The organism is Bacteroides sp. 1001302B_160321_D4, from assembly GCF_015667765.1.
Lineage (GTDB): Bacteria > Bacteroidota > Bacteroidia > Bacteroidales > Bacteroidaceae > Bacteroides > Bacteroides xylanisolvens.
In genome coordinates this window covers 1-57671 of sequence record NZ_JADPLO010000036.1, presented here as the reverse complement: position 1 = coordinate 57671, position 57671 = coordinate 1, and the positions used below count along the sequence as shown (strand labels likewise).

General features: G+C 42.8%; 61 protein-coding genes (1 of these 61 running past the window's edge). 50 read left to right on the top strand and 11 right to left on the bottom strand.

Annotated features, from left to right (window positions below):
- From KFO40_RS14750 to KFO40_RS14735, 4 genes are all read left to right on the top strand, one after another.
- A protein-coding gene (locus tag KFO40_RS14750) for a helix-turn-helix transcriptional regulator (RefSeq protein WP_005868812.1) crosses the window boundary here: on the top strand, positions 1-165 show its end. 186 nt of this gene lie to the left of the window's left edge; the window shows 165 of its 351 coding nt (coding positions 187-351); its start codon lies beyond the left edge, outside the window; the stop codon is at positions 163-165.
- A complete protein-coding gene (locus KFO40_RS14745) occupies positions 158-1747 on the top strand; it encodes a type II toxin-antitoxin system HipA family toxin (protein ID WP_005868813.1) in 1590 nt (529 codons plus the stop codon). Before KFO40_RS14750 ends, KFO40_RS14745 begins: the two co-directional genes overlap by 8 nt.
- A 99-nt stretch (positions 1748-1846) precedes the next feature.
- Complete coding sequence (locus KFO40_RS14740; protein WP_005868815.1) at positions 1847-2167, top strand: helix-turn-helix domain-containing protein; 321 nt, start codon at positions 1847-1849, stop codon at positions 2165-2167.
- On the top strand, positions 2157-3683 hold the full coding sequence (locus tag KFO40_RS14735) for a type II toxin-antitoxin system HipA family toxin (RefSeq protein ID WP_005868817.1): 1527 nt from the start codon (positions 2157-2159) through the stop codon (positions 3681-3683). Before KFO40_RS14740 ends, KFO40_RS14735 begins: the two co-directional genes overlap by 11 nt.
- Before the next feature lie 22 nt (positions 3684-3705).
- On the opposite strand, the gene KFO40_RS14730 is transcribed toward KFO40_RS14735, so the two are convergent.
- From KFO40_RS14730 to KFO40_RS14705, 6 genes are all read right to left on the bottom strand, one after another.
- Positions 3706-3936, bottom strand: a complete 231-nt coding sequence (locus KFO40_RS14730) for a hypothetical protein (RefSeq protein WP_176702577.1) — start codon at positions 3934-3936, stop codon at positions 3706-3708.
- A 162-nt stretch (positions 3937-4098) separates the two neighbouring features.
- Positions 4099-4608, bottom strand: coding sequence for a hypothetical protein (locus KFO40_RS14725; RefSeq protein ID WP_007569216.1), 510 nt, complete (start codon positions 4606-4608; stop codon positions 4099-4101).
- A 267-nt stretch (positions 4609-4875) separates the two neighbouring features.
- The gene (locus KFO40_RS14720; RefSeq protein ID WP_211146505.1) at positions 4876-5313 is read right to left on the bottom strand and encodes a hypothetical protein; all 438 of its coding nucleotides are present in this window, start codon (positions 5311-5313) and stop codon (positions 4876-4878) included.
- Between the two features lie 43 nt (positions 5314-5356).
- On the bottom strand, positions 5357-5605 hold the full coding sequence (locus KFO40_RS14715; protein ID WP_005868823.1) for a hypothetical protein: 249 nt from the start codon (positions 5603-5605) through the stop codon (positions 5357-5359).
- A 13-nt stretch (positions 5606-5618) separates the two neighbouring features.
- Positions 5619-5855: a hypothetical protein gene (locus tag KFO40_RS14710; RefSeq protein WP_005868824.1), complete on the bottom strand. Its 237-nt coding sequence runs from the start codon at positions 5853-5855 to the stop codon at positions 5619-5621.
- 73 nt (positions 5856-5928) lie between these two features.
- Positions 5929-6240: a DUF2958 domain-containing protein gene (locus tag KFO40_RS14705; protein WP_005868826.1), complete on the bottom strand. Its 312-nt coding sequence runs from the start codon at positions 6238-6240 to the stop codon at positions 5929-5931.
- Positions 6241-6806: 566 nt separating this feature from the next.
- Here KFO40_RS14705 and KFO40_RS14700 point away from each other — a divergent pair.
- From KFO40_RS14700 to KFO40_RS14600, 21 genes are all read left to right on the top strand, one after another.
- Positions 6807-8027 (top strand): tyrosine-type recombinase/integrase, encoded by a 1221-nt coding sequence (locus tag KFO40_RS14700; RefSeq protein ID WP_005868829.1) that lies wholly within the window; start codon positions 6807-6809, stop codon positions 8025-8027.
- 870 nt (positions 8028-8897) lie between these two features.
- On the top strand, positions 8898-9476 hold the full coding sequence (locus KFO40_RS14695; RefSeq protein WP_005868833.1) for a UpxY family transcription antiterminator: 579 nt from the start codon (positions 8898-8900) through the stop codon (positions 9474-9476).
- Between the two features lie 74 nt (positions 9477-9550).
- On the top strand, positions 9551-10672 hold the full coding sequence (locus tag KFO40_RS14690) for an MraY family glycosyltransferase (RefSeq protein WP_005868835.1): 1122 nt from the start codon (positions 9551-9553) through the stop codon (positions 10670-10672).
- 12 nt (positions 10673-10684) lie between these two features.
- Complete coding sequence (locus KFO40_RS14685; protein ID WP_005868837.1) at positions 10685-11476, top strand: polysaccharide biosynthesis/export family protein; 792 nt, start codon at positions 10685-10687, stop codon at positions 11474-11476.
- A 16-nt stretch (positions 11477-11492) separates the two neighbouring features.
- Positions 11493-13883, top strand: coding sequence for a GumC family protein (locus KFO40_RS14680; RefSeq protein WP_008782414.1), 2391 nt, complete (start codon positions 11493-11495; stop codon positions 13881-13883).
- 87 nt (positions 13884-13970) lie between these two features.
- Positions 13971-14687, top strand: a complete 717-nt coding sequence (locus tag KFO40_RS14675; RefSeq protein ID WP_005868841.1) for a tyrosine-protein phosphatase — start codon at positions 13971-13973, stop codon at positions 14685-14687.
- 238 nt (positions 14688-14925) lie between these two features.
- The gene (locus tag KFO40_RS14670; RefSeq protein WP_005868843.1) at positions 14926-15903 is read left to right on the top strand and encodes an SDR family oxidoreductase; all 978 of its coding nucleotides are present in this window, start codon (positions 14926-14928) and stop codon (positions 15901-15903) included.
- Between the two features lie 22 nt (positions 15904-15925).
- Entirely contained in the window at positions 15926-17194 is a 1269-nt protein-coding gene (locus KFO40_RS14665; protein ID WP_005868845.1) for a nucleotide sugar dehydrogenase, read from the top strand.
- The gene (locus tag KFO40_RS14660; RefSeq protein ID WP_005868848.1) at positions 17181-17624 is read left to right on the top strand and encodes an acyltransferase family protein; all 444 of its coding nucleotides are present in this window, start codon (positions 17181-17183) and stop codon (positions 17622-17624) included. The genes KFO40_RS14665 and KFO40_RS14660 overlap by 14 nt, the downstream gene beginning before the upstream one ends.
- A gap of 564 nt (positions 17625-18188) precedes the next feature.
- Positions 18189-19721, top strand: a complete 1533-nt coding sequence (locus KFO40_RS14655; RefSeq protein ID WP_005868853.1) for a lipopolysaccharide biosynthesis protein — start codon at positions 18189-18191, stop codon at positions 19719-19721.
- The gene (locus KFO40_RS14650) at positions 19718-21052 is read left to right on the top strand and encodes a glycosyltransferase (protein ID WP_005868855.1); all 1335 of its coding nucleotides are present in this window, start codon (positions 19718-19720) and stop codon (positions 21050-21052) included. The genes KFO40_RS14655 and KFO40_RS14650 overlap by 4 nt, the downstream gene beginning before the upstream one ends.
- Before the next feature lie 2 nt (positions 21053-21054).
- Positions 21055-22230 (top strand): glycosyltransferase family 4 protein, encoded by a 1176-nt coding sequence (locus KFO40_RS14645; protein WP_005868857.1) that lies wholly within the window; start codon positions 21055-21057, stop codon positions 22228-22230.
- A gap of 234 nt (positions 22231-22464) precedes the next feature.
- A complete protein-coding gene (locus KFO40_RS14640; protein WP_005868858.1) occupies positions 22465-23367 on the top strand; it encodes a glycosyltransferase family 2 protein in 903 nt (300 codons plus the stop codon).
- Positions 23354-24454 (top strand): glycosyltransferase family 4 protein, encoded by a 1101-nt coding sequence (locus tag KFO40_RS14635; protein ID WP_005868860.1) that lies wholly within the window; start codon positions 23354-23356, stop codon positions 24452-24454. The genes KFO40_RS14640 and KFO40_RS14635 overlap by 14 nt, the downstream gene beginning before the upstream one ends.
- Positions 24451-25539, top strand: coding sequence for an EpsG family protein (locus KFO40_RS14630; RefSeq protein WP_005868861.1), 1089 nt, complete (start codon positions 24451-24453; stop codon positions 25537-25539). The genes KFO40_RS14635 and KFO40_RS14630 overlap by 4 nt, the downstream gene beginning before the upstream one ends.
- 27 nt (positions 25540-25566) lie before the next feature.
- Positions 25567-26481: a glycosyltransferase family 2 protein gene (locus KFO40_RS14625; protein ID WP_005868862.1), complete on the top strand. Its 915-nt coding sequence runs from the start codon at positions 25567-25569 to the stop codon at positions 26479-26481.
- Entirely contained in the window at positions 26462-27040 is a 579-nt protein-coding gene (locus KFO40_RS14620; protein WP_005868863.1) for an acyltransferase, read from the top strand. The genes KFO40_RS14625 and KFO40_RS14620 overlap by 20 nt, the downstream gene beginning before the upstream one ends.
- Positions 27037-28173, top strand: a complete 1137-nt coding sequence (locus KFO40_RS14615; protein WP_005868864.1) for a glycosyltransferase family 4 protein — start codon at positions 27037-27039, stop codon at positions 28171-28173. The genes KFO40_RS14620 and KFO40_RS14615 overlap by 4 nt, the downstream gene beginning before the upstream one ends.
- Before the next feature lie 5 nt (positions 28174-28178).
- On the top strand, positions 28179-29519 hold the full coding sequence (locus tag KFO40_RS14610) for a sugar phosphate nucleotidyltransferase (RefSeq protein ID WP_005868865.1): 1341 nt from the start codon (positions 28179-28181) through the stop codon (positions 29517-29519).
- Between the two features lie 355 nt (positions 29520-29874).
- Positions 29875-30522, top strand: coding sequence for a hypothetical protein (locus tag KFO40_RS14605; RefSeq protein WP_005868866.1), 648 nt, complete (start codon positions 29875-29877; stop codon positions 30520-30522).
- 611 nt (positions 30523-31133) lie between these two features.
- Positions 31134-31289: a hypothetical protein gene (locus tag KFO40_RS14600; RefSeq protein ID WP_005868867.1), complete on the top strand. Its 156-nt coding sequence runs from the start codon at positions 31134-31136 to the stop codon at positions 31287-31289.
- A 44-nt stretch (positions 31290-31333) separates the two neighbouring features.
- Here the strand turns inward: KFO40_RS14600 and KFO40_RS14595 are convergent, their stop codons facing one another.
- The 3 genes from KFO40_RS14595 to KFO40_RS14585 are packed head-to-tail and all read right to left on the bottom strand — an operon-like array spanning position 31334 to position 34080.
- On the bottom strand, positions 31334-32317 hold the full coding sequence (locus KFO40_RS14595; RefSeq protein WP_005868869.1) for a hypothetical protein: 984 nt from the start codon (positions 32315-32317) through the stop codon (positions 31334-31336).
- A gap of 27 nt (positions 32318-32344) precedes the next feature.
- The gene (locus KFO40_RS14590) at positions 32345-33745 is read right to left on the bottom strand and encodes a relaxase/mobilization nuclease domain-containing protein (RefSeq protein ID WP_005868870.1); all 1401 of its coding nucleotides are present in this window, start codon (positions 33743-33745) and stop codon (positions 32345-32347) included.
- Positions 33742-34080, bottom strand: a complete 339-nt coding sequence (locus KFO40_RS14585) for a plasmid mobilization protein (RefSeq protein WP_008770294.1) — start codon at positions 34078-34080, stop codon at positions 33742-33744. Before KFO40_RS14585 ends, KFO40_RS14590 begins: the two co-directional genes overlap by 4 nt.
- A gap of 403 nt (positions 34081-34483) precedes the next feature.
- Between KFO40_RS14585 and KFO40_RS14580 the strand changes: the two genes are divergently transcribed.
- The 25 genes from KFO40_RS14580 to KFO40_RS14460 all read left to right on the top strand — a co-directional run bounded on the left by KFO40_RS14580 (position 34484) and on the right by KFO40_RS14460 (position 55578).
- A complete protein-coding gene (locus KFO40_RS14580; protein WP_005868872.1) occupies positions 34484-35182 on the top strand; it encodes a ParA family protein in 699 nt (232 codons plus the stop codon).
- 4 nt (positions 35183-35186) lie between these two features.
- Entirely contained in the window at positions 35187-35669 is a 483-nt protein-coding gene (locus tag KFO40_RS14575) for a DUF3408 domain-containing protein (protein WP_005868873.1), read from the top strand.
- Between the two features lie 692 nt (positions 35670-36361).
- Positions 36362-37492 carry a hypothetical protein gene (locus tag KFO40_RS14570; RefSeq protein ID WP_005868874.1) on the top strand — a complete coding sequence of 377 codons (1131 nt, stop codon included), beginning with the start codon at positions 36362-36364 and terminating at the stop codon, positions 37490-37492.
- A 244-nt stretch (positions 37493-37736) separates the two neighbouring features.
- The gene (locus KFO40_RS14565) at positions 37737-38330 is read left to right on the top strand and encodes a Crp/Fnr family transcriptional regulator (RefSeq protein ID WP_005868875.1); all 594 of its coding nucleotides are present in this window, start codon (positions 37737-37739) and stop codon (positions 38328-38330) included.
- Positions 38331-38639: 309 nt separating this feature from the next.
- Entirely contained in the window at positions 38640-39218 is a 579-nt protein-coding gene (locus tag KFO40_RS14560) for a conjugal transfer protein TraO (protein ID WP_005868877.1), read from the top strand.
- An 18-nt stretch (positions 39219-39236) separates the two neighbouring features.
- Positions 39237-39449 (top strand): hypothetical protein, encoded by a 213-nt coding sequence (locus tag KFO40_RS14555; RefSeq protein WP_005868879.1) that lies wholly within the window; start codon positions 39237-39239, stop codon positions 39447-39449.
- Positions 39446-39790 (top strand): hypothetical protein, encoded by a 345-nt coding sequence (locus tag KFO40_RS14550; RefSeq protein WP_005868881.1) that lies wholly within the window; start codon positions 39446-39448, stop codon positions 39788-39790. The genes KFO40_RS14555 and KFO40_RS14550 overlap by 4 nt, the downstream gene beginning before the upstream one ends.
- An 18-nt stretch (positions 39791-39808) precedes the next feature.
- Positions 39809-40153 (top strand): hypothetical protein, encoded by a 345-nt coding sequence (locus KFO40_RS14545; RefSeq protein WP_005868883.1) that lies wholly within the window; start codon positions 39809-39811, stop codon positions 40151-40153.
- Positions 40154-40165: 12 nt separating this feature from the next.
- Positions 40166-40477: a hypothetical protein gene (locus KFO40_RS14540; RefSeq protein WP_005868885.1), complete on the top strand. Its 312-nt coding sequence runs from the start codon at positions 40166-40168 to the stop codon at positions 40475-40477.
- On the top strand, positions 40474-43080 hold the full coding sequence (locus tag KFO40_RS14535) for a TraG family conjugative transposon ATPase (RefSeq protein WP_005868887.1): 2607 nt from the start codon (positions 40474-40476) through the stop codon (positions 43078-43080). Before KFO40_RS14540 ends, KFO40_RS14535 begins: the two co-directional genes overlap by 4 nt.
- Positions 43073-43294, top strand: coding sequence for a hypothetical protein (locus tag KFO40_RS14530; RefSeq protein ID WP_005868888.1), 222 nt, complete (start codon positions 43073-43075; stop codon positions 43292-43294). The genes KFO40_RS14535 and KFO40_RS14530 overlap by 8 nt, the downstream gene beginning before the upstream one ends.
- Before the next feature lie 5 nt (positions 43295-43299).
- Entirely contained in the window at positions 43300-43896 is a 597-nt protein-coding gene (locus KFO40_RS14525; protein WP_005868889.1) for a hypothetical protein, read from the top strand.
- A gap of 6 nt (positions 43897-43902) precedes the next feature.
- The gene (locus KFO40_RS14520) at positions 43903-44958 is read left to right on the top strand and encodes a hypothetical protein (protein ID WP_005868890.1); all 1056 of its coding nucleotides are present in this window, start codon (positions 43903-43905) and stop codon (positions 44956-44958) included.
- Positions 44959-44962: 4 nt separating this feature from the next.
- Positions 44963-45661 carry a hypothetical protein gene (locus tag KFO40_RS14515; protein ID WP_005868891.1) on the top strand — a complete coding sequence of 233 codons (699 nt, stop codon included), beginning with the start codon at positions 44963-44965 and terminating at the stop codon, positions 45659-45661.
- Positions 45648-46940, top strand: a complete 1293-nt coding sequence (gene traM / locus KFO40_RS14510) for a conjugative transposon protein TraM (protein ID WP_195196202.1) — start codon at positions 45648-45650, stop codon at positions 46938-46940. Before KFO40_RS14515 ends, traM begins: the two co-directional genes overlap by 14 nt.
- Positions 46937-47122: a hypothetical protein gene (locus tag KFO40_RS14505; RefSeq protein ID WP_007564699.1), complete on the top strand. Its 186-nt coding sequence runs from the start codon at positions 46937-46939 to the stop codon at positions 47120-47122. Before traM ends, KFO40_RS14505 begins: the two co-directional genes overlap by 4 nt.
- Before the next feature lie 12 nt (positions 47123-47134).
- The gene (locus tag KFO40_RS14500; protein ID WP_005868893.1) at positions 47135-48247 is read left to right on the top strand and encodes a DUF4138 domain-containing protein; all 1113 of its coding nucleotides are present in this window, start codon (positions 47135-47137) and stop codon (positions 48245-48247) included.
- A complete protein-coding gene (locus KFO40_RS14495; RefSeq protein ID WP_005868895.1) occupies positions 48244-49716 on the top strand; it encodes a DUF3945 domain-containing protein in 1473 nt (490 codons plus the stop codon). Before KFO40_RS14500 ends, KFO40_RS14495 begins: the two co-directional genes overlap by 4 nt.
- Before the next feature lie 18 nt (positions 49717-49734).
- Positions 49735-49920, top strand: coding sequence for a hypothetical protein (locus tag KFO40_RS14490; protein WP_005868897.1), 186 nt, complete (start codon positions 49735-49737; stop codon positions 49918-49920).
- Positions 49921-49923: 3 nt separating this feature from the next.
- Entirely contained in the window at positions 49924-51117 is a 1194-nt protein-coding gene (locus KFO40_RS14485) for an ArdC family protein (RefSeq protein WP_005868899.1), read from the top strand.
- On the top strand, positions 51095-51478 hold the full coding sequence (locus KFO40_RS14480) for a single-stranded DNA-binding protein (RefSeq protein WP_007564694.1): 384 nt from the start codon (positions 51095-51097) through the stop codon (positions 51476-51478). The genes KFO40_RS14485 and KFO40_RS14480 overlap by 23 nt, the downstream gene beginning before the upstream one ends.
- A gap of 11 nt (positions 51479-51489) precedes the next feature.
- Positions 51490-53436 (top strand): type IV secretory system conjugative DNA transfer family protein, encoded by a 1947-nt coding sequence (locus tag KFO40_RS14475; protein ID WP_005868904.1) that lies wholly within the window; start codon positions 51490-51492, stop codon positions 53434-53436.
- A gap of 22 nt (positions 53437-53458) precedes the next feature.
- Positions 53459-53878 (top strand): hypothetical protein, encoded by a 420-nt coding sequence (locus tag KFO40_RS14470; RefSeq protein ID WP_005868906.1) that lies wholly within the window; start codon positions 53459-53461, stop codon positions 53876-53878.
- Positions 53879-54013: 135 nt separating this feature from the next.
- Complete coding sequence (locus tag KFO40_RS14465) at positions 54014-55039, top strand: toprim domain-containing protein (RefSeq protein ID WP_005868908.1); 1026 nt, start codon at positions 54014-54016, stop codon at positions 55037-55039.
- 53 nt (positions 55040-55092) lie between these two features.
- Complete coding sequence (locus KFO40_RS14460) at positions 55093-55578, top strand: hypothetical protein (RefSeq protein ID WP_005868909.1); 486 nt, start codon at positions 55093-55095, stop codon at positions 55576-55578.
- Positions 55579-55677: 99 nt separating this feature from the next.
- On the opposite strand, the gene KFO40_RS14455 is transcribed toward KFO40_RS14460, so the two are convergent.
- Both KFO40_RS14455 and KFO40_RS14450 read right to left on the bottom strand, forming a co-directional pair.
- On the bottom strand, positions 55678-56925 hold the full coding sequence (locus tag KFO40_RS14455) for a PcfJ domain-containing protein (RefSeq protein ID WP_005868910.1): 1248 nt from the start codon (positions 56923-56925) through the stop codon (positions 55678-55680).
- 1 nt (position 56926) lies between these two features.
- A complete protein-coding gene (locus KFO40_RS14450) occupies positions 56927-57337 on the bottom strand; it encodes a PcfK-like family protein (RefSeq protein ID WP_005868911.1) in 411 nt (136 codons plus the stop codon).
- Between the last annotated feature and the right edge of the window lie 334 nt (positions 57338-57671).

The following is a 57671-nucleotide window of genomic DNA, read 5'->3' as shown; positions in this document are numbered from 1 at the left end:
TCGGTATCGCTGCTGTTGTTCATCAGCGTACTCCGCTCGCTCGGCCTGCTGGAGAACCTGGAGCAACTGGTACCGGAAATCCGGGTCAGCCCGATAGAGCTCAAAAAACTGCAAGGAAAGAAACGCTACCGTGTACGCCATTTAAAACAAGATAACCATGAATGATTTGATAGTAGATGTAAAGCTATGGGGAGAAAGCGTAGGCTCTCTCTATTGGGAAAAGGAAAGCAATGCCGCCTTGTTCGACTATGAACGGAAGTTCATCCGCTCCGGTCTTGACATTTCTCCCATCATCATGCCCATCAGCCAGTACAGGAACACCCCCTACCGGTTCCTTGAAAACCGTACCGACTGTTTCAAGGGGTTGCCCGGCCTGTTTGCCGATTCACTGCCGGACACTTTCGGAAACCAGATCATCAATGAATGGTTTGCCAGCAAGGGATTGTCCGGAGAAGAGATTACCCCTTTAGACAGGCTTTGCTATGTAGGCAAACGTGGCATGGGCGCACTGGAGTTTGAGCCGTCCTCGCCAATCAACGGCATGAACGAATCATCAGTGCTCCATATCGAGGAACTGACTGAGCTTGCCAAATCCGTATTCACGGACAGAATGGCTTTTCAGGTCCAACTGCGCCAGGAAGGAAGAAACATTCTGGATATACTGAAAGTGGGAACATCTGCCGGAGGTGCCAAGCCCAAGGCCATCATCGCCTACAACGATATTACCGGAGAGGTACGCTCCGGACAGGTAAAAGCTCCTGAAGGATTCGGGTATTGGCTGTTGAAATTTGATGGCGGCAAATACAGCGAACACACGCAGATAACGGACAATCCACAAGGAATAGGAAATATCGAATATGCCTATCACCGGATGGCAAAAGCCTGCGGTATCGATATGATGGAATGCCGGTTACTTCAGGAAAAAGAGTCATATCACTTTATGACACGACGTTTTGACCGTATGGAAGACGGAGAGAAGATCCATGTACAGACATTGGCCGGGCTTGCCCACTATGACCGTGACCAACGCCATTCATACGAAGAGATATTCCGTATCATGCGGCAGATGAACCTCCCTTATCCAGAGCAGGAGGAACTATACCGAAGAATGGTGTTCAACGTCATGAGCCGGAACCATGACGACCATAGCAAGAACTTATCTTTCCTGATGGATAGACAAGGGAAGTGGAAACTGGCCCCAGCATACGACCTCTGCTACTCATACACACCGGGCGGCAAATGGACGAACCGCCACCAGCTGTCACTCAACGGCAAACAAGACAATTTCACGATGGAAGATCTGCAAAAGGTAGGTGAGAACATGGGTATCCGGAAACACAAACAGATTATCGAAGAGATACAGGAAACCGTATCGCATTGGCATGAGACTGCCAAGGATTGCGGGGTCAAGCCGGAACACGCCGATTTTATCGGAGAAAACCTGCTCTTGTTCGGCAAGCAACTGCATACGATCCATATGCCGGACATTGCCAACGAACAAGAGCAGGCTTTCATGAAGGCTATGCGAAATGATGACTTCAATACCATTCTGAAACTGAAGATGAGAGGATATCAGCCATCGGAGAACACACTGAAAAGCCTCCAGCCGGATGTATCCGCCACCACCTTCATCGCTGCCGCCAAAATCTTCCAAATGGAAGGGATGCTAAAAAGCCTTCAGGACATAAAACCCGCGCAAAGCCCGATTACAGGCGGCAATAAACGTAGCATGGAATTGGGGGATTAGCACACAAACTACATCGCGCACAATTCAATATAACAGTAAATATATTAATTGTTATATATCATATTTTGATTTAACAATTAATATATTTACCTTTGTAAAATGACAACGAATCACATCACCCAAGCCATGGCCAATCCGGAAATCATAGTGGAACTGGGCAGACGATTTAAGGAATACAGGCTAACCTATAGGCTCACCCAAAAAGAGGCTGCCGAGAAAGCCGGTGTCAGCCTTATCACCTTACGCCAGTTTGAGAACGGGAAGGCCTATAACATCAATATGGGCAACTTTCTTGCCCTGTTACGAGTAGTGGACTGTCTGGAACAGATGGATGATCTGATGCCGGAAATACCTGTTTCAGCCTATACAATGGAACGAATAATGAATAAAAAGCCGAAAAGGATAAGACATGGAAAATAATGTTGTGAGTGTTATGTTATGGGGAGAAGAAGTCGGAAAGCTCTATTGGGACGAAAGAAACAAAAGAGCCGTCTTCAACTATCATCCGGATTTCATCAAGAAAGGAGTGGAAATCGCCCCACTGACCGCTTCTGTCAAAGGACCGGCGGCAAAGGGTATGCCCATACTCGGAAACAAAGAAAAGACTTATCAAGGTCTCCCACCGTTTTTGGCAGATTCATTGCCTGATCGGTGGGGTAACATGGTCTTCGACCAATGGGCGGCACAAAACCATATCCCCAAGCGCAAACTCACACCGGTAGATAAACTGTCTTTCATCGGGAAACGGGGAATGGGAGCCTTTGAGTTCATCCCGGCCACTCCTGGATTGGAATCCTCTTCCACTCTCCAGATAGAGAGTTTATACCAACTGGCACGCCGTATCTTTGAGGAACGGGAGGAAATATCCGTGCAAGATGACGAAGCACTGCAACTGCAAAGTATCTATGAGATAGGTACATCAGCCGGAGGGCAGCACCCGAAAGCCATCATCGCCATCAATGAAACGACACATGATATACGTTCCGGCCAAGTCCCTTTACCGGAGGGCTATACCTACTACATATTGAAGTTTGCAGAAGGGGACGATTTTCCGTTCACGCAAATGGAAATGGTATATTATGAGATGGCAAAGGAAGCCGGGATTACGATGATGCCTTCCCGACTCATTCAAATTGAGGGAAAACATCACTTCCTGACGGAGCGTTACGATAGGATAAACGGAGAGAAGATACATACACAGACACTTGCTGCCATGAATCCGGATGCAACGAGCTATGAGGATTTGTTTGAAGTCTGCCGAAAACTGAACATCCCGGCAAGCGAACAGTCCGAACTCTACCGTAGGACGGTATTCAATATCATGGGCGGCAATGTGGATGACCACATCAAGAATTTCTCTTTCCTGATGGAAAGAAACGGCACATGGCACATCACCCCAGCCTACGACATGACATTCACCACCAATTTGGACGGTGCGGCATACGAAAACGCACACTCCATGAGCATTGCAGGAAAAGATAACGACATCACGGAAGATGACCTGATGCAATTTGCCAAACAGAACGGAATAAAGAATGCGAAAAGGATAATCGAAGAAGTCAGCCTTGCCATCAGCCATTTTTACGATTATGCCACCAATCATCAAATCGATGACTATTGGAAAGACCGCATCGAAGAGCATCTTTCCGGTTTGGTATCTCCGATCATAGGGAAAACCATGAAACACTACCTGCCCACCATTGTCGAACCCTACGAGACAGAGGATGGCTTTTTGGTATCAGAAATCAACATCATCGAAAACACCCGGCATGATTTCCGTATCGAGGCCTTCATAAACGGAAAGCGACAGAAATACATTGCCGGGCGTAAAAGCGATTTGGCTGCTGAAGTCATTGCCAAAGGCAGAAACAAGATGCCCGTTGAGAACAAGAAAGAACTTGTGGAACGGTTGTTACTGCCTTTAGCTAGAAGATAAAAACAGACGAATAGCGACACTATTACATTAATAAAAAGTCTGTTCTTGTTCGGCAAGCAACTGCATACGATCCAAATCCGGACATTGCCAACGAACAAGAGGAGGCTTTCATGAAGGCTATGCGAAATGATGACTTTTCAATACCATTCTGGAACTGAAGATGAGAGGATATCAGCCATCGGAGAACACACTGAAAAGCCTCCAGCCGGATATATCCTCCACCACCTTCATCGCTGCTGTCAAAATCTTCCAAATGGAAGGGGTACTAAAAAGCCTTCAGGACATAAAGTCTGCGCAAAGCCCGATTACAAGCGGTAATAAACGTAACATGGAGCAAACAAATTTACTATTCAATTTTCAGTTTTTTTCTATTTCTATACTACTGTACGCCATAAAATAACGAAGAAACTTATTCCTATATCAATTCATAATCAATAACATACAATTCACCAAGAATATTAGGGAATGCTACAGTATCATATATCACCTGCCCTACTCCATTAAAATTACCCGGAGATATTACAGATGCTACAACACCATGATAAGCTGTGGGAGAAAAAGAAAGATCTGCTAATCCATTTATCCCAATAACATTTTTCTGTACACCAGCATTATTAACATTACAAAAAATTGCATAATGAATAGTTTGATGTAAATTTACAGCAGCATTAGGAAGATGCACAAAATATAATATATCTCCATTATTACATTTAGCTAAATCATGATAGGTATTTATTTTTTGTATCATACTTTCTAAAGAAGCTCCAAAAGGATTAACTGAAATTCTTTTTCCTGTTGCCTGTTCTATAATTCCTCTAACTAAATTAGCACACCCTCCACCATTTGTAGGTAAATTAACATTCAAATTCTGAGTATTAGTAATAAATTGTGTAATCAATTGTCTATCATTTATACTTATAGCCATATATTATAACTCATGTTCTCCTACTCTCTCAAAGGCTTTTCGGAACCTGCCTATAAAAACTGTCTCTGTAAGCTTACCCCACAAATCTACCCTATAATCCCCAAACCGCTATCATCCCTTTTCTGAATGCCATGGAATTTTTTCCGAATACATAAGTTAGAAGATGAAAAAAGATTGTATTCAAAGTTTTTGGTTCTTTTTTGAAAAAAGAACCGCTGGCCAAAAATCCAACGGTTACTTTACTTTCGGAAAAATATGCAATGAAGTTTATAGGCCGAATGAGGAACGCAGCTTCTTCATGGCATTCTCCACATCAAAGAAAGACACATCCATAAGATCTTCTCCCCATGCTTCCGGAAAGTCAAGAATGGAACGTCCGTTATTAAGAACCGCATCACGGATGGCTTTCATCACATTCTGCCGAGTCGGTTCCAGCTTGAAGAAAAGGCAATGCCTGACTGCCATTGTAAGGGTATCATCATCTATAAAGAAACAGATGGTGACGGTCATGTGTACCTGCGTCCGTTTCTCCAGTTTCTTCTTTTTAGTTTCCAGTTTGGCCAACCGGGAAACATAGAATGAAGGGATATGTTTCCCGGATTCAACGCAAGTCTTCATCGCTTCATGTATTTCAGCGATGCCGTCACGTATATCCGTCAAGTCGGTGCAGTTGGATGCAACCGTATAAGCCGATAACTTTTTCATCTCAAAAGCCGTTTTTATATGGCAAAAGCCCTGTTTGTGAAACTTATAATATATGAATCTCCTTATCACCTACCTTCTCGTCCGATACGACCAATACCTCGTACTTCATCCTCTTGTAATTATAGACTACGGCAAGCGTATTAAAGCCACCGTTATCATACCGCCTGTCATAAACGGTATGTACATACTCATACATCGCATTCCCCATCATGAACTTTACGGAAACATCCGTAAAGTAAAATGCCACCGCATAAGCCAGCGTTTTCTTTTTATCAACCTTTTTTGTTTTCATAACCATTTGTCCTTTATTGTTTTCTGATAAAATATTCAATGGCCGAATGAACCAATATATAATGTGTGGGTGTCTGCCTGCACTGTTCCGCATAAGGATTATAGAACTGGAGAGCCAGCGCATGGTATAATTCCGGCAATTCCCGCTTGATTCTCGCCGTAAGCAGCCGATAGGAGCATTTTCTACCGTACTTCATCAGCTCACGCCATTTGTCCTGTGTTATTTCCGTGCAATTCGTCTCGTAAACCATAACTTCCGTTTTTAAGTTCAATATTCCGGTTGGAAAGCGGAAAGGGGTTGTTCCCTCTCCGTTTATTCTCTAATCAATTCAGGCAAGCTTTTACCGTTATACCGGTTTTCAGTCCTTTATCCAGCTGCACGGTCAACCCACGAACATTCACCTCTTGAATTTGAGAAAGAAGCACATAACCCCATTCCCATTCTTGAATATGGCAATAACCGAAAAAAAGCCAGTCACCGTCTTCCTGCTGTTCGGCTTCCGTTACCAACCATACCACCGAAGAAAAAGGAAGGAAAAACCTTGCGATGACTTCCGCATTAAGCCCCTGCCCCTCTTTTGAGTACAAAGGGTTGGCTTCAAACACATTCTTTAGTTGTTCCGTCACTGTAATCATATGTCACATTTTTAAAGGGTTAAACTTCTAATTTTATGCTTCAGCTAGATTTAAAGACCTTTTTTTAAAACCCCTTTCCGGGATGACCTTTTCTTTCTGCCGACTTTTTTTTTGAGCTTTCATGCCCCATCTGAGTTTATAAGCCTTTTTTTTACGGCACACAACAAGAAGGAAGGAGGGATTGAGAAAAGTTTTGGACGACAAAAAATGTTGGGGACAGCGAAGCCGTCCGGCGTTATTTTTTTCGGTACAAAGGGCGAAGACCGGAACTCTTTCGTATCCATCCACCGAAATAAATTTGCCGTTCAAAAACAAAGGCTCTCAGACGGGGCTATGAAAAAACGTACATTAGGGGAGGCAGAAAACAAGGAAAAGGGCAGTACGGAAATAAAAGAAGAATAAAATCCAACATTATTCACATTGATATATAATAGCCAAGTATTTCGCCATATCAATATAAATCCAACTATAATCAAAATCAAACAGTTATCTAATTTATTGGTTATTAAACATATAATACGCCAAAACATTTATTTTGGAGAATATAATATTAATTAAACAAAAAAATGGCATCATTAAAAATAAAGTATCGACATTCCTCTATAGAAGGAAAAGCGGGAACATTGTTCTATCAAGTAATTCATAATCGTGTAGCAAGGCAGATAAATTCAGGATACAAGATTTATCCTGACGAGTGGGATATTTTCAATTCCCAAATAATCATACCAGCAAAGACAGGAGAAAACCGGCATCGGTATTTGGTTTCTTTAAAAAAATGTATTGAGGAAGACACCTCACGTCTAAAAGATATTATGATAAGATTTGAGAATCTTGGATACAAATATACGGCAGACGAAATCATTGAATATTATTCCGCTCCTCCTGTGAACGAGTACTTTGTGTCATTTTGTGAGAATCTCATTGAAGAATTGAGACAAATAGGTAAAATACGCACCACAGAAACTTATACCACTACGCTCAATAGCTTCAAGCGATTCATGAATTTCAGAAAGAAAGGCAGAGACATCCCTTTCGACAATATAGACTCCAACCTGATGATGGAATATGAACAATATCTAAAATCTAATGACATTTGTCCGAACAGTACTTCCTATTACATGAGAAACCTCAGAGCCATGTATAATCGTGCCGTAGAAAAAGAATTGGTTATACAGCGATATCCGTTTAAACATGTATATACGGGCATAGATAAAACTGTAAAACGGGCAGTTCCGGCCAAAATTATCCGACAGATACGCGATATGGATTTAAGTCACGACTCCTCTTTGGAATATGCAAGAGACCTATTTATGTTCAGTTTTTATACCCGAGGGATGTCATTTATAGACATGGCTTATCTAAAGAAAAGTAATTTGCAAAACGGTTTTTTATCATATCGCAGAAAAAAGACCAACCAACAGCTAGTAATCAAATGGGAAAAGCCCATGCAAGAAATCATAGATAAATACGATACCATAGGTTCTTCTTATCTATTGCCGATCATTCTCGACGCAAAAACGGATGAACGGAAACAATACAAGAATGCAGCCCAGCTGGTGAATTCAAAACTAAAGAAATTGGGAAAACAAATCGGCCTTCCTATTCCGCTGACGAGTTATGTGGCACGTCACGCCTGGGCTTCTATCGCCAGAAGCAAAAACATTCCGTTGGCTACCATCAGCGAAGCTATGGGACATGATTCAGAAAGCACTACACGGATTTATCTTGCATCGTTAGACACCTCCGTAGTGGATAAAGCGAACAGTATTATTTTAAATACACTTTAATTCACATTATAAAACAGTTTACGCCATAGGTTTCAGCATACGTGCCCAATCGGCCCGCTGTTATTCTATGGCAATTATTATTTTTATTTATCTGACAAAAAATAAGTTGGAATTATGTTATACAAATTGAAGTTTTCTTTCTGAGAGAAAGATTTGTAAATGCAAAAGTACAAAAGATAACACAAAAAACACTAAAAATCAGAAGAAAAATATTAGTCATACCATAAAAAATAAGAGGTATGATTAGAAAAAACTGATTATTTGTTGAGCAAATTGATTATACCAATCTTATAAATATTTGATATACATCAAAATACCAATCACCCCATTTCTCTCAGAAAGAGAAACACCGAAAATAGGAGAAATTTCCTATACGAATGCCATAGGAATATAATGAACAAGTATATACCCTATACTTTCAGTTGTATGACAAGATGGATTCAGAAAGGAAAAAGCCCCGTGAAAGTACAAAATTCTTGCTTGAAAAAGATTGAATAAATGACGGTTTTCTCCATAAGAGAAATGTTTTGAATATGCAAAAATACATAAATTATTGAACATAATAGCATAAAACAAAGAAAAACCTTAATAGCCACCTCGTTAAATGTCGTGGTTACATAACAAATGTTGAGTAAACTAGATTGTATTTACAGCGAATAATCCCTGTAAATCAATTATATATGTTAAATATTTATGTCCTCTATTTCTCTTATGGAGAAAAATAGGAATGCGGCAAGATAAAAGACGGCATGAATGGTTGATATGACAGCCAAAAAAGACATAAATTACTATAATACAGACCAATACATAAGTTGGGATGAACTATGGGTATATCTTGACCTGCCGTAATAACTAAAAAACACACGACGAATGAGTACTCCCATAACCACAAGGGAAGATCTAACTAGAATCCAATGGTTCGCCATGAGCGCTTATAAAAACGAGAAAAAGGCGGAAGAGATGCTCAAAGGCAAGGATGGTCTAGAGTATTTCATACCGAAACACTATGCCGTAAGGGTCTATCACGGAGTGAAATCCAAAAGGCTTGTACCAGTCATCCCGAATCTCGTCTTCGTGCATGCTTCCCGAAAACAGATCACGGATTTCAAAAAAAAATATAATTTCTTACAATTCATGATGTGGGAGAAAAGCACGGGACTGAAATATATCGTGGTGCCGGATAAGCAAATGGAGAGCTTTATCAAGATTGCCTCGCAGTATGAAGAAAACACTATTTATTATAAACCGGAAGAGATTGACATACGGAAAGGTACCCACATATGTATTTACGGTGGCAAGTTCAATGGAGTAAAGGGCGTATTCATGCGGGTGAAAGGAAAACGTCGCCGCCGGGTGGTTGTGATGCTTGAAGGGATTATGGGTATATCGGTAGAAGTTCATCCCGATTTGATTGAAGTCATCAATGATTCCGATTGTGACAAATTTTGAGAGATGACACAAAAAGGAGATGATGAAGTTCCCCTTCCTCGTGGCCTTACACAAATAAAATAATATTTGAATATATGTATTTTTGGATTGTAAATTGTTCACTGGCATTTTTGCTTTGTGTTCTCTGTGCGGGTATCGTCATTCCCCAGATTCTGCTAATCGCTTTCCGTAAGAAATTGTTCGACTTTCCCGATGAGCGGAAGGTACATCATTGTGCGGTGCCCCGATTGGGTGGTATCGCATTCAAGCCGGTAGTGTTTTTCACCATAGCCCTGTTGCTAGGAATCAATATGGTGCTGGGACATTCGGAGATATTGTCCGAAATCGGGAACGACGTGTGCTCTTTGGCTTTTGCTTTCTGCTCCATCATGGTACTATATCTGGTTGGCATGGCCGATGACCTGATCGGTATCCGTTATCGTGCCAAGTTTGTCATCCAGATTCTGTGCGGCGTGATGCTTATTGCCGGTGGGGTATATATCAACAACCTATACGGTGTTCTGGGCATCCATGCGGTGCCGTTATGGTTAGGATATCCCCTGACCATCCTGATCGTGGTCTTCATCATCAATGCCATCAACCTGATTGACGGCATTGACGGGCTGGCTTCCGGGCTATGCAGTATCGCCTGCCTATTTTATGGACTGACTTTCTTTATGCTCCATCAGTATGTTTATGCCATGCTGGCGTTTGCCACATTGGGAGTGTTGGTACCATTCTTCTATTACAATGTTTTCGGGAACGCCAAACACGGAAGGAAGATCTTCATGGGCGACACAGGCAGTTTGACCATCGGCATGATGCTCTGTTTCCTCAGTCTCAAACTGACCATGTGCGGACTAGACGATAATACAGGAAATGTACATCCGATGGTGCTGGCCTTCTCACCCTTGCTGGTTCCATGCTGTGACGTGGTCAGGGTTTACCTGCATCGGGTACGCAACGGAAAGAACCCGTTCCTGCCGGACAAGAACCATATCCACCATAAGCTGCTTGCTCTCGGAATAAAGCAGCGCAATACCATGATCATCATTGTTTCCGTGTCAACTATATTCATACTGCTCAATATTCTTCTGTCCCTTTATCTCAATGTGAACTGGATCGTTTTGGGTGATATATTGATATGGACTCTCGCCAACATCAGGCTGACAAAATCTATCGCACAACTTCAATCGGAACAGAAAACCAACAAATAAAAATCAATAAATATGAAAATCAGATACATTTTATCCTTATTAACCGTGGCCTTTCTATTGGGATCATGTGCCACACCGAAAGTCGCTTATTTCACGGACCTGAAACGGGGTACCGCAGAGCAAGTCTTGAACCCGCTGGAAATCCGGATACGTCCAGAAGACAAGATTTCCATACAGGTCAACAGCAAAGACCCCTTATTAATGAACCTTTTCAACCTTCCGATCATATCCCGACAGATTGGTACGACATCAGGTACATCCAATAGTCAGGGAATATCAGGATATACAATAAATAAGGATGGGGATATTGATTTTCCTGTGCTGGGACATATCCATGTGGCAGGAATGACACGCGCGGAGATCGCCTCGTATATAAAAGAGGAATTGGTTTCAAAGAATCTCGTGAAAGACCCCGTTGTTACAGTGGAGTTTATGAACCTGACCGTTTCAGTGTTGGGCGAGGTTGCCACCCCCGGACGTTTCAATATCGAAAAGGACAAGCTGACACTTTTGGAGGCCTTAAGCATGGCCGGGGACCTTACCGTCTATGGGAAACGGGAAAACGTGCTGGTACAACGGGAGGAAAACGGGAAAAAAACCCTGTATCAGGTCAACCTGAATTCGGGATATGACCTTTATGCCTCTCCTGTGTATTATTTGCAGCAGAACGATATCGTTTATGTGGAACCCAACTCAATGAAAGCACGGCAGGCGACCGTCAACGGCAATAACGTCCGCTCAGCCTCTTTCTGGATGTCATTGGCCTCGTTGCTGACGACCATTACCGTGTTGATTGTAAAATAATATAGAATCAGATATGATGACCGTAAATCAAAAGAATATAAAACCGGGGCAGCAGGATGATTTCCTGCGAATACAGGACCTGTTATACCTGTGCCTCGCAAGATGGAAGTGGTTCGTCTTGTCTTTAGCGGTAACGATCGGTGCCGCTACTGCCTATCTGTTACGCACTCCTGCCGTATATACACGTACCGCTTCGGTATTGATCAAAGAGGATTCCAAAGGCAAGTCGGTCTCCTCGGATTTGGAATCCTTCTCGGAGTTCGGGCTGTTTCAATCCGGTACAAATGTGAATAACGAACTCATCACCTTTCGATCACCGTCTTTAATGACCGAAGTGGTTAAACGGTTGCGTCTGGATATGAATTACTTCGTTCGGGGAAAATTCCACCGTCAGGTAGCCTATGGACTGACATTACCGGTGGATGTAACGATAAATGACTTGCCTGAGAATGAATCAGCCGGTTTTACGTTGGAAATACAGCCGGACGGTACGTTATACCTATCCGACTTTATACGTAACGGGACAGATCTTGAAGAAAAGGACGTAAAGGGAAGCTTGCTCGACTCCATCACTACGCCATTGGGAAAAATCATTATCCATACAACACCCAATTACGTGAAAGGCGAGGCATATACATTATATGTAGGCAAATCCAGTCTGTATAACGCCGTCAACTCCTGCTCGTCCAATCTGTCCGTTTCATTGAACAGCGAGAAAGCGTCAGTCATAGACTTGTCATTCAAGGATAACTCCACACAGCGGGCAGAAGATGTATTGAGCATGTTGATTTCCGTTTATAACGAGAATTGGGTGAAGGACAAAAACCAGATCGCTGTCAGCACCTCAATGTTCATCAACGAGCGTCTGGGCGTAATCGAACGGGAACTGGGAAATGTGGACGAGGATATCTCCTCTTACAAGTCAGAACATCTGTTGCCCGACGTGCAGGCGGCATCGAGTATGTATATGGCTCAAAGCAGTGCGGCCAACGCGCAGATCCTGTCCCTGAACAACCAGCTTTATATGACCCGTTACATCCGGAACTATTTAGCCAACGATGCCAACCGTACCCAACTGCTTCCGGCCAACTCCGGCATTGAAAGCGCCAATATTGAATCGCAGATTGCCGAATACAACAAGCAACTGTTGCAGCGCAACAGTCTGGTTGCGAACAGCAGCACGGAAAATCCGCTGGTCGTGGATATGGATCAGGCTCTGGCATCCATGCGTGGGGCGATAATCAGATCTATCGACAATCAGATAGTGACCTTGAATTCGCAGATAAAAAGTTTGCGGCAGACGGAGCAACAGACGACATCACGTATAGCGGCCAACCCAACACAGGCCAAGTACCTGCTTTCGGTGGAGCGCCAACAGAAGGTAAAGGAAGCTCTTTACCTATTCCTGTTGCAAAAGCGTGAAGAGAACGAACTCTCACAGGCGTTCACGGCTTATAATACCCGCATTGTTACCCCGCCACACGGCAGCATGTTGCCGACATCCCCTGTGCATAAAAATATCTTTATGGTCGCATTCGCTCTGGGGCTGCTCATTCCGATAGTCATTATCTTCATGCGCGAGAATATGAATACCCGTGTACGGGGAAGGAAAGACCTGGAAAACCTGACTATACCGTTCATCGGTGAAATTCCGCTGTTCACAAGAAAGAAAAAAGGGATATTAGGAAAGAAACCGCAGGAAGTCAAGGCCGTTATCGTCAAGGAGGGCAACCGTGACATCATCAACGAGGCATTCCGCGTATTGCGTACCAACCTGGAATTTATGACCGGCAAGGACAAGACTTCGAATGTCATCATCATGACCTCATTCAATCCGGGCAGCGGCAAATCGTTTCTGACCATGAACATCGCCGTGAGCCTTGCCATCAAAGGAAAAAAAGTGCTGGTAATCGACGGAGACCTGCGCCACGCCTCTGCATCATCCTATATCGACTCTCCTGACAAGGGATTGAGCGACTATCTGGGAGGTCGTATCGATAATCTGGATGAGATCATCGTACCCGATCCGAAACATAAATCTATGGATATACTACCCGTGGGAACGATTCCTCCTAACCCAACGGAATTATTGTTCGACGAGCGGTTAAAGCAGACAATCGATACTGTAAGGGAGCAATATGACTATGTGCTGATCGACTGTCCGCCCGTTGAACTGGTGGCCGACACGCAAATTATTGAGAAACTGGCCGACCGTACCGTTTTCGTAGTTCGTGCAGGATTACTTGAACGGAGTATGCTTGCTGAATTGGAGAAAATCTACGAGGAGAAAAAATACAAGAACATGTCCCTGATCTTGAACGGGACCGAGGGAAGTGGCGGTCGCTATGGATACCGTTATGGCTATCGATATGGTTATCACTACGGTTACGGCTCAGGATACCACTAAGGTTCCGACGGAAAACAGGGTGGGGATAAATGGATGATTATTAATTAAAAAAAATAAAATGTTTTATATAAAAATACTCGTATCATTGTGTGGCCATTCAGGAAACGTATATCGCTGAAAGATAGCGGTATATTCAAGAATTTTACCGACTGTCACTCGCACATTCTGCCGGGTGTGGACGACGGTGTGCAGACGATGGAAGAAGCATTGGAAATACTGCGCCTGTATGAAGAGTTGGGCATAAAATCCGTATGGCTTACACCGCATATCATGGAAGATATGCCCAACACCACACTGCACCTCCGGGAGCGTTACGCTGAACTTCAAGCCACCTATAGCGGTCCGATAAAACTGCATCTGGCCTCAGAGAACATGCTTGACAACCTCTTCGAGGAACGGTTGGAAAAGAACGATCTGCTGCCCTTGGGTGAAAGCGGTGACCATCTACTGGTGGAAACCTCCTACTTTAACCCTCCGATGGGATTGAACAACATTCTGCTCCGCATCAAGGCTAAAGGCTATTATCCCATTCTTGCCCATCCGGAACGGTATGTTTATATGGGTGAGTCGGATTATCAACAATTAAAAGACATGGGAGTGAAGTTTCAGTTCAATCTTCCGTCAATAGCGGGTATGTATGGCAACCGGATTAAGAAAAAAGCCATGCTGCTATTAAAAGAAAAGGCTATTACTCATATAGGAACGGACATTCACAATTACAATATATTTCAAAAGTTCATTTGTACGAGTATTACAAAAAATATACAAAACTGTTTAATTGATAGTCAGACTGTTATAGTTTAAATAGATTATAATTATCGGTTATTAAGACCTGTAGATTCTGTTTAACTTTTTCTCTCTAGGTGGATTTGCATAAAATACATACAAAAAAATCCAACAGGCTGGAATTCAATGGAAATTGTAACAATCGACTTGGAGCAGATACACACAATCTCTCTTTTATCCAAACCAGTCTTAAAATAAATCATTACACCCCTATCAAGCAATAGGCTTGCAACTTCAACATAAAACAACAATCCATATGTCATTAACAAAAGTTTTAGTTACTGGTGGAGCGGGATTCATCGGCTCCAATTTATGTGAGTATTTATTGGCTCACGACTATGATGTAATCTGTTTGGATAATTTTTCCACAGGTAAACCTGAAAACATTTTTCCATTTCTACAACGATATCCGAATAAGTTTAAACTTATCGTAGGAGATATACGGAATCTGAACGATTGTAAGAAAGCTGTAGAAAATGTAGATTACGTTATGCATGAAGGAGCATTAGGCTCAGTTCCACGTTCTATCAAAGATCCTATAACTACAAATGAAACTAATATATCGGGATTCTTAAATATGCTGACAGCCGCTCGCGATGCCAATGTAAAGCGTTTTATATATGCAGCAAGTTCTTCTACATATGGAGACAGTCAGTCTCTTCCCAAAGTAGAAGATGTGATTGGTAAACCGCTTTCGCCTTATGCCATAACAAAGTATGTAAACGAGCTTTACGCCGATGTGTTTGCCAAAACCTATGGAATGGAATGTATCGGCTTACGATATTTCAATGTTTTCGGTCGTCGTCAAGATCCATTCGGGGCATATGCTGCGGTGATTCCTTTGTTCGTTAAGAAATTCATGGCTCATGAGAGTCCTGTCATTAACGGAGATGGTGAATATAGCCGCGATTTTACTTATATAGACAATGTGATTCAAATGAACATGCTGGCTATGACCACGACAAATCCGAATGCAACCAACCAAGTATACAATACTGCTTTCGGAGAACGCACCACATTAAACCAGTTGGTCGGTTACTTGAAAGAATTTTTGAGTGAATTTGACCCCGAAATTGCCAACGTGAAAATAATTCATGGTCCCAACCGCTTGGGGGATATTCCCCATTCCTTGGCATGTATTGATAAAGCAAAATCCCTTTTAGGTTACAATCCTCAATACAGTATGCGTGACGGTTTGAAAGAGGCTGTCAAATGGTATTGGAAGAATATTTAAAGTAATAATAACAGATGAAATTATGAATGAAACTAAAATTTGCGTAATTGGTCTTGGTTACGTAGGGCTCCCTTTGGCTCGTCTTTTCTCGACAAAGTATAAAACGATAGGTTTTGACATGAACCAAGCTCGTGTGACTGCTTTGATGGCAGGTCATGATGCGACACTCGAAGTGTCAGATGAACTACTCCAATCTGCCCTTGCCAATGGTTTTAAGTGTACTGCCAATATAGAGGAAATCCGTGATTACAATTTTTATGTAGTTGCCGTTCCCACTCCGGTAGACAAAAACAACAATCCGGATTTGACTCCGCTTTACGGTGCCAGCACAACTGTTGGTAAGGTAATCTCCAAAGGGGATATTGTGGTGTATGAATCTACTGTTTATCCAGGTGTTACAGAAGACGAATGTATCCCGGTTGTGGAAAAAGTGTCCGGATTGAAATTTAATGAAGATTTCTTTGCTGGCTATAGCCCTGAACGTATAAATCCGGGAGATAAACTTCATACAGTAGAAAAAATCAAAAAGGTTACTTCCGGTTCTACGCCTGAAATAGGTAAGAAAGTAAATGAGGTATATGCTTCTGTAATTACCGCCGGTACACATCTCGCTCCTACGATGAAAGTAGCGGAAGCAGCCAAAGTAATAGAAAACTCACAGCGTGATATCAATATCGCATTTGTGAATGAGCTATCCAAGATATTTACTAAAATGGGCATTGATACACAGGATGTACTGGAAGCAGCTTCTACCAAATGGAATTTCCTGCCATTTAAGCCTGGGCTGGTTGGAGGCCATTGCATTGGAGTTGATCCGTATTATTTGGCTCAATGTGCACAACGTCACGGTTATAATCCTGAGATAATCTTAGCCGGTCGCCGAATGAACGACGGTATGGGGGAATATGTGGCCAACCAAGTTGCGAAATTGATGCTGAAGAAAGGAATACAGGTGCTCAACTCTCATATCCTCATATTAGGGTTTACTTTTAAAGAAAACTGTCCTGATGTGCGGAACACAAAGGTTATAGATATTTACAATGCTTTGCGAGAGTATAACGTACATATCACCGTATATGATCCTTGGGCCAATCCTGATATAGTTATGCGAGAATATGGAATCTCGGTAACGAACCAACATCCTTTGGATAAGAAATTCGATGCGGCAATTATAGCTGTAGCACACGAACAGTTTATAGGCTTTGATGTAAAAACGTTACTAAATGCTCAACACGTCATATTCGATGTTAAAGCTATCTTTGAAAAAAACGTTGTAGATGGTAGACTCTAATCGGATTGTCTCCTTTGACATATTGAAAGGGGGAGGAATTTTATTGGTCATCCTTGGTCATATACAAATCCCTTACATGTTGAAAACCGTTATTTACAGTTTTCACATGCCCCTTTTCTTTTTTGTGTCAGGCTGTTTCTTTCGTCCAATCAGTTTGAGAGAGTTTTTTGCAAAAAAGACCAGACAATTACTGATTCCTTGGGCCTTTTTTGCCTTTTTGTTGTTCGCATATTTGTTCGTTTTGAAACTTAACGAAACTCATAATTGGGCAAAAGCGATCTCGCTCCCTGTAACGAGTATGTTTGATGGTTTTCTCGGTGATGAAAACTCTTTTATTTTATTTCATGTAATTTGGTTTTTAATTTGTTTGTTCGAGGTTTCATTCGTTTATTTATTGATACATAAAATCACCCCTACAATAAAGCATTAACAATCAGCGCATTATGTATATTATTATATGGAGTAGGATATTGGTTAAATGCTAATAACATTGATTTGCCATATTTTATTGACACAACAATGTCTACCTTGATTTATTACCATCTTGGTTTTTGCTTCATGCGGAACAAATGGTACGGCATGAAGGTTTCACCGATATACTCATTATTCTTGCTTATTATCGCCATTGTTTTCATCGTTCTATTTCCCTCTTACGTTGACTTAAAATCAAACAATTTTCCATTGCATCTATTGTTGCTTTCAATGGTTTTTATTATGAATTTTTATTGGTTTATCAATTCATATTTTAATTCGAGAAAGCTGAAACTTATTCCATTGGATAAAATATTGATTTGGTGTGGAATTAACAGTTTGGCATTATTGGGGCTACATATATTATTTGTAGATACATTCTGGATCGTGCGCAATAAGTTACATCTTGTAAACTACAGTTGGACCATATTGGAATTTGCACTCATTGTTGCAATATGCTATTTTGCGACAACCTTAATAAAAAGATACATTCCGTCTGTATTAGGAAGATCATAAGCTTGCTATGAATAAGACATCGTCCGTAAATAATAAAAAAATATTCAAGAATACAGTGGCACTTTATGCACGTATGTTGCTGTCCATGATTGTATCACTATATACATCACGGATCGTGTTAAATGCACTTGGTGTAGATGATTATGGCATTTATGGACTTGTCGGCGGTATTGTTGTCCTATTTAGCTTTTTGAATGTAACGATGAGTGGAGCGACTTCACGCTTTCTTACAGTCGAACTTGCCAAAAATGACCCTCGACAACTCCAACAAACATTCAATACAGCCTTTATATTACATATAGGAATTGCAATTATAGTCTTGTTTTTGGCTGAAACGGTCGGACTTTGGCTGTTATTCGAAAAATTGAACATTCCAGATGAGAGAATGAGTGCAGCTGTTTGGGTGTATCAATTTTCAATAATTTCCTCAATGGTCAGCATCACTCAAGTTCCATACAATGCGACTCTTATTTCGCACGAAAAAATGGACGTGTATGCTATTGTGGAAATTGTTGGATCACTGTTGAAGTTGCTGATCGCTACACTTCTACTTATTACAGTATGTGATAAGCTCATTTTATATGGAGGACTTATGCTCTTATCTTCATTCTTGATTGCAATGACATATCGCATTTATTGCATTAGGCATTATGACGAATGCCGGATTAATTGGGAATGGAATAAGGTTATCGGCCGTTCTCTGTTTAGCTTTTCAGGATGGAATCTTTATTCCAATATTTGCTTTACTACTCGTCAACAGGGAACAAATATGTTGCTTAATATATTTGGCAGTACAGCTGTTAATGCCGCAGCCGGATTGGCAACAACTGTGCAACTGATGATTGAACAAGTATCAACCAATTTGGTAATGGCTTCGAGGCCGCAAATTATAAAGCAATACGCATTGACCGATTTCAATGCCATGATACAATTACTAAAGCAAACTACTTGTTTGGCAAATGTGTTATATCTGTTGGTTGCTATTCCTTTTATCTCTGAAATACATTATGTAATGAATTTATGGCTCGTGGAAGTTCCTCCATATACAATTGAATTCTGTATTTTATTGATAGTCTCAAGCTTCATATCATTGAATAATAATATTATATATATTGGAATACAAGCTGTCGGACGTTTGAAATTTTATTCATTTATGGCGGGGACAGTATCATTATCAGTCATTCCGATACTTTGGTTATTGTTTAGTAAAGGTATCGGCTTGACTTGGGCTTTTGGATTGCCTATAGTGAGCACATTATTGATTTATATCGTTTGCTCATATACACTCCATCATTATGTTGAAGATTTCAAACCGATACGTTTTTTCTTCACAACGATGGTAGTGAATCTTTTCATAAGTATTCCTTCTTTTACCGCAATCCTACTCATACAACATATCTTGGTTGAGTCCTTTACAAGAGTGATTATCGTGGCTCTTAGTTCTTCAATAATATTGGTTGTTCTGTCCTATTATGTGCTATTAGACAAAGAAAATAAGAAAAAAGTAAAAGCATTGATTTTAAACAAATTAAAACGATGAATAAAAACATACTTATAATTACTCCTTTTTTTCCGCCACAGACTCATGCTGCGGTATTTAGGGCATTTAAACTTGTAAAATATCTTAAACGTACAGGTTGGAATCCGATAGTACTGACGGTTAATCGTAATTATCTATATTTAGAAGATCCTGATTTGTTGGACGAAGTCCAAGACGTGCCTATTTATCAAGCCAATTATATAGAACCGACATTGCGCGGCCTTAGAATGTTGCTTGGAGGAGAAGATACTTCACTCAAAGCCATTACAGCCAAAGCAAAAACTATTGGTGCACAGTCAAAAAGCACGGATACAGTCACCTCTAACAAGCAATCTTTATTCGGTAAGTTTTATAAATATATACTAGACCGATGGATTCAAGTTCCCGACCGCTTTAGATTCTGGGAAAGAAGTGCCGTGAGGATGGGACGAAAAATAATTAAAGAACATGATATATCTATCATATATACCACTTGCCTGCCTTTTACCTCAAATAGAATCGGTATGCGACTTAAACATCTAACCGGAGTAAAATGGGTTGCTGATTTCAGGGATCCTACCACATACGCTAAGCGAATGTATTCTGATTATTTTCCTGTTTTTGCCAAGCAAAAGAAAATTGAACAAGATACTTTTAAATACGCTGATGCTATTACTGGTCTGTCGGGAGCATACCTGAATATATTTAATGATTTATATGAGGGACGATACTCAAATAAATCATATTTTATTCCAACTGGAGTAGATGATGATTATTTGCCTTCTTTTCAAAATAGAGAAAAAGAGAATTATATAATATTCGTGGGTGAATACCTCCATGAATATAAAGATAATTTCTTGAAAATATTTGCCGAAGCTGTCAATTCTAAGGAATTAAAAGGCAAGGGTTGCACCCTTAAAATTGTGGGTAATAAGAATATCAATCAAAAACAAACGGAAGAATTTGTCAATGATTTGGGAATCTGTAACAACGTGGAATATATCAATCATGTACCGCAGCGTAAATTGTATGAATTGATAGTTAATGCAAAAGCAGCAGTACTTATTCCCGGACACACGGCTTTATGGTGGACTAATTTCGCAAAAATGGTCGATTATATCGCATTACAAGTGCCTGTATTAGCAATGGTGCCCATGACTAGCGAAGCACGAACCGAATTGATAAAAGCAGGCATAGGTATTTTTATAGATACTCCTCAGCAAGGTGTTACTGTCATCAAACAAGTATTTAGCGAAAAATTTCCAATGACGGCAAACAAAGAATATTGCCGCCGTTACTTGGCATCGCAACAAACAAAATCTTTCATTGATATTTTCCAAAAAATACAATAGAGATGCATATAGCGTTTTTAACTACAGAATATCCGATATTGGGTATGAAATGTGGCGGAATCGGAATTTTTATCAAACATTTGTCTCATCTTATCGTTAAGAGTGAGACTGGTGTGAAGGTATCAGTTGTGTATTGGGGCAATAAGTTTACAGAAACTGTGTGGGACGATGGTATATCTGTGATACCTATAAACCAGCCTCATAAGTCTCCATTTTCTTCTTTTATCAATAGAAGGTATCTAAATAAAAAGTTAAATCTATTAGTGGCAAAGATTGGCATCGACCTCGTTGAATCTATCGACTGGGAGGGACCTTTGGCTTTTTGTAGTTTATCTGTACCAGTAGTTACAAGATTACATGGTTCAAATGTGTATTTCGATCATTTGTCTGGAAACAAAACTCCATGGAACGTACGGCTTATGGAATATAATGCTTTGCGTAATTCTGATGCCTATATAGGAGTTAGCCGACAGGCTCTCGACCTGACGGATAAATTATTCAGTCTGTCTTCGAATAAGAGAAAATGTGTAATATATAATCCTGTGGATATAAACATGCCCCCTCTTTCATCTAGTGACATGAACAAAAATACAATAACGATACTTTATTGGGGGACAATTGTTGAGAAAAAGGGGGTACTTGATTTGCCTCTTATTTTCAACAGGATATGCGAGCAAAACGACAATGTCAAACTCATTCTCATCGGACAGGATGCAGTAGTGAATGGTTCTTCGACATGGGAAAAATGCAAATCTCTCTTTTCAAAGCAATCGATCGGTTGTGTATCGTATTTAGGTCGCTTACCTTATGACAAGACTATGTCATACGCTAACAGTGCCGATATTTGCATATTTCCAAGCCATGCAGAAACTTTCGGTTTGGTCTTACTGGAGGCAATGTTACTGCGGAAGGCAATTGTTTGTTCCGATATCGATTGTTTTCAAGAGATTATAGGAGACAGTAACTGTGTTTGCAAATGCAGGGTGAAACGTATCGATGAATTTGCAGAGGCTTTGCAACGGCTAATCTCGAATCCCATTTATAGGTGTGAACAAGCCGACAGGGCTTATCTAAATGCAACTGCTAGATTCAACACCAACGAGATAGTGGCACAAAACATCGAATTTTACAATCGAGTTATAAGAGATAGCTCCAAACATCATGTAGAAGAATCCTAACTCAACTGCTTTATTAGAAAATTTAAACGGACTTTTTATTTATAAAATCACATATTCATACGAAGGGGAGTTAAGGCTTTTTTTGTATTGCCATCTTGAAGAAAGTCAAACATTTCAGTACAACTACGTAAAATATAGAAATGCTTCATTATAGTGAAATTTCTGATAGAGTATAATTCCTAAACGAAGTGATTAATTTCTTAACTCTTGATTCATATTATTCATAAACGCCTTATGCAAAAAGGGATAAGCATTATTTTGCCCACACTTAATCGGGCTGATTATCTGGCAAGTACAGTTGATTGCTTAATAGAGCAAGATTTTGGGGAGCCGTATGAAATAATTATTGTAGACCAATCGGCAGCCATTGACAGTACTATGTATAGTCGTGCAAAAGATAGTGATACATTGATTAAGTACTATCATGTGACTGAATTTAGAGGGCTACCTGAAGCTCGTAATTTCGGTGTGCAACACACACAATACGCCTACATCCTATTTCTAGATGATGATATCGAGTGTGACTGCAACCTGCTCAAAGAGCATTACAAGTTCTTGTCACAACCTGATATCGCAGTAGTGGCAGGGGGAATTACAGAAAAATATAAGAATAATCCCAAATCGAAAAATGTAGGCAAGTTCCATTTCTATACGGCAACTCCAGAACGGGGATTCCACATTAATCATAAAGAATATGTAGATCATGGCGGAGGTGGAAATTATAGCATAAAAAAAGACATATTTTTAGAAGTTGGTGGTGTTGATGAATATTTGAATTATGGAGCTGCTCTATATGAAGAAACCGAAATATGTTTACGAGTAAAGGAACTTGGATACAAAGTTTTTTTTAATTATGATGCTCATGTATGGCACTTGGCTGCTGATACAGGCGGTTGCAGGGTTCTGGATATCAATCGCTATATTGCTTCATTAGTACATAACCGGGCTTTATTGATTAGCCGTCATCTCAAATGGTATCATAGGCCGACTGCTTACATCTATTTGTTGCGTCTTGTTGCATCATACGCTTTTACTTACCGCAATCCCGGACTGTTTAGACTTTTTGCAAAAACTTATAAAGAAGGTTATAAAAAAGGAAAACTAACTCCTAAATATACTCATTATGCAAACATCTAACAAACACATTTTTATTGTAACCTATGATTATCCACCAAGTAATGGTGGTATTGCAAGGCTTTGTTTTGAACTGAAAAAATATTTAGAGAAAAAAGGACTGAATGTTACAGTCATTTGTCCCCAAAGTACTTCTACCGATGCAGAGGAGGATAATAATGTGGTGAGATTGCATGGAAGAAGAGGAATATTGGAGTTGCGTACATTGAAGTATTTACGCAAAAAAACTGTTCCCGGTGATATTGTAATTACCGGGAATTATCATCCAGAGGGAATGCTGTCTCTATTGTCAAACAGAGAAACCTATATATTGGCACATGGAGCCGAATATCTTGCCGGAAAGAGTTTTTTCCGACGCTGTATTTGGCCTACTTATCGACGTTTTATACTAAGAAACGCCTCTTGCGTGATTGCTAACAGTCATTATACAGAGACATTAGTAAAACATTGTTCTCCAAATGCTAAAACAATCGCTATTCCGTTAGCGGTTGATGCAATTCATTTTCGCCCTACTTGTGAAAAATATAAGGATGGCTTGCTACACCTCTGTTCTATTTCTCGATTGGAAAAATTTAAAGGACATGATTTTATTATCCGGACGATAGCTTCTTTACCGGCAAAGTATAAGCAACAAGTGCGATTGCATCTCGGAGGTAAAGGAAAATATAAGAGTGCACTTGAGCGGATGGTTACCGATTTAGGATTGTCAGATATTGTATCATTTGAAGGTTTCATTGATGATAATAAACTTTGCGATTTCTATTCAGCCTCGCATATATTCATTCTCTGTACACGTGAAGAAGCGGATAATAGGAATGTAGAAGGATACGGGCTTGTTTTTGCCGAAGCGCAAGCTTGTGGAACCGCCGTTATAGGTACTCGTACAGGTGGCATTCCCGATGCTGTCGAGGAGAATAATGGCGGTTGGTTGATACATCAGGACGCCCACGAAGAATTGGAGAATTTACTCATTAAGTTAATCGACGATAAATCTCTTGCTATAAATGAAGGTCGTAATGCACGTCGGCGCATAGAAGCTAAAATTACGTGGGAACATTATGTGGACCAAATTTGTGATGTCATTTTATGAGTATTAGTCTATATATAGCCTTATATTACAACTTGTTGCTGCTATTAGTTGTTTACATCGCTATTCAACCGGTCAGGGCAGAAACAGTAAGACAGCCTTATATCAACAACCAGATATTTAGCCTTGCTTTACTCTTGATTGTATATGTTCATGTAACTTTCCGACCGACCGATTATCACTACTTTGGAGATACTTCAGCTTATGCCATGGCTTTCCAAAAGAAAGCCTTCTATGGTACGGTTGCTATAAGAGATAGAGATATTGGTTTTGAGTATCTTACCTATTGGCTTTCACAACTCGTCAATTTAAAAGGGTATTGGTTTGTTCTTTGCTCATTATATATATTGCCTGTTTTCTTTGCTTTAAAGAAACGATTCAAACAACAATATGCTGTAGCACTAGTGTTGTTCGTTTGTTCTTTGAGTTTTTGGGGATACGGAGTAAATGGACTGCGTAACGGAATAGCTACATCGTTAGTTATCTTCTCTTTTCTTGTTCCAAACAACGATATTAAACGAATTCCTGTTTGGATTATAGCATGTCTTTTCCATCAATCCGTCATGTTGCCAATTGGCTGTTTCTTGCTGACCCGACTTTCAAATAATCCCAAACACTACTTATACTTATGGGGAACGTTTTTCCTGCTTATGCTTGTTGCACGTGATTCTTTCTCCACTTTGTTGACAAACATTCCTTGGTTTGAACAGGATAAAAGGATGTCTGAATATTTGAATATGTCTTATAAAGGCATGGAGCAAATGTTCTCTAATATTGGATTTCGCTGGGACTTCATTATTTATAGTTTGATACCCATTATCGCAGGAGTGAAATATATCTATACATATTGCTACGAAGACAAATTGTTTATCCGTTTATTTAATACTTATATAGCAAGTAATGCGTTCTGGCTATTGACCATTCATGTACCGTATAATAACAGATTTGCTTATCTATCTTGGTTTCTTTATCCTATAGTATTGATATATCCCTTGCTAAAAGATAACTTAATAAATAACCAGGGAGAACGAATAAAATGGATTATTCTATGTTATTATATGTTCACTTATGTAATGTGGATAAAATAAAATACAAAACAATAGAAAAAGATTTTTATGAAAGATTTAGTTACTGTATTTACACCGGTATATAATAGGAAGAATTTAATTGGAAATCTATATCAGAGTTTGTTGTCTCAAACCTATAAAAATTTTGAATGGATTATTGTTGACGATGGGAGCACTGATGATATTGATGAAATTATAAAATCTTATCAAAATGAAGATCGTATATTAATTCGTTTCATCAAACAAGAGAATGGTGGAAAACATAGAGCAATCAACAATGGCGTATTACATGCAAAAGGAGAATTATTTTATATTGTAGATAGTGATGACTATTTAACAAAAGACTCTATAGAACGAATAGTTTTTCATTATCAATATATAAAGAATAATGATAAATTTGCTGGAGTTTGTGGTATGAAATGCTTTCCAGATGGTTCTCGTATAGGGAAAGAGGTTACATGGAAAATTTTAAAAGATTCTTGGATTAACTATTGGATTATAAAAAATATAAAAGGGGATGTTGCGTTTGTTTTTAAAACATCAGTCCTGAGAAATTATTTATTTGACGATATACCCGGAGAAAAATTTTGTGCAGAAAGTTTGGTTCTAAACCGTATTGGAAAAAATTACCTTATGTTATTTTTTAATGAAAAAATATACATCGCAGAGTATTTATCAGACGGTTTATCTGTTTCATCAATCAAAAACAGAATGAATTCACCTAATTATGCCATGAGAATTTATTCAGAAATGGCATCACTAGATATTCCATATTTAAAAAAAATAAAAGCTCATATAAATTACTGGCGTTTTGCTCCTTGCTCTAAATTGAAAATGAAAAATAAAATAAAACAAATAGGAATTTCTAGTTATATTATTTTTATGCCTATTGGCTATTTGTTTCATATGAAAGATAAAAAAAACAATTATATAGATATTAGACATGTCGGATCTAAGCGGTAGAACTTTATTTAAACGGATTAAACCATTAATTAAGGTATTCGTTATAGTAGATTCATATCTTCCTAGGAAACTTAATAATTTTTTATTTGTAAGTTTAAGAGGTATTGGAGGAAAAGTTGGTATTGTGATTAGATACATATTGGTGAAAAATCTAGCAAAAAAATGCGGTGATAATGTTGTAATTAAAGAAAATGTATATATATCTAACATAGAGAAACTAGAACTGGGAGATAATATCAGTATTCATCCGATGTGTTATTTTGAATGTAGCGGAGGATTGATGATCGGAAATAATGTGTCTATTGCCCATTCAAGTTCAATACTAACAAGTACTCACACTTATTCTGATTTTAATTTACCTATTAAATATAATGAAATCCTAAAAAAAACGGTAGTTATCCATGATGATGTATGGATTGGTTGTGGAGTGAGGATTTTATGTGGAGTTCACATTGATACAAGATGTATAATAGGCGCAAATAGTTTGGTTAATAAAAGTGTTGACTCATTCTCTATTTATGGGGGAGTTCCTGCAAAAAAAATAAAATCTTTTCAATGAAAAAAAAGAAATTATTCAAAATAACAAATTCAGCTTATTTTCAAGTCCGGCAACTTCAAGGTCAATTGAATTATTTTTCCGCATATTTCGATGTCATTGCCGTTGCCCCTAAAGGAGAAGGTTGGGAGGAATTACAGAAGCAACAGGCACGTTGTATTCCGGTAAAAATGTCAAGAGCCATAAATCCGATTTTCGATTTAATAACTCTTTTCCAATTGGTAAAACTTTTTATCAAAGAGAAGCCGACTATTGTTCACTCGCACACCCCCAAAGCTGGTCTTTTGGGTATGTTAGCAGCATGGATAGCACGTGTGCCGATCCGTATGCACACGGTAACAGGCTTCCCATTGACGACGGCTACGGGCATAAAAAAACAAATTCTTCGTTTTACGGAACGGTTAACTTACGCTTGTGCCACAAATGTATATCCCAATTCACAAAAGATGTGTGATATTATTTGTTCAATGGGGATCGGCAATCCTAAAAAAATGCTTGTTATCGGTAATGGTGGTTCAAATGGAATTGATACGGCATTCTATTCGCGAAATGCTACACAAGATATTAAGATTTCAACTTTCGATTTCACGTTTGGTTTTGTAGGTCGTATATTTTATGAGAAAGGAATCAATGAATTAGTAGCTTCTTTTATTCGATTACAGAAAGATTATCCTAACATAGGATTACGTTTAATCGGCTTTATGGAAGAAAACCTTTATCCGGTTGATGATTGGGTAAAACAAGAGATTAGCACAAATTCTCACATTGAGTTTGTCGGCTTTCAACAAGATGTTCGTCCCTATCTAATGGGGTGTGAGGCTTTTGTTTTTCCCTCCTATCGTGAAGGTTTCCCTAATGTTGTCATGCAAGCTGGGGCCTTGGAATTACCACAAATCGTTACAGATATCAATGGTTGTAATGAAATAATTGTTCAAAACAAAAATGGAATAATTGTTCCACCACAAGACGAACACGCATTGTATAAAGCCATGAAATATTTTTTGGATAATCCTAATGAGGTAAAAAGAATGGCAAAGAATGCAAGGGCAATGATTACATCACGTTACGAACGCAATAAATTTTGGAAATTGATGCTTGAAGAATACTATCGGCAAATTAAAAATCGAATTAAATAACATCTATGCAAATCATACTGTTATCCGGCGGTTCTGGTAAACGCCTATGGCCGCTTTCCAATAATACACGGTCAAAACAATTTATCAAACTGTTGACTGCGCCCGATGGCTCGAAAGAGTCGATGGTGCAGCGGGTGGTACGGCAATTACGAGAAACCGGCATCTGTGATTCGATTACTGTGGCAACAAGCCAGTCACAACGGGATATCATCATCAACCAGCTTGGAGAAGAGATTCCTGTAGTTACGGAACCGGAGCGTCGCGATACATTCCCGGCTATCGCTCTCGCAAGCTCGTATTTGGCCTACAAACGAAAATGTTCCACCGATGAGATTATAATCGTCATGCCTTGCGACCCTTATACCGAAACAGGTTATTTTGAAACGATTCGCAGGATAGCGGATGCAGTGAAAAACAATGTAGCCGAACTAGTATTGATGGGAATTAACCCCACATATCCGTCAGCAAAATACGGATATGTAGTGCCAGTCAATGATGTACAGAACAAAGGAATATTTCAAGTATCACGCTTTACGGAAAAGCCAGATATGATAACTGCCGAGAAACTTATTTCAGAGGGTGCTTTCTGGAACGGAGGCGTATTCGCTTTTCGGTTGGGGTATATGACAGATATTGTAACCCGACACATCAAAACCGACACTTTTTCAGAAATTCGTTCTCGCTATGGGGAATTTCCGAAAATCAGTTTTGACTACGAAGTCGCTGAAAAAGCGCAGTCGGTAGCCGTCGTACCTTTTGCCGGAGAGTGGAAAGACCTTGGTACATGGAATACGTTGACTGATGAACTATCGGAACACACCATGGGCAATGTTGTCATGGATGAAGAATCCGAAAATACCCACGTCATCAACGAACTTGGACTGCCAATCATGTGCATTGGCACACGGAATCTAGTTATCGCAGCATCAAATGATGGAATCCTAATTTCGGACAAAGATAAAAGCGAGAACATCAAAACTTACGCTGACTGCCTACAACATCGGCCAATGTTCGAAGAACGTCGCTGGGGTGAATACAAAGTTGTCGATACCGCCGAGTTTTCCGACGGTTACAAATCACTTACCAAGCAACTGAAAATCAAATCCGGTAAGAGTATCAGCTATCAGGTACACCGCCATCGCGATGAAGTCTGGACGTTTATCGACGGCGAGGGAGAACTGGTACTCGATGATATCAGGTCGGTTATCAGCAGAGGCGATACGATTACAATCAAGAAAGGTGTTAAACATGCAGTCAGGGCTATCTCTGAATTGACGTTCATCGAGGTGCAGTCCGGAAATCTACTTGCAGAAGAAGACATTGAACAATTTGACTATAAATGGTAAAATCCTTCGTTAAAACCTCTGACAAAAGAATGAAGTTGGTTTACAAGAAAGTTATCGAACCTCAATTAGGCAACCTGATATCCATATTGAAAAAGAAATGATAATCTATAGCATTGATTATTATCAACAAGATCAAGATTGTACTCAATGTGGAAAACATTCGGAATGTATTTGCCGGTAAAATGATAAAATATCACTATCCATATGTAAGTAAGTATATATACCGGACACAGGATCTTGCGAAAGTAGCTTCGTTTTCAGATTCTAAACCGCAGAAACAGCATTACGCAAAAATTAATGGGTTGGAAAAACTTATTATAAATACTGGTAATGAACCTTTTCATTGATTTTTCTAATGAAAAAGACCATCCTTCAATACATGACCGATATCTATCAGGAAGATATTCCCAAACATATCCTTCAAGAAAACAAGATACGCCTGAATTCTTTTTTCCTGGAACAGGAATCCGTACAGAAGAAAGGGACTCAGTTTATATTCAGATATGCATTCTACTCCGTTGAGAAACCCCGAAAGATCACGAAGCAGCATCTATTGAAAGAATATGCAGGGGTGCCTTTGGAAAAAAGGAGCGTACAACCGGAACAAATACCCGATATGAAGCAATATAGTGATATAATACTGTATGGAGATGCCAGCTCTCCTGAAGCACAGCAACAGCTGGCGGAATACCTCCAACAACATAATTCATTAAAAGTCCAGTTGTCTTTTTTTGACAAGAGAAATGATTCCACTAGCAAGGATGAACAAGCCATCGCATATGCGGAACTACAGAAGGCGCTATTTTTTTGCCAAAGAAAAAAGATACCTCTCCTGTTCGTTTCCTTAAAAGGGATGATAGACGACATCCGTTTTCTCAATCTGCTGGAGGAGAGCCATGTCGATTTCAGATGTATCGATTTTCCATGGTTCTGCAAGGAGAATCTGCCTCTGATAAAGGCAGTTGTGCTATATGAAAAGTTGGAAATAAGAATAAATGTATAAGATATCAAGCTTACAGATTGGACTTCAATGTTGCAGCATTGAGGTTTATGAGAAACAATTCTAAATATATTTCTGTTTGGCGAAATCTTATTCTAAAAGGAACTCTAAATAAAAGAATCCACCTTCAGATATCTTTCTTCACTTATCCTCAAAGTATATAATCCAAACATAAATATCAGACCTATTTTCCCTATAACTGAGTAATAAAAAGATTATTCCCCAACACCGTAAACAAAGAAATAACAGAAGCACTTTAAAATGGTGTATCTAACTCACTTTTTTAAGGATAATATCCCTGTTACAGTTATCTGTAGCAGGTGATCCTTTCAAATTGGGCATTAGATGCACCCTTTTCCTTATTCCAACAAATGCGCCTCTTGTAACCTCACCAATTCCCAATACATCTTCAAAAACATCTCCAGATACACCTTCAGACTCGGGAAATAGACGAAAGACTTCCAGCAAAAGAAAGGCACATGAATGGCCGTTCATTCGGAACCTCCATTTCTGGATAGCGTTTCTTTGTCCATCCAAAATAATCTCTATCGGGACAGAACAATAAACAAAAGCATAAATATCAGGCAAAATTGTCCCGATAAAAGAATTATAACATGACTATTGAAGATGAAATCCTCCAATACCTGCACTATCATCCTCTATCAAACAGGGTTGAGATAACGCTTGGGATAACCAATCCTCCCAGTGGCAGGATTGTAAAAAGACTACTGGCCGATGCCGTAACCAAAGGAATGATAGAAGTACTCTAACAATAGTAGTGCCACTATTTTATAAGCAGCACTGCAATTGTTCCTTACCCCAGCAAATGCACCTCCTGTAACCTCACCAACCCCAAATACATCTTCAAGAACACCTCCTGATACACCTTCAGATCCGGGAAATAGACGAAAGACTTCCGGGCAAAAGAGAGGCACGTGAATGGCCGTTCATTCGGAACCTCCATTTCCGGATAGCGTTTCTTCGCCTGGTCAACCGCCATCTTGTTCAGTGAAGCCACGAAGTTAGCCTGGCGTATCGGATTCCATTTCGGGGTTTCAAGAATCACCATCCCATCTTTCCGCTCAGGAATAACCAAATATTCATCCTGCACGTTACGGACGTAATAGCACACAAAAGACAAGGCCTCATAGACATTATCCCCTACATGAATACCGATAACCCGTTCTTCAACCGGTGTACCGGCAAAGCATTCCGCAATCTGTTTCATGGCATACCCATGCAACAAGGCAGCATCAGAAGCCAACAGATAAGCCGGTGCGGTACGCTCTCCTCCCTTATCGATGGCAGCAAAGACAGAAGGACTCCAACAGAGATGGATGAGCTTTCCTTTTTCTTTCTCACGAAGGGAAGCGACACATAAACGGTTATCAAAGACCAAACGGGCTTCTTTCGTTTCCGGATGGAACTGGAACACGTTCCGTACCCTGTCCGGCTTATGGATATCCATCATCAGATAGCCCTGCCAACCGGACACGTGCTTTGTCTTCAAGACGGTTTCGCTTTCCTCCACATCGAAAAGATAAGACAAGAGCTTTTCTCGCTTACAACATACGAAGAGAGAAAGCTCGTCCTGTTCTTTCATCTGCTGCATATCCAAGGAAAGAACAAAAGCCAATTGCCAAGGAGTAAGCTCGGAAAAGCCATGTAATTCAATACAAGACAACGCATCCTTCTCCGGTGAGTAAACGACATATCCCCGGCCACCTATCTCATATCTCAACATGAAATCCCCCTGTTCAGTGGGATGATAATTCTGTAAAACGGTCTGATAATTCATAAAGCAAATATATTAAGTTAGTATTCATCATAATGAGAAATCGGGACCACTCTTGCGTTTCCGTTTCTTTTTGGACGGTATGAGATCATCCTCTTGCGACTTCTTCCCGCTGCCGGTAATGTCAAGTTCCGGAATGGCCATAACTCCCCCACCCTGCATATAGAAAGCCTCACGATCCACCCGCTCACGGAACTCCCCTACCCTATCGATATGTGGCGAGAGACCGACAGCCACACCATCGAAATGCTTCTGGATATTCTGATAAGTGAGCTTACGGGAAAGATCCGCACCTTTAAAGACATGAGCATTTTCCACGTTTTCCATATAAAAGGAAATCCCGTATGCGCCTTTGCTGTTTACATGTTCCGTCACACGGATCGATTCTTCCGCCAACCTTTTCTTAAAATCCTCATAGCCTAAAGAAGCGTTCAATGCCTTAAACACATGGTCATAGAGATAATGCTTCTGTTCATCGGCGCTCATGCCCCGGCCATCAAAACGAATATTACCAAAACGATATTTCTGAGGAAGTGAAACGTCCTTCAGGTAAAAGCCTGAATCCTTGATGCCATAGACATAATAGGATTTGTCCTTCTTGGTGACCAGACGCATATACAATCCTTCTTGTTCCAGGTTCCTTCGGAAATCGGATGTACTTTCGGAAAAAGAGTAGATGCGGTCAAGCTGTTGTAACAGTTCATCCTTGAACAAGGGGTTGAAAAAACCTCCTTTTTCCAGCAATGCGAAAAGGTTGTCATAGCTTTCATCCCCCAATAGGACACGCCATTCTTCATTGGCCAATTTTATTTCTTGCAAGGGTTTATTCAAAGACCGGTATGTATCGGATTGTTCCAGGACAGCCGATACCTTATCCTTGTAATTATAACTACGCATGGCTTTCTTCAAGGCCGCATCGAAATAATAGTTACGGTATTGCGCCTCTCCCAACGTGGTTCTCTTGCCTCCTTCCCTTTCCAAAGGCAACAGACCGTACTTCTGCTCCAGTTCCCTTGAGATCTTTTCGGAACGGCTGTAATTATTTCCGGAAGGAATGCTTTTGCCTTCTTCATCAATTGTGGTCAGCAGCACATGCACATGGCTGTGTGCCTTGTCGGTATTTAGGACAACGGCATAACAGGACTTTCCGTACCCCATCCTCTCGATATATTCCCCGGCAAGAGAAAGCCACTGTTCATCGGAAAGGCTTTCTCCCGGATAGAGGCTCAGAATAAATTCCGCATAAGGTAGTTTCACCCGGTCATTCAACTGGGAGATAAGTTTCATGTAGGCTGGCATGGCGGCCAGTTCGTCACCAGTGGAGGTGTAAAGCACTTTTCCGTTTCCTTCCTTGACCTTGGAAAGCTGGTATTCAATTTTCCGGCTCATGGACAGGTGGGATGAGAAAGAAGGTTGTATCTCGGCTATCATAACAATTTCCGGTTAATGGTTTCTACATCCGAAAGGTATTGGTTAATCCGATCCAATGAATACAATATATTTTCATCGGACGGAAGCGTATTGATATGTTTGGCAAGCTGGTTGATATTGGCTCCTATTTTACGAAGTTCATATATCATTTGCACATCGGTTTTCGATATGCTTCTGCCTTTCAAGGCAGACTCTCTGATAAAGGAAGAAAGGGATTTTCCCTCTTCCTTTGAACGTTGAAGAAGCTGTTCTTTCTCGGCTTCCGTCAAGCGGATCTTTATACTTATATCTCGATTCTCTTTCATATATACAGAGTATGTGAGTGTAACGAACATTGGTCGGCAGCTCGGCTGTCGCAAGGTTTTTTGTACCCACAAAAACATACCTTGCATTAGCAAAGATATACAATAATACTCAGCTGTGAAACAAAACCAGACAAAAGTCTTGATTTCTTAATCCAGATTAACCGCTCACTTTGTTACAAAGTAACTACGCACATTGTAACAGGCGAACGGAAAGCCATTAGTTACAAAATACATAATTACTAATTATATTATTACAAAGTATGAACATACATACTTAATTATAAGATTAAGTATGTACATATTTATATTTATATTTATATATGTAATTACTTATACAATTAAGTAAAAAAGTGTATAATAAATTAATTATAAAAGTATGCAATTATTTAATTTATTATTTATATATTTGCGCACATACTTAAAAACGTACATTATGGGACAAATATTACCAGGAGTAGTCGTAGCTTTTGAGAATCCCAAGGGCGGGGTAGGGAAGTCTACGCTGACAGCTTTGTTTGCAGGTTATATTCATTCGCAGTCAAACGAAGAGGGGGGCTTATCCATTGCCGTGGTGGATATCGACGACATGCAGAACACTATCGGAAAATTACGTGAGGACGAAGCCGAGGACGGAATCATGAAAAAGGAAGAAGAATATGAGGTTATCAATATCTCTTCCTCAGAGTTCATCAACCAACTGGATTTCCTTCAGGACAATTACGACATTATACTTGTCGATTTTCCGGGTAACCTGAAACAAAACGGTGTAGTTGAAACGCTGCACTTCGTTGACGTGATCATCATTCCCTTCGAACCGAACCAGACCGATTTAAGACCTACATTGACCTTTTACTATAACATCTATGAAGGGATTATCGAAAGCCGTCGAAAGATTGGTAAAAAGACTACCGTGCGTGGTGTTATGAACCGTGTTCTTCCGAATGTGCTGGAGTTCAAAGAAATTTTGAAAAATAAAAAAACCTTGCCTTTCGAGTTGATGCAAAACTACATCAAGGATTCAAGGGTTGACTATCAACGCAATTTAAGTACGCTGAGTAAAGCGTACCATCATCCCTGTGATGCTTTCTGTGAAGAGGTATTGGAATTAATCTGTAACCATATAGGAGAATAAAGCTATGGCAACCAACAAAGAAAGGACATCATCAGCCGCCATGAGAAAACTCTTGCTGCAAAGCGCCAGTAAGAAAGAGCAGGAAATCCAGCAGATCGGAAGTGTTGCGGAAAGCACTATCCCCCAACCTGCGATTGAGCACCCCATCCATGAAGAGGTGAAAGAATCGGCTCCAGTCAAAGAAACCGTCCAAGAACCTCAGCCGGAACAAATGGAAAAGCCGGAATCCAAACCTTCCGTGCAGTCTTCTCCAAAAACAGAAGAAAGCAAAGTCTGCGGAAAAAAATTCTCGGAATATCTGGAAGAGCGAAAATTAAAGAACACCGAAGTAATCCGGATATCCAGCGAAACCCACAGAAAGCTGAAGCAGATTGCTATGGCCACTGGATTAGGAATGCACAACATCGCAAACAACATTCTTGAAGACATATTGACCAGCCATAACAAGGAGATTCAAGCGATACTGAAGAAGTATATGAGCATCTGATTCTACTTTCGGAAAAATATATACGCCTGTTCGACTGCATCCGTCGGGCAGGCGTTATTTTTGCACACCGTTTTAGTGAAGGCCGGCATTGAACCGGGACACTTTTACACAACTGCGGAAAAATCCCTTTGCCTATTATCCTGGACAATATGTTAAAGAATTCAAACCTCTACTTGTTTCCACCTCAAAATTTTTTCCGAAAGTAAGAATACGGTAACAAAATCATTTCTTCGTTTTATTTAGGTTTTTAGGGATTTAAGTATTTGTGGGACACTTTTACACAACTAATAAGGGAGGTTTTCCGTATAATCAACTATATTATTGCAAGTTAGCACTTACTGGCATCTTCTCGTAACCGGGACACTTCTGCACAACTAACCGACTATTCGGGACACTTCTGCACAACTGAACAGGAAAGTCGGGATACTTTTACACAACTAGAATCTGCATTCGGGACACTTTTACACAACTAAATCAGGAATCCGGGACACTTCTGCACAACTAAACCGGCCATTCGGGACACTTTTACACAACTGGGGGATCGGAAACAGCCGTAGTCGGGACACTTTTACACAACTAAATCAAGAAACAGCACGAAAAAAATGCTTTGGAATCTTCATTTATAGGGAGTTAGATTCACTATCTCCGTAAAAAAACGTATCTTTGCATCAGTAAACAACAAGTGTCCGCCTATGAAGGAAAGTAATACACAAAAAGAGTTGAGCAGAGTCCCCAGGACTCTCAGCGAGTCTTCCAACACGAAAGTATTGGAAGTTCTATTTGATGCAGGCGGCACTGTCATGTCTGACATTATCATTTACGTGGCATCTTCACAAATGAAAGATCTGTTCGGCGACTGCTGGTTCTCCATCAACGATTTTTGTGAGGTCATGGGGTATGAACGAACCAAGTTGCAACGAAAACTGACCGAGAAGCAGCTTGATTTCCTGTTCAGCAACCAACGTCCGGTATATATCACCGAACAGAACGGCCAAAAGATAGAGCATCCGATAGAGAACACCTTTGAAGCGGCGTTATACCGTTTAGGGACATCCAACCTCAGTGTAGCATACGCCATGAACGGCAAGACGCAATATAAGTTCATTCAAATACTGGACCGCTTTGAGATAAAGGATAACTTCGGCACGAAAAAGCGCACCAAGCGGAATTACAACGTGCATCTGAGCAAAGATCTGATGAATACTTTGCTTACCGAATACAATCTGCTGGAACTGAAAGACTACCGTAACCTGCCCAACCGCAAAGGCTACCGCAAGTTTTATCTGAACCTGGCGAAAATGATTTACCTGATCAAGTATAAGATTGACCAAGGACAAGCACCTTATTTCACCGTTACGGTTGACCAACTTGCCAAGGAATTTGATGTAACGGTAAAGGACAACCATGACCGGAAGAAGAAGGTGACCAGCATCTTAAACGGTATCAACAAAAAGCTGGAGAGAACCAAATTCCAATACCAGTACATCAAAGGAAAAGGGGAGAAGTGGCCCTACACCGTACAGTTTTTCTTTGACCAGGAAACATTGGAATATTTCGACGAAAAGATAAAGGCGATACTGACCTCGCAATATCACGATGCGCTTAAATCATGCTTCTTGTTAAACAAGAAAGGCATTCCCGTGAGCAGACATTATCAATATAAGGATTTCTTTAAATTGGGAACCGGCGAATATTATCATGAATTTACCGCATGGCTTTATTCTGAAGAGGACAAGGAGATTAAGGAGAACATCTACCGGGATATCTATATAAAGGTAGTAGGCATTCGTCCAGAAGACCTTGCCGTCAACTTAAATCCCTAAAAGTTGGAACAAAAACCATAAAATAGTATCTTTGCAGCGGATTGTCAGAAAATTGGCAGCCCGCTTTTTACATACGTCCGTCTGTCTAACAAAAGAGTGGCATCTATCGTTAAGGAATTAACAACAACAGGCGCATGCCTGTACCAGTATGAAACTGGTACGGGGCGTGCCTTTGTTGTTGGAACGCCACGTCCATGTTAGAGGGTACGTTTCCGTACCCTTATATAAACATAAAACAAATTCAATGGTTCAAACAATTGCCACCCTGATAGATGAGACGCTCATGGTAATGGGCGCCCATCTTCACGTGCGGATGACAGACGAAGAAAAGGCGTATCTTGATGCTCATTTCGAGCTTATCCATATCAAAAAGGGAGAACACCTCGTCACCAGGGGCGAGGAAGTATGCTACCTCTATTATCTGGAATCCGGCATCGTCCGGTTATGGTTTCCGGACAAAGAGAATAGAGAGATTTCAGCACGGTTTATCCAAGCCAAAGAGTTCATCAATTTTTTCCTTTCACATGAAGAACACCATGCCCACTACAATATCAAGGCATTGGAGCCATGCAAGATCTGGAGATTGCCCAAAAAAGATCTTCATCAGCTATATGAGTTATCCATCAATTTCAACAAGCTGGCCAGAATACATTTGGTAAGATCCATCAACCGCAAAATAATAAGGGAAGAGGAGTTTTACACACTGGATGCCGAAGCGCGTTACAAAGCGCTTTTGGCCAATGAAAAATGGCTGTTACGTTCAATACCCTTAAAAGACATAGCAAGTTATATCGGCATCACGCCACAAGCATTGAGCAACATCCGAAAGCGCATATAAACCAAACCCTATAAGCCGGGCAGGACAGTTTTACACAACTAATCCTATCCGGCTTTTTTCTGTAGAATTATTCCACACCTGCCGGTTTACGGCACATGTATTTTTTAATGCACATTAAATAAACACGAAAGGCCCTTTAAAAGCCCTTCATAAAATTTGTCCTCCCGTATATAATCTATATGTTTGGAGCGAAAACAACGCGATAAGCACCTTGATTCGGTTCTGCCGACAGGAATCCGCGTAAATTGGAAACACCGTATGAGACAAATAGAAAAATATATAACATTAATAACCTAAAGAGTAATTCCCATGGAACACATCAGACTGACTGCTATCAGCCTTAGCCTGCTGTTATGCACCGTAAGCGCTTTTGCGCAACGCCATTATGAGAACATCCCGGCACTTGAATTGAACTACGGCACTAACCTGTTCGGCAATGCAGGCAACTATTACAACCTGTCCTTTTCCAGATACATCAACCGGACAAGCTATTGGAAAGCCGGGTTTAGCTATTTTGAGAAACCTTACGAATATACAGCCAACCTACCGCAAGTCTCTACCTTGAACCCGGAAGAAACGATTCCCGAAACGATACATGACAAGGGTAAGGACTTTTTTGTGGACGGCGGTTATTACAGAACCCTGGCCTGCAACCTGAAATCCGTTTACTGGGGCATCGGCCTGGGAGGATTCATCGGTACAGAATACGTCCGCCACCCCGATAAGGAATACAACTTCATCATCGGCCCGAAACTGGAAACGGAACTGGAAGTATTCATCCTGCCCCGAACGGCATTGCTTGCCCGCATACAACAACATTGGAATCCCCTATCCATTGACAAGTGGAACACTGTCTGGAACGTAGGAATAAAGATACTGCTCTACTAACCGACAAATCATATCACCATGCTTATTATCATATTGTTAGCCGATACAAATGTATCCGGCCTGATCTCCTTATACCGTGAAATAGGCGCCATGCTGATAGGGGTAGGCTTTCTATGTGCCGGACTAGCGGTACTTAAAAAGCTGATAAGCAACCACGAGCGCACCAAAGAGGCCATCATCACCTATATCACGGCATTGGTCACTTGGCTCATTATCTGGCAACTCTTATGAACGTAGTGGATTTGATACTGGTTGCCATACTCGCCTGTGTCACGCTTCACTTTTACTTTCGGAAAAAGAAGAAAGCACTTTCTTCCGGAAAGGAGAAAGAGAAGCCGATAAGGGAGGCGGTGCGCAAGGAAGGGCAGGAGAGAGCCTGTCCGGTCATCTGCGTGGTATTTCAGCCTGAGCTGGAAGAAGAGGAATTGGCTGCCGAGATAGCCGATATGTACCTGCATGGAAGAGCCTACTACTACTCAGGCAAACCACTGCCGGAACAGCCGAAAGAAGAGCCCATATCCATCAAGTATAAGGATGTGCAATGGGAGAGACTGAAAACGATTCATGTTTAATTAAAAAATAGGAACAAAATGAAAGCAATCGAAAATGTAAGAGAAAAAGCGAACCAAGTCATTAACCGCTATGGAAAGGTTATCTTCACCTTTCTCATATTCTTCACGCTGTTGGGAACGGCACAAGTGGCGGAGGCACAAAGCGGCCTGAAGATTAACAGCCTATCCGAAGTGACAGACAAAGCCAAAGAGGGTGCGGACACCATTCTGGACGTAGCCAAATACATTTTGGCGGCGGTACTCGGCATCGCTCTGGTCTTTGTCATCTATTCGCTTGCCACGAACAATCCCCATGCCAAGGAATACCTGCTCGGCTGGATCATCGCCGTGGTAGTCATCATGGTAGCCTTCCTGATTATCTAAAAACGAAGAGCCATGAGAACCATGCGTAAAATCAACAAGCCGATCAAGTTCTTCGGTCTGTCATCGGGACAGTTCGCCATCTTCATGCTGCTGACGGCCATCATCATCATCGTGAGCATATTCAAGCAGCTGCACCCGATACTCATCATCGGAATCATTTCCGCCATTCTGTTTCTATCCGGTCTGCTGTTCCAAACCTTGAAAAAGGAACACAAGGCCGGTAACCCGGACTACCTGACCGGCCTCCGGATCAAGAACGCCACCCCCCGGCAGATAACGGACAAACGGCAGATTTTCAAATTCATCCTAAAACAGCAACCATGATAGGAATCATCATACTCATATCCCTGCTAATCTGTGCGCTGTGCCTGCTGATTGCTCTGCTGTATATCCGGCAGACAGAGATAGAGGTGAAGGACAAATCCGTGGATCTGGAAAGTGTCTTGCCTATCCAGACCATCACGGAGAACGCCGTCATCAACGGGAACGGTGACATCACCGTCGGCTACCGGCTGCTTCTGCCCGAAGTGTTCACCTTGTCGGAAAGCGAGGCGCAATACATCCATGAGCGGTTGGAGGCTCTTTTGAAGCTGCTTCCGGCAGGCACGGTCATCCATCAGCAGAATTTCTACTATACGGGGCGATACCATCATGCAGAATACTCTTCCAATGCCCTGATAGCGGAGAACAACCGTCATTTCAACGGCAAGGAGATACTGAACAGTTACACCAACCTGTATGTGACGTTCACGAACGGCAGCCGAAACGGTAAGATACGCAAAAGCGCATCGGGCACCTCGCTGATGCGAAAGCTGCACTACCCGTTCAAGCAACCTTATAAGGAATATCAGCAACGGCTGACAGAAATGGAAGCCTTTCTGATGAACTTTGAGAACGGTTTGTCGTCCATCCAGCAGTTTGAGATACGCAAGATGGATGATACGGAACTGAACAACGCCATCTACGACTACGTCAACCTCTCTTACGAGACACCGGAAAACGATGCCACGCAGAAGAGCGTCAACCCTATGGCTGTCAGTGAAAGCGGAAGCATGAAAATAGGGCAGCAGCACGTTTCCATCCTTTCGCTGACCAACGAAGGCGAGCATCTTCAGGAACTGGCCGTGCCGCACACCGGCAAGTCGAAGGCATACGGGGGAAACATAGAGATACCGGACAGCATACGGAGCAAATGCTCGATGCTGTACCCCGTAGGACTTGGCCTGCCGTTCAACCACATCGTAAACATCGTGATAGAGATAACCGATCCAGATGCCACCGTAACGGCCATCGGTGCGGAGAAAGACGCGCTGAACTACATCACCAACTTCTACCCTCCGGCGGCAGAGAAGCAACGCGAGCAGGCAGCCTTCTGCGATGAGATTACCCAGTTCGACTACCAGACCGCCTATACCGCCTTCAATGTCGTGCTGAACGATACAGACCGCACCTCGCTCATGCGGAAAACCGCACTGGTACAGCAAGGCTTCAGCTTTATGAACCAAAGTTCGTGCTATGTGGAGAACGCCGAGCTGTGCAACCTGTTCTTCTGCAACATACCCGGCAATGCCAGGGCCAATTACCGGGGCTTCGTCAACACGACCAAGCAGGCCATCTGCTATCTGCAAAAAGAGGGGATGTACCTTTCGGACGAGAAAGGGCATATCTACCATGACCGTTTCGGTACTCCCGCCAAGATAAACCTCTGGGATTATCCGGCGCTGAACAACAAGAACCGCATCGTTATCGGCCCGTCCGGTTCCGGTAAATCTTTCTGGCTGAACAATTACATCCTGCAAAGCTATGAGCTGGGCCGGGATGTGATGATCATTGACATCGGCGGCTCTTACCGCTCGATGATAGCCTTGAACCGGGGCAAATACTTCGACTCTACCGAGCAGAAGAAATTTGCGTTCAACCCCTTCTTGTGTGACCGTGACAAGAACGGCAAATACCTGTACATCGACACCACGGATGCCGAGTCTGCCGATGACCAGATAAAGACCATCGTCGCCATTATCAGCTACATTTGGAAGGTACGTGAACCCATGCTGCCTGCCGAAAACGCCATTCTCAGGAAATCCGTCATCGGATTTTACGACTATGTGAACAATTCTTCAATAGGAGAGAAGCATGAGCGTATCTTCCCGACGCTGATAACTTACCGGGCTTATCTGAAGGAAGTGTTCAGCAAACGGATGACCGAGTTTGAGAAACAGAAATTCGAGATAGAGGAGCTGTTGCTTTTACTGGAACCCTATACGGACGGAGAGCTGTCATTCCTGCTGAACGCTACCGAGAACGTGGATATCGTGCATGACCGGCTGATAGCCTTCGATATGGAAGATGCCTCTAAGAAAGAGTACTTTCCACTCGTTGCCATCATCACCCTGCAAATGATCGTGGATAAAATCAAGAAACGCCAGGGGTTTGCCAAAGAGCTAATCATCGACGAAGCACTCGACTTCCTGCAAGACGAGAAATTCGGAGACTTCATCGCCTACCTGTACCGAACCTTCCGTAAAAAGGAGGGAAGCATCACGCTGGCCGCACAGAACATCCTGTTTTTGAAAAACATGCCGTCCAGTATCAAGGACTCCATCATCATCAACTGCGCGACCAAGATTATCCTCGACCATTCAGAACACCGGCAGAACCTGCCGGAAGTGAAAGCCGTGCTTTCCATCACGGACGAAGAGGCCTATATGATCGAGTCGTTGCAGCGCACGGAACGCTGGAGAGAGTTTTTCATCAAGATGTCGAACGATGCCTTCATCTTCCGCAACGAGGTGTCCGACTTCGCCGCCGTAGCCTTCGATTCGCGCCAGGCGACAGTAGTACGACTGAAGCAGTTGTTCAACGAAAGCGGCTCGACCTATACGGCCATCAACCGCTATCTGGAGGAAAGGAGGAAAAAGTATGGATGACGCCACCCAAGGGCTGACCGCCCTTCTAGGCTGGTCAACCGACTTCAACGGCAGCGCATACAATCTTGCCGGAAGCATTGCCGCCGCACTTTTGGGCGTTGCGCTCATTTTCGTGGTATGGGCACTCGCCACGAAAAAGGAAAATGCCAAGAGCTATCTGACAGCCTGGCTGGTATGTGTCATATTCACCCTATTATTCATCACCAACAAATAACCGTCATGAAAAGAATCATTCTCATACTCGGACTTGCCGCCTCGATAGGGCTGATGGGAACCGGCAGTGTTCATGCCCAGTTCGTCGTGCATGATCCCGGCCACACCCTGCTGAACTCAACGGAATGGATCGCCAATGTCAAGAAATGGGTTACACAAATCAATGAAATGATCGATGCCCAGGAACTGCGGCTCGGCCTGCAAAAGATCGACCAGTTGAAGGAACTCAAATCATTGAAAGAGCTTGCCGACCTGCTGGACGACGTAGCCTGCCTGAGCAGCGACTACAGCTTTTACCTGAACGTAGGATCGAATTACCACTGCCTGAAATTTCTCAACTTTCAGCGTGTGACCGTCAATCTGAGCCTGAGTACCGACCTGCTGTTCAAGGTGGCCACCGTGACCAGTTACTTCTCGATGAACTCGGAAGGGCGCATGTCCTTTATCGAGCAGGTGAAGGAATCGGTGGAAAAAGCCGCCGAAGAGATGCGTGAGTTTAACGAATCCGTGCGTTCCACGGTCATTTACAAATCCATGAAGGGGCATAACCGGAAGACCTATTACCAGGGACGGTTGGCCGCTTTCACACGACACACCAATTAAAGCGTTATGAATCAAGATAATTTTCTCTGGGGACTTCAGATCACGGACGGTCTGACGATGGAACTCGTTTCGCAAATGACAGTCATCGCCTTCGGTGTTGGTGTCATCTGCTTTATCTGCAACCTAGCATACAACTATCTCTATCACGGAGCCAGCCAGCTGTTAAGCCCGAATGAGGACAAATTTCCCGACATGATGGAAATCGCCCGTTGCCTGGTACTGTTCTTCTGCCTAAGCATATACACCCCCATCGCCCAAACCATCGTAGGCACGATGGAAGTAATCAACGAAGCCACCTCGCTGACCTCCGAGCGTGCGCAGGAATTTGCCCAGTTCATGGCACAATCAGCCATCGAACAAGGAGAGATGATTGCCGAATACGACAAACACAGCCTCCAGTCGGAGGTAGCAGCCGGAGAAGACAGCACCGGCGCCATGCAGCACGAACTGGATAAAAAGATGGAAGAGGACGAAATGACCGGTGTACGCTCCAGCGTGGAGAAGATTGTGCAGCTGCTCAACCCCGCCAACCTCGCCACCCTTGTGCTTCATGGCATTTCCGCCCTATTGGTAGGAATCATACAAGTAGTCATCTTGGGTATCGGCGTGGTCATTGTCAAGCTACTGGTCATTCTCGGCCCGTTTGTCTTTGCCGTAAGCATGTTGCCGGTCTTTCAGAAACAGTTGAGTATCTGGTTCGGTACGCTCTGCTCCGCCTGTATGGTATTCACCGTCATCAATATTCTGAACCAAATCATATGGCAGACCTTCAAGGCCATCTATACGGAAAGTGCCGACATGGTGGACGCAGCTACGCAGCAGATACAATATTTAGGAATGGATCTCGCCCTGATTGGTGCTTATTGCAGCTGTTTCTGGCTATCCTCCAAAATCGTAGGACACAGCGATGCCGGGAAAATCATTTCGAAAACCGTGTCAATCGTCACCACGGCGGCCACCATCGCCCTGATGGGAGGCGCAGCGGCAGGCGGCAAGCTGACCAACGTAGGCGGTGCCGCCTCTATCGGGGCAAGTTTCATAAACGACAACAATAAAAAATAGAACTATGAATCTGATGAAATTCAAAGGAGCAGATGATGCGGTCAAGCTGACTATCCGGCTTTCAGCCGGGTACTGCATCATTCTGACTATCGCTTTTGCCAGCAGTATCATCTTCCTTATCAACAAAATAGAAAAAGCATACGGCCAGGCTCTCGTCATCGACAGGCAGGGAGAAGTCTATGAGGCAAGCAGCCTGTCTGCCAGCGATATGCGGCAATACGAATACATGAACCATGTAAAGACCTTCGTAACCCACTGGTATGCCTTTGACGAGAGCAGCTACGAGAAGAACATTTCGCTTGCGCTCAACCTCATAGGCAACAAGGGGAAGGAGCTGTTGAACGAGTACAACGATGTGAATATGCTGAACTCACTCATACAAAAGAATATCCGTTACGGGGTACGCATCAAGGATGTAGAGATTAACACACAAACGATACCCGTTTCCGGAAAGATAATCTTCACGCAGACCGGGTACCGGGCACGGGGAAGCATCTCACGTAATATCGAAGCGGAGTTCACCATCTATGATATGCTGTCCCGCAGCGAGGAAAATGCGCACGGAGCCAAGATAGAAGATTGGATTGTCCGCTATTCCGAACCCGTGGAAAGCAACGGCACCAACACATCGCAGGCAGCTTCTCCGGGCAAGAATGAAAACCAGTCAGAAACCTCTAAACCAACCGACCATGGAACCGAATAAACTTATCAAAGACAAGAACAAGCTGTTGATGGCCATCCCGGTAATCCTGGGCATCCTCTTCCTTTATGTATTCTTCATCCGTGAGGACGGGAACGTGCCGTCAGGGAGTGACAGACAGGCCGCCTCGCAAGCCTTTTTGGAACCACAGTCGGAAATGGCCGACAAGGTGAACGACAAGATGGAAGCCTATAAGCAGGACAAACTGGAAGAGCAGGAGAAGGCACGCATCCTGAAAGAGTCTCAGGTCAAAGGATCTGATTTTTACTTCGAGCTGCAAAACCAGCAGGAGCGGTATGACCGTGCCACACTGGAGCGCATCCGCCGTATGCAGAACGATCCGTACAGCGAAGTCATGGCAGAATACGGAGGTGGCCGGAACGGACGCTTCTCTCATCAGCTGGAAAGCCAACTGGACGGACTGGAGGACGAGCAGGCGCTCAACGAGATTATCCGGGAAGCCAAGAAGAACTCACGCATCCGCAAGGAACTGGAAGAATCCGACAAATACCGCAAGCGCATGTATGACATGTATGAACGGATTGTCAATTATGACCAAGAGGGAAAAACGGAGAAAGCCGCTGCCAACCCTTCCGGCCATCCATCCGCCGACAGCCTGATGCAAAAAGGCCCGATCTACCATGCCGAAAACGGCAAGCGGGTACGCCGCCAACCGACCTCCGCACCGGGAAACAGCAACCTCTTCAGGGCTTGCATCCACGGCGACCAGACCGTAGTCACGGGCAGTACGGTACGGATGCGGTTGCTTCAGGACGTAACCCTATCCGGCATGAAGATACCGGCCAACACGCTGTTTTACGGTATCGCCACTTTGGGAGCCAACCGCCTCGATGTGGTAGTCAGCAACCTGAAGGTAGGAGACAACCTCAATCCCGTATCGGTGGTTGTCTTCGACAATGATGCCATGGAAGGTTTGAACCTGCCCAATAACCTGAAAGCCAGTGCAGCCAAGCGTATGGAACAAGGTCTTGTACAGAACATTGACATGCCGCTCTCTTCCATCGGCACGATGGCCAGCGAAGTGACCAGCGTAGTCAACGCCACCACCCAGGTAGCCAAGCAAATCTTGAACATGAGCCTCTCACAAGTGAAGGTACATCTCAAGTCCAACTACGAAATGTATATCCAAGAAGAGAGTCAGGAATCGAAGTTGCGTAGGCAAGCCGTGCAAGCGGAGTTACAGAAGCTCTATGAGCAAATGGAACAAGAGAAAACGAACAAGAAAAATCATCCCCTTCAAACATTGATAGACAAATTATGATAGACATTCTCAATTACCTGCTTGCGCTGTCAGCGGTCTTTTTCGGCTATCGGATCTACGTATCACGCCGGAACGGACGAGCCTTTAAAGAAATCCGTCCGCTGACCGTTTCTTTCGGCATTACCCTGCTTCTTCTATGGGGCATTACCGTATTCACCGCCTTTTTTTCAAGAACCGTTTAACATATCGACAACATGAAGAAATATATTTATCTACTGTTTTACTGCTTTGTGTGCAGTCTGCCGCTCTTCGCTCAGGAAAACGGCACTCCCCGGAAACAAGCCATCAGCCAAAAAGACATCTTTATCTCTTTCGACTGTGTGAAACACCTGGTATTTCCTGTGCAAGTATCTGATATCGCCATCGGCGAACAGGAGCTTGTCATGGCCAGCCGGGTAGAAGAGGCGCCCCATATCGTCAGGCTCTCGGCGCAAGCGGAAGGATTCACCGAAGAGACCAACCTGACCGTAGTCTGCATCGACGGAAGCGTTTACACCTATCACATCCGCTACCTTCCCGAAGGCGGCACGGATTCGTACCCGAACATTTACGAGGACAACGGGAAATGGCAGCACCATGACTATCAGGCAGAAGTCAGCGACCTCCATCTGGCCGAGTTCTTCTTTCCGGAGGACATCGCTTACGGAACGCCCGGCAACGAGGTGTCCTTCACTCTGGCCGCCTACAACAACCAGTTGAAAGTATCAACCGCCAAAGATGCCGTGGCATATTCCAACCTGTTTGTGGTGGATAAGGCCATGAACACTTACCACATCACCATCAAACGGGGCAATACCTCCGTATTCACCTACAATTTTGATGACCAGCGCAAATATACCGCCCATGTGGATGTGAACAGCGAGGAAATGGAAAGATGCATCCAAGAGCTGCGCACCAAGAAGCGCAACATCTACAGCCTGGGGGTCATCGAGAACAAGTTTGAGTTGTCAATGGCCAATCTGTATGTGCATGAGGACTTCATGTTTTTCATCTTTGACCTGAAAAACAAATCATACATCGACTACGACATCGAGTTTGTCAAATGTTTCCAGCGTGACCAAAAGAAGAGCAAGAACGCCATCCAGCAAGAAACGACCATCGAACCTATCTATCAGAAAGATTTTGATACGAAAATCAAGGGCAAGAGCCGGAACCGGCTGATACTTGGTTTCGACAAATTCACGATACCCGATGATAAGGTATTCGAGATCGAGATTTACGAGCGAAACGGCGGGCGGCACATCAAGCTGGCCGTGTTGAACGAATACATCCTTTCCGCAGAACCCTTATACAAGCCACAGCCATGAAACTGAGAGAAGCATTAGACACCTATATGTTCGACAACGTGGGACAGTTCGGCGGCATCGCCGAATCACTGGGCTATCAGACCGAATACCGGGACGGATATTTCCGGTTCCGCAAAGACGGGGAAGAGCTGAGCATGAGCGTAAGCGAAATCAGGGAAAAAGCCGGAGCAAAGTACGATGAAAGCCTTCGTGACCAATCAAAAGAACGTGTATCCGCCCTTTTTGACAAGGAACGTGCCAATGATCCTAAATATGTCGCCGAGCTGGAGAAGGATGGCATCAGCATCAAGCGGTGGGAGAACCTGAAGGGACATGACAAGGACGGCTTTACCGTCATCGACCATCGCCTGAAGGTATGCTACACCGGACAGTCGCTCTATGAATACGCCTACAAGCAAGGGAACATCCTCGACGGGAAAGGCACCAAGCTGGAAAAGGGTGTCATGTCTGATTTGATGGAGATACACGGCAAACCGGGGAAGCTCCGTTTCAACGATGACGGAATCTCCGTATTCTACCGCAAAGAGGCGTTGGTTATCCCGGACAAGGTGCTGGGAAAGAAGTTGGGCAAGAAAGAGAAAGAACAGCTGCTTGCCGGTGACATCGTACCCATCACCGTAAATAAGAAGGACATCCTGCTGCAAGTTGACCGGGATCTGAACTCCGTCATCCTGCGCACCAACCAGGAAATCAAGATTCCCGACATCATCGGGCAGACCAGCGAATATGGCGGCTACAAGTTAACCAAAGCCGACAAATACCTGCTCGCCAACGGCCATGCACTGGAGAACAAGCTGCTGCACAGTCCGGAAGGCTACTTCATTGCCGACATCCAACTGACGGATGACAGGAAAGGAGTCATGATACAGAACATACAGAGTATCACTCCCGGCAAGGCACAAGAGCTGATCAAGGCCATGACCCCCAAACTGGAAGCCCATGCGGCCAACATAGAAGCTGCAAAAGAGCAAAAACACGAAGAGGGGCGCAATATGGAAGCCGAGTTTAAGGAAGCGGTGGGCAAACATGACTTTGAAAAAATCGGGAAGCTCAAAGAGGAAGGATATAAACCCAGTGAAGAGTTTATCAAAGGAATCGGTAAGGAACACGGTCTGGATGAAAGGCAAACCCATGAAGTCATCCAGCTGTTCGGCACCAAGCCGGAAGAACAGGGCGAACATGAAAGGCAGGCCGCACGTCTGTTGGATGCCGCACAGACCGACAACTTTCATGTCATCCAAGAGATACAGAAAGAAGGGTACCGGCTCACTCAAGAAGACCTTACCCGGATGCGTGAAACGGGTGTGCAAGCCAACACACTGATAGCCGTACAAAAGATTTTCGGGATGGAAGGCAGCACAAAGACACTGGGAGATGTCAAACTGGCCAGCACACCCAAACCCGACAACAGCAAGGAAATGGCCCGTCCGATAGCCAGCACCATCAACCGGGCTTTCAATGACTTATAACCTAAAAAATCAGGAATTATGGATTACGATGAATTAGTACAGAAAAACATTGCAGGAGAAATCAGTGACTTAGAGTTTCTACTTGCACAGGAAGAGCTTGCACAAGCCTATCAAGAAGAGATGGCTGCCAAGCAGCAAGAGACAAACAACCAAACGGCCAGAGAATGGCTGCTTGATTACGAGAACAGAAATCTATACCAATAAATCATGGATACAGCAAGTGATAAAGCATTACAGCGTTTCGCCGAACTGATGATCGAAAAGATAAAGCAGGTGGAAGACAACTGGCAAAAGCCTTGGTTCGGGATAAAGGGTGGGGGACTTCCGCAAAATATCGAGGGAAGAACCTACAACGGAGTAAATTCCTTCATGTTGTTTCTACTTTCGGAAAAAGAGCAGTACAGCCTGCCGGTCTATATGACCTTCATGCAAGCCAAAGACAACGGCCTTAACATACTGAAAGGAGAAAAGTCATTCCCAGTCATTTACTGGAATTTCTCAGTAAGAGACAAGAACGGAAAGAAAATACCTTTCGACGTATATAAGAACCTGGATAAAAACGAGCAGCAGGAATATAAGGTCACGCCGTTTCTGAAGACATACAATGTGTTCAACGTACAGCAGACCAATCTTCAGGAAACGAAACCGGAGAAATGGGAAGCATTGAAGGAGCAATTCAAGATACCGGCCATCAAGGACGAGCAAGGGATGCTCACCGTGCCTCTGATTGATGCGATGGTACGGGAACAGCAATGGATCTGCCCCATTTATTCCAAGGAAGGAAATAGTGCTTACCATGCAAGGGGAGAAGATAACCATATCGTCGTACCCCTGAAGGGGCAGTTTAAGGACGGAGAGAATTTCTACTCCACACTACTGCATGAGATGGCGCACTCGACTGGAGAACCTGAGCATCTGAACCGGGAAAAAGGCGTGATTTTCGGAGACAAGCAATATGCCAAAGAGGAACTGGTTGCCGAACTCACCTCCGCTACCGTCGGGCAAAGCCTGGGAATATCCACCCATATCCGGGAAGAAAATGCCATGTATCTAAAAAACTGGCTGGGAGCCTTGAAAGAAGATCCCAAATTCATCTACAACATCCTTGCCGATGTAGGAAAAGCCAGCAATATGATTCAGGAACATACCGCACGGATGGAACAGTACCTCACACCGGAGGAACGGTTCACGCAGGCCGTCCTGCAAGACAACCGTCCGGTATTGGAGCAGATGAAAAACGAAGGTTTTACCCCTTCATCACGGTTATTGGAAAGTGTTGCGGCAAACCATCCTACAGCCGACAACCTTGAAACGCTACACAGCACTTTCGGCATTTCGCTGCCTTCCATGGAAGCGGAGCCAGCCATGAAAAATATGAATGAGCCACAGCTCGGATTATAAACTTTTAAAAACCATCATTATGTTTACAGGACAAATTATCGGTTATGTCGGTGCGGATGCCCGGCAGAACAAGAACGGAAAAGGATTCAACTTCCATGTATCCACCAAGTACAAGAACGTGAACAACGAGGAACAGACCCTATGGGTATGCTGTTTCGTGAATTACGAGAGTAAAGTCTTTGAGTATCTGAAAAAAGGGACACAGGTATATGTCTGCGGCGATGTGTATGCCGATGTATTCCAGAAGGATGACGGTAGCCACATCCCATCCGTCAGCCTGACCGTCTCACGCATTGAGTTACTGGGAAAGGCAGAGAAAAAAGAGAGCGGTGACGGAACGGCATCCGGACAACCCCAATAACAGCAACGGCCATGGAAAGAGAGAAGAAAGACCTGTCATTCATCCTGATCCTGCTATCCACGCTCATCGGGACAGCCGTACTGTTTCAGTGGGCTATCGTTACGGGATTATACGCTCCACTACGTAATCCGGCCATGTGGGAAAGGCTGATGGAGAAGGATATCCTATTCCGGTTTCTCTACGTTATCCTGATCGGAGGCCTCGCTTTTCTCTTTCCGGTTGGCAAAGTGAAAGACGAAAACAAGAAATGGGTTTACACCAGTATGACACTGGTTACGGCATCCATGCTGGTTGTCGGATTCAGCCGGTTATCAGCGTGGTATAACCTATTTGTATTTCCCATTCTATTCGTAGCGTACACGCTGCTTGTCATCAAGACTCTGCCTTATTTCATCCGGCGTCATGCCCAATCCGATGATAGCATTTTCGGGTTAAGCCGGGAAGAATCGGCTTTCTACTTCCGCTTTGAAACCGCCTCCGGGCCGCTGGTCATCCATAAGCCGCAGCAGAATGTCTATATCGACGGCGGTCCGGGAAGCGGTAAATCAGAGAGCTGGATCAAGGGAATCATCTACCAGTGCGCCGAGCGCAACTATGCCGGATTCGTGTACGATTGGGAGGGTGATCCCACCAAGGACAAGTCACCCATCCTCTCACGTATCGCATACGGAAGCATCGAACATTTCCGGAACAAGGGGATGGAAACACCCCGTTTCGCCTATATCAACTTTGTGGATATGTCACGCACGGTCAGGGTGAACGTACTTTCTCCGCAATACATGTCAAAGGGAAACGAATCGCTATTCATCCGCAATATCATCATGACACTGATGAAGAATCTGGAAGCAAGCTGGAAGGAAAAGACCGACTTTTGGGCCAACAATGCCATCAACTACGTCTATTCAATCGCCTATAAATGTTTCAAGGAAAGGAAGCTTGGTATCTGTACGCTGCCCCATGTGATAGCCCTTGCCCTTTCTGACAGCAACCTAGTATTCCACTGGCTGTCGGAAGATCCTGAAATCGCATTGAACATGTCCTCCATGCTGACCGCCTGGAAACTGGGTGCACAACAGCAGACAGCCGGAGCCGTATCATCCGCACAGACTCCGTTGGTACTCCTGAACAACAAATACATCTTCTGGGTGTTGTCGCCACTTCCCGAAGAAGAGTTCTCTTTGGATATAACCAACAAGGAACACCCAACGCTGTTATGCGTAGGCAATGCGCCCACCATCAAGGAAGCCGTTTCCCCTGCTATTTCCTGCATCGGCAGCGTCTTGATGTCACAGATGAACAATCCCGGCAAAGCGACCAGCATATTCATGGTAGATGAATTTCCGACCATCCTGTTGCAAGGCATTGACACTTTCATCGGAACCGCCCGGAAGCACAATGTCGCTACCATTCTCGCCGTTCAGGACTTCAACCAAGCGGTCAGGGACTATGGAGAGAAAAGTGCCAACATCCTGAAAGCCTCCTGCGGAACGCAGGCTTACGGTATGACCGGAAATGAGAAGACCGCCAAAGACATCGAGAACTTGCTTGGGGAGAAGAAAGAAGCGCAAGAATCTTATTCACACCAAGCCGGTGGCAATAACAGTGTCACGGAGAGCCTGCAAAAAGAAAAAGTCTTAAAGGCAAGGGACATTGCCGGACAAGCAGCCGGACACTTCATTGGCAAGATTGCCGGAGGCAAGCCGCCATTCTTCAGCGTGCAGATGGATATGTGCCGTTTTGAAGAGAAGGAGATACCCCGTTTCTCCTTACCGGTCAAACTGGGCAACGGCAAAGAAGAGATGGAACTGGAAATCCTGGAAGAGATTATCCAGCAGAACTACATCAAAATCATTGAAGATGTCAACGCCATCCTCAAAAAGATAGAGGACAAATTAAAAGAAAAGTCAGCAGTTCCGCCAACCGGGACACACAAGACAGAACAAAAAATCATCCGATAACATTCAACAAAAGAATCCTACCATGAGAAAAATTCATTCATTATTAGCGGCAGCCTGCTTATTGGCCGCTTCATGCAACAAAGAGGAAATCCAATCGGAAACAGACAAAGCCGGCATGTATCACATCACCGTAGCCGTAACCGGTTCCTCACCCAAAGGCAGTGTGCATATATATAATCTTGACGGCGTGAGATTCAGGAACGAACGCACCGGTACCTCCGCAGCTTCCGTAGATGAGAGTTTCACCGATAAAGCGGAATACAGCACGGAAAAGCCTGTCAGCCAAATTACCGTGCAAGGCATTCTCTATTCAAAAGAGAGTGCTATCATCACCATGCAGATAAAAAAAGACGGGGAAAGCGTATTCAACCAGAGCAAACAGTTGGAGGCCGTTCCCGGTATAGACACTACTGTTGATTTGGTTTACAGTACCTTGAAATAAAAATGCAGACGAATCAAAAAACATATACTTTCTCTTCCATATTTAGATGATATTTCTTATCTTTATGAAAGATAATCTTTCTCATTTATAATCTAAGCTCAGATAAAATGAGATTCAACTAATCCAGTCAACGTTATGAAAGTCGATTTCAATCAGATAAAAACAACCATTTCTCTGCCCGATTTCCTGCTGGAACTAGGATGGAAAATCGTGGAAGGCTCTTCCAACTCCTGTCCCAAAATGAGCAACGGAACGCATACCATCGTCATCAAGCGGAACTCGCAGAACCAATACACCTATTGGGACGTGCATAGTGACAGCGTGCGTGGCCGCAGTATCATGGATCTGATGCAGGAACATCTATTTGAAACAACCGGAAAAATGCCGTCCTTGCGCGAGGTGGGGGAGATCCTTCAGAACTACATCAACACCAACCGCATCACGACACCCGAAAAAAGCCGGTATGAAGTAGGTAACACAAGCATGAGAGCGGACGAACTTCAATTCTACTTGAGCCAGCTACAACCCTACAAGGGCAATTATCTCCAGAAAAGAGGTATCCTGAAAGAAAGCATTGAAAGCCGGTTCTTCAAAGACACTTTCTTTATCCGTGAGGTAAAGAACAAAGGGAGTGTTTACCGCAACGTGTGCATCAAGATGTACAATGAAAACGGTGTGCAAGCCATTTCTCAACGAAATGAAACATTCAAAGGGATTATCGGTGGCAAGTTCGACTGTCTGGCGACCAGCAACCATGACAAAAGCCGCCCGATAGACATTCTCTACATTGGGGAGTCATTTATAGACTGTATCTCCCACTATCAATTACGCCATTCCGGAAACGACCTCAATCTTGTATATGTATCTACGGAAGGGACATTCACGGAAGGACAAATGAGGCTATTACGCCTGATTCTTGACAAGAACCAGGTAAAGGAGCTCCGGAGCATCTTTGACAACGACAAACAAGGGCACAAGTACACTCTATGGCTGCATCGTTACTTTCATGGCGATACGACTGATGTCGAGAGCCTGAGTAACGATGAACTCCGCAACAAGGTACGGAAACTGAAGAACGTCGAACTTTCGGAAAACAAGGATTGGAACGATGATCTGAAAATCTCGTGTGGCATCTGTTCCTCCACGGAGGACGGCCAGTAACCTCATAGATTTGCTCCATCACATAATACGACAACCTATAAAATCAGATCAATATGAATATCAAGCATTTATTTTTTTGTATGCTGCTCATTGCCTTTTCCTCATGCAGCAAACCCGGCTATGAGAAGGCCATTGCGGAATGGGTTCAGACAGATTCTCACGGCACCTGGACGGATTTAAAGTTCGAACTACTGGAAGTGTTGGAAACAGAAGACGTCACCGTATCGGACAGCCTGTGCTACCTGAACAACAAAAGCGCACAATTATCCGCTGTCATACAGAAAGCGGAAAGTCCCCGTGCCTTATTCAAACCGTCCTTTTCCGCCTATATGGAAGCCGAAAAAAGCCTGAAAGCAACGGATGCCATGAAAGCCATGTACCTGCACCGTGACAGTACGGAAGTTATCGGCAAGATATTAAAATGCAGGTATGCCATCGTCCAGCCACACTCAGGGGTGCAGCAGAAAAAGACGGCTTCTTTCCTATTGTCCCCCGACATGGAAAAATGTATCGGCAAACTAAAGCCGACAAGCAAATAATCCGAGCGTAACGATGTGTAGCGACAACGTTTTTTGGGGTTCTTTTTTGGGCGTCTTCCAAAAAAGAACTCCCACACATTTAGATGTGTGGGCTATTCATTACACTACCATCCTTTCCCTTATCAACGGTATATTATCCCGTACCAAATTCAGAATCCGGTCATGATAGGCTGATAATTGGTTAGACTTTCCACGACACTGGCACACCTCCATCCTGCTAAGTGAAAACTCCACCGTTTCCATGCGCCTTCCATCCACCGTTGCCGACATTATCAACGAATCTTCTCTCTTATAATAGGCGTTGCTGAATACACAATGATGCAGCAACTTTCCCTCTTTGTAAAAGTCCGAAAGGCTTTCCAATACCCGAACCATAATATTTCCATCCGCAAACGAAAGATTAAAGAAACGTGATTTGGCAGCAATATAGTCTTTTTCATCCTTTTCAGAATATTTTTTCTTACATTTCCCCATCACCCAATCATGCGCTTCTTCTACATTCAACGGACACAAATAATGAGGATTTCTCGCATCCAATTTATTTTCTATCAGCATATCCACATAGTCCAGCCACAAGTCCGCATCATGTATCACATAGTCATGTCTTAAACAGATTTTTACATACGTCCAATACTTATCTATACCGTATTTTCTCTCTAAAAATCTCAAGAACAAATTCATTTGCCCTGCCTTATATAATATCTCCATCCGATTATCAGTTAATAATGTCATAAAGAAGGAACTCGGACAAATATCATAAAAGGCACCCTTAAATCCATTCCTCGTAAGTTCGGGTATCACTTTCATTCTCGGATAGATAACTGCCGGGCAAATATCATAAATACGGTCATGATGCACATTCCGCTTACGCAATTCCAAAGAACTTCCATATATCCATGCATCGTAATAAAATATAGACATGCCCCGCAGCAAAGACAGCGTTTCTGTCTTGCCCTCTTTATTCATCCAACACTGTACCGCCTCAATTATAAAGTAATTAGCCGGAGACCCTTTTTTCAGCCGGCAGTCCACCATAAAAAAACGGATAACTTGATATTGCTTGTATGTAGTAATCACACAAAAATATTCTTTATATACAGCCGTCCTTTTCCTGCTATTCTCCAATTTCAGGTTCATACCGCAATGAGGACATTTACAGTTTTTCTTATCTTCCTTATCCCGCCATGTATGCCCACAATCCAAACAAAAGCAATTCCCCTTTGCATCACGCTTGAAATAATGCACAAAGCAATGTTTATAGGCATAACGCTTTTGAGCCTCTGAAACGGGAGCTAACTTCCTGCTCCCATTCACGATTTCCATTTGTAATTTTGTCTTGGGTTTCATATCAAAAAAGAGTTAACTGGGTTTGTACTTCGGTGTTGTTCTCACGTTTAGCTTGTTGACGCTTCTTCAACTTTGCCAATTCTTCCTCCTGCAATTTTTTGATAGCAGCCTCACGAGCCGCTTTCTTTTCTTCCTCTGACAATTCAACATGATGATTTACGACTACATTACATTTCAATGGGCTACCCACCTCAATATTATCTTCCTGATAATAGTGCAACGCCATACCAAAAATTTCATCATCACTAAAACCACAGCAACCGCTTTTCTTCACTTGGTTTAAAATATAGGTAATGCAATTATCTATATTCTTTGTAGGTTTTTGATAGACTGGAGCAAACAGACTATCCACCGCTGCCATATTATCAAGGTATGCCTTGATGGTACTTTTAAATTGTTCTGACACTTTCATAGTATATCATTTTTAGATTTCATTTCACAATAAGCCAATTTCACGAGAAACAAGGAGAATAGGCAAATAAGAGCCAACAACGTAACCGACACAACCTTTATCGGACTTGGCGTTATTACCGCTCCGACAAACATAGCCACTGCACAAAGAGCGATGATGACCGAAAAAACAAATTGAATGATTTGCATATACTTCTGCTACTTAGTTTGTTAAACTTCTAATTTTATGCTTCAGCTAGATTTAAAGACCTTTTTTTAAAACCCCTTTCCGGGATGGCCTTTTCTTTCTGCCGACTTTTTTTTTGAGCTTTCATGCCCCATCTGAGTTTATGAGC

Coding starts and splice junctions, on each gene's coding strand:
- KFO40_RS14745 (WP_005868813.1), top strand. CDS start 158: ATGAATGATTTGATAGTAGATGTAAAGCTATGGGGAGAAAGCGTAGGC.
- KFO40_RS14740 (WP_005868815.1), top strand. CDS start 1,847: ATGACAACGAATCACATCACCCAAGCCATGGCCAATCCGGAAATCATA.
- KFO40_RS14735 (WP_005868817.1), top strand. CDS start 2,157: ATGGAAAATAATGTTGTGAGTGTTATGTTATGGGGAGAAGAAGTCGGA.
- KFO40_RS14725 (WP_007569216.1), bottom strand. CDS start 4,608: ATGGCTATAAGTATAAATGATAGACAATTGATTACACAATTTATTACT.
- KFO40_RS14720 (WP_211146505.1), bottom strand. CDS start 5,313: ATGAAAAAGTTATCGGCTTATACGGTTGCATCCAACTGCACCGACTTG.
- KFO40_RS14715 (WP_005868823.1), bottom strand. CDS start 5,605: ATGAAAACAAAAAAGGTTGATAAAAAGAAAACGCTGGCTTATGCGGTG.
- KFO40_RS14710 (WP_005868824.1), bottom strand. CDS start 5,855: ATGGTTTACGAGACGAATTGCACGGAAATAACACAGGACAAATGGCGT.
- KFO40_RS14705 (WP_005868826.1), bottom strand. CDS start 6,240: ATGATTACAGTGACGGAACAACTAAAGAATGTGTTTGAAGCCAACCCT.
- KFO40_RS14700 (WP_005868829.1), top strand. CDS start 6,807: ATGGCATCATTAAAAATAAAGTATCGACATTCCTCTATAGAAGGAAAA.
- KFO40_RS14695 (WP_005868833.1), top strand. CDS start 8,898: ATGAGTACTCCCATAACCACAAGGGAAGATCTAACTAGAATCCAATGG.
- KFO40_RS14690 (WP_005868835.1), top strand. CDS start 9,551: ATGTATTTTTGGATTGTAAATTGTTCACTGGCATTTTTGCTTTGTGTT.
- KFO40_RS14685 (WP_005868837.1), top strand. CDS start 10,685: ATGAAAATCAGATACATTTTATCCTTATTAACCGTGGCCTTTCTATTG.
- KFO40_RS14680 (WP_008782414.1), top strand. CDS start 11,493: ATGACCGTAAATCAAAAGAATATAAAACCGGGGCAGCAGGATGATTTC.
- KFO40_RS14670 (WP_005868843.1), top strand. CDS start 14,926: ATGTCATTAACAAAAGTTTTAGTTACTGGTGGAGCGGGATTCATCGGC.
- KFO40_RS14665 (WP_005868845.1), top strand. CDS start 15,926: ATGAATGAAACTAAAATTTGCGTAATTGGTCTTGGTTACGTAGGGCTC.
- KFO40_RS14660 (WP_005868848.1), top strand. CDS start 17,181: ATGGTAGACTCTAATCGGATTGTCTCCTTTGACATATTGAAAGGGGGA.
- KFO40_RS14655 (WP_005868853.1), top strand. CDS start 18,189: ATGAATAAGACATCGTCCGTAAATAATAAAAAAATATTCAAGAATACA.
- KFO40_RS14650 (WP_005868855.1), top strand. CDS start 19,718: ATGAATAAAAACATACTTATAATTACTCCTTTTTTTCCGCCACAGACT.
- KFO40_RS14645 (WP_005868857.1), top strand. CDS start 21,055: ATGCATATAGCGTTTTTAACTACAGAATATCCGATATTGGGTATGAAA.
- KFO40_RS14640 (WP_005868858.1), top strand. CDS start 22,465: ATGCAAAAAGGGATAAGCATTATTTTGCCCACACTTAATCGGGCTGAT.
- KFO40_RS14635 (WP_005868860.1), top strand. CDS start 23,354: ATGCAAACATCTAACAAACACATTTTTATTGTAACCTATGATTATCCA.
- KFO40_RS14630 (WP_005868861.1), top strand. CDS start 24,451: ATGAGTATTAGTCTATATATAGCCTTATATTACAACTTGTTGCTGCTA.
- KFO40_RS14625 (WP_005868862.1), top strand. CDS start 25,567: ATGAAAGATTTAGTTACTGTATTTACACCGGTATATAATAGGAAGAAT.
- KFO40_RS14620 (WP_005868863.1), top strand. CDS start 26,462: ATGTCGGATCTAAGCGGTAGAACTTTATTTAAACGGATTAAACCATTA.
- KFO40_RS14615 (WP_005868864.1), top strand. CDS start 27,037: ATGAAAAAAAAGAAATTATTCAAAATAACAAATTCAGCTTATTTTCAA.
- KFO40_RS14610 (WP_005868865.1), top strand. CDS start 28,179: ATGCAAATCATACTGTTATCCGGCGGTTCTGGTAAACGCCTATGGCCG.
- KFO40_RS14605 (WP_005868866.1), top strand. CDS start 29,875: ATGAAAAAGACCATCCTTCAATACATGACCGATATCTATCAGGAAGAT.
- KFO40_RS14600 (WP_005868867.1), top strand. CDS start 31,134: ATGACTATTGAAGATGAAATCCTCCAATACCTGCACTATCATCCTCTA.
- KFO40_RS14595 (WP_005868869.1), bottom strand. CDS start 32,317: ATGAATTATCAGACCGTTTTACAGAATTATCATCCCACTGAACAGGGG.
- KFO40_RS14590 (WP_005868870.1), bottom strand. CDS start 33,745: ATGATAGCCGAGATACAACCTTCTTTCTCATCCCACCTGTCCATGAGC.
- KFO40_RS14585 (WP_008770294.1), bottom strand. CDS start 34,080: ATGTTCGTTACACTCACATACTCTGTATATATGAAAGAGAATCGAGAT.
- KFO40_RS14580 (WP_005868872.1), top strand. CDS start 34,484: ATGGGACAAATATTACCAGGAGTAGTCGTAGCTTTTGAGAATCCCAAG.
- KFO40_RS14575 (WP_005868873.1), top strand. CDS start 35,187: ATGGCAACCAACAAAGAAAGGACATCATCAGCCGCCATGAGAAAACTC.
- KFO40_RS14570 (WP_005868874.1), top strand. CDS start 36,362: ATGAAGGAAAGTAATACACAAAAAGAGTTGAGCAGAGTCCCCAGGACT.
- KFO40_RS14565 (WP_005868875.1), top strand. CDS start 37,737: ATGGTTCAAACAATTGCCACCCTGATAGATGAGACGCTCATGGTAATG.
- KFO40_RS14560 (WP_005868877.1), top strand. CDS start 38,640: ATGGAACACATCAGACTGACTGCTATCAGCCTTAGCCTGCTGTTATGC.
- KFO40_RS14555 (WP_005868879.1), top strand. CDS start 39,237: ATGCTTATTATCATATTGTTAGCCGATACAAATGTATCCGGCCTGATC.
- KFO40_RS14550 (WP_005868881.1), top strand. CDS start 39,446: ATGAACGTAGTGGATTTGATACTGGTTGCCATACTCGCCTGTGTCACG.
- KFO40_RS14545 (WP_005868883.1), top strand. CDS start 39,809: ATGAAAGCAATCGAAAATGTAAGAGAAAAAGCGAACCAAGTCATTAAC.
- KFO40_RS14540 (WP_005868885.1), top strand. CDS start 40,166: ATGAGAACCATGCGTAAAATCAACAAGCCGATCAAGTTCTTCGGTCTG.
- KFO40_RS14535 (WP_005868887.1), top strand. CDS start 40,474: ATGATAGGAATCATCATACTCATATCCCTGCTAATCTGTGCGCTGTGC.
- KFO40_RS14530 (WP_005868888.1), top strand. CDS start 43,073: ATGGATGACGCCACCCAAGGGCTGACCGCCCTTCTAGGCTGGTCAACC.
- KFO40_RS14525 (WP_005868889.1), top strand. CDS start 43,300: ATGAAAAGAATCATTCTCATACTCGGACTTGCCGCCTCGATAGGGCTG.
- KFO40_RS14520 (WP_005868890.1), top strand. CDS start 43,903: ATGAATCAAGATAATTTTCTCTGGGGACTTCAGATCACGGACGGTCTG.
- KFO40_RS14515 (WP_005868891.1), top strand. CDS start 44,963: ATGAATCTGATGAAATTCAAAGGAGCAGATGATGCGGTCAAGCTGACT.
- traM (WP_195196202.1), top strand. CDS start 45,648: ATGGAACCGAATAAACTTATCAAAGACAAGAACAAGCTGTTGATGGCC.
- KFO40_RS14505 (WP_007564699.1), top strand. CDS start 46,937: ATGATAGACATTCTCAATTACCTGCTTGCGCTGTCAGCGGTCTTTTTC.
- KFO40_RS14500 (WP_005868893.1), top strand. CDS start 47,135: ATGAAGAAATATATTTATCTACTGTTTTACTGCTTTGTGTGCAGTCTG.
- KFO40_RS14495 (WP_005868895.1), top strand. CDS start 48,244: ATGAAACTGAGAGAAGCATTAGACACCTATATGTTCGACAACGTGGGA.
- KFO40_RS14490 (WP_005868897.1), top strand. CDS start 49,735: ATGGATTACGATGAATTAGTACAGAAAAACATTGCAGGAGAAATCAGT.
- KFO40_RS14485 (WP_005868899.1), top strand. CDS start 49,924: ATGGATACAGCAAGTGATAAAGCATTACAGCGTTTCGCCGAACTGATG.
- KFO40_RS14480 (WP_007564694.1), top strand. CDS start 51,095: ATGAGCCACAGCTCGGATTATAAACTTTTAAAAACCATCATTATGTTT.
- KFO40_RS14475 (WP_005868904.1), top strand. CDS start 51,490: ATGGAAAGAGAGAAGAAAGACCTGTCATTCATCCTGATCCTGCTATCC.
- KFO40_RS14470 (WP_005868906.1), top strand. CDS start 53,459: ATGAGAAAAATTCATTCATTATTAGCGGCAGCCTGCTTATTGGCCGCT.
- KFO40_RS14465 (WP_005868908.1), top strand. CDS start 54,014: ATGAAAGTCGATTTCAATCAGATAAAAACAACCATTTCTCTGCCCGAT.
- KFO40_RS14460 (WP_005868909.1), top strand. CDS start 55,093: ATGAATATCAAGCATTTATTTTTTTGTATGCTGCTCATTGCCTTTTCC.
- KFO40_RS14455 (WP_005868910.1), bottom strand. CDS start 56,925: ATGAAACCCAAGACAAAATTACAAATGGAAATCGTGAATGGGAGCAGG.
- KFO40_RS14450 (WP_005868911.1), bottom strand. CDS start 57,337: ATGAAAGTGTCAGAACAATTTAAAAGTACCATCAAGGCATACCTTGAT.